Raw genomic sequence first — 42,152 nt, 5'->3', positions numbered from 1 at the left:
GAGCTGGCTTGAAAGCATCGAGCCAGACGTTAACAGCCATCTTCCGTGTTTACAACAACTTGCGTAAAAAAATTTATCTGACAGTGCTAACTGAACGGCATTACCGCTCCGCCCTCGCCGCGATACGCACTCCGCACAACGACAGTCGCGGCACGATCGCGGCGACGCCGCCGCTCCCACAGGCCGCCACTCCCGCCGGGGTCACTCCCACACAGGCCACCGCTTCTGCAGCGACGGAGCTCTGCGTCAGTTCGGCTTGTGGAAGCGGAACTGACCGCCGGCGTCCAGATCGACGACGATCACATCCTTCGGGCCGAAGCTGCCTTCCAGAATCCGCTTCGAAAGCGGATTCTCGATGTGCTCCTGGATCGCACGCTTCAGCGGTCGGGCACCGAACACCGGATCGAAGCCGGCCTTGCCCAGTTCGGCCAGCGCGGTGTCCGACACCTGCAGCCCCATGTCGAGCTTGGCCAGACGCTTCTCCAGATAGCCGAGCTGGATCTTCGCGATGCTCTGAATATTGCGTTCGTCCAGCGCATGGAACACCACCACCTCGTCGATCCGGTTGATGAATTCCGGACGGAAGAAGGTTTTCACCTCGCCCATCACCGCCAGCTTCACGACGCCGTAATCCGAACCCGACATCTGCTGGATCATCTGGCTGCCGAGGTTGCTGGTCATCACGATGACCGTGTTCTTGAAGTCCACCGTGCGGCCCTGACCGTCGGTCATGCGACCGTCGTCGAGCACCTGCAGCAGCACGTTGAACACGTCCGGATGCGCCTTTTCGACCTCGTCGAACAGGATGACGCTGTACGGCTTGCGCCGCACTGCCTCGGTCAGGTAACCACCCTCGTCGTAACCGACATAGCCCGGCGGCGCGCCGATCAGGCGACTCACCGAATGCTTCTCCATGAATTCGCTCATGTCGATGCGGATCAGGTGGTCTTCCGAATCAAACAGGAATTCGGCCAGCGTCTTGCACAGCTCGGTCTTGCCGACACCCGTCGGGCCGAGGAACAGGAAGCTGCCGTACGGACGGTTCTCATCCGACAGCCCGGCGCGCGAGCGGCGGATCGCGTCGGACACAAGCCGCACCGCCTCGTCCTGACCGATCACGCGCTGGTGCAGCTTGTCTTCCATCTTCAGCAGCTTTTCGCGCTCGCCCTGCATCATCTTGCTGACCGGAATGCCGGTCGCACGCGACACGACCTCGGCGATTTCCTCGGCGCCGACTTCGGTGCGCAGCAGCTTGTTGGCGGGCTTCGCCGAACCGGTCTTTTCGGCCTGGTTCAGTTGCGCCTCGAGCTGGGGCAGCTTGCCGTACTGCAGTTCGGCAAGCTTGTCGAACTGGCCCTTGCGCTGCAGATCCGTCATCTGCGCACGCACCCTTTCGATCTCTTCACGGATGTGGCTGCTGCCGGCAACCTGCGCCTTTTCGCTCTTCCATATTTCCTCGAGGTCGTTGTATTCGCGCGCCAGCCGGGTGATTTCCTCCTCGATCAGGCCGAAGCGGCGCTGTGACGCCTCATCGGTTTCGCGCCGCATGGCCTCGCGCTCGATCTTCAGCTGGATCAACCGGCGGTCGAGCTTGTCCATCACCTCGGGCTTGGAATCGATTTCCATCTTGATCCGCGCGGCCGCTTCGTCGATCAGGTCGATCGCCTTGTCCGGCAGGAAACGGTCGGTGATGTAGCGATGGCTCAATTCGGCCGCAGCGACGATGGCCGGGTCGGTGATCTCGACGCCGTGATGCAGCTCGTACTTTTCCTGCAGGCCGCGCAGGATGGCGATGGTCGCTTCCACGCTCGGCTCGTCGACCAGTACCTTCTGGAAGCGGCGCTCGAGCGCGGCATCCTTTTCGATGTACTTGCGGTATTCGTCCAGCGTGGTGGCGCCGATGCAGTGCAGCTCACCGCGCGCCAGCGCCGGCTTGAGCATGTTGCCGGCGTCCATCGCGCCTTCACCCTTGCCGGCGCCGACCATGGTGTGCAGTTCGTCGATGAACATGATGATGCGGCCTTCGTCCTTGGCCACTTCGTTCAGCACGCTCTTCAGCCTCTCCTCGAATTCGCCGCGGTACTTCGCTCCGGCCAGCAGGCCGGCCATGTCGAGCACCAGCACGCGCTTGCCCTTGAGCGTTTCCGGCACTTCGTCATTGACGATGCGCTGCGCCAGCCCTTCGACGATGGCGGTCTTGCCGACGCCCGGCTCACCGATCAGCACCGGATTGTTCTTGGTGCGCCGCTGCAGGATCTGGATCGCTCGGCGAATCTCGTCGTCGCGCCCGATCACCGGGTCGAGCTTGCCTGCGGCGGCGCGCTCGGTCAGGTCGACGCAGTACTTCTTCAGCGCCTCACGCGACCCTTCGGCTTCCGCACTGCCGACCGACGAGCCGCCGCGCACCTGCTCGATCGCCTTTTCCAGCGTCGTACGGTCCAGCCCCGATTGCTTCAGAAGACGGCCGATATCGCCCTTGTCGCTGGCCGCCGCAAGCAGGAACATTTCGGACGCGATGAACTGGTCACCGCGCTTCTGCGCCTCGCGATCGGCGAGGTTCAGCAGATTCGTCAGATCGCGGCCGATCTGCACCTCGCCGCCGTGCCCCTCGACGGTCGCGATGCGCGAAAGCGCCTCTTCGACCGACTTCTTCAAAGGCGCGACGTTGGCGCCGGCGCGCTGCAGGAGCGACGTCGTAGCGCCGTCGTCCTGGTTGAGCAGCGCGAGCAGCAGGTGTGCCGGCTCGATGTACTGGTGGTCGCGGCCGACCGCAACGCTCTGGGCGTCGGCGATGGCCTGCTGGAATTTGGTGGTCAGTTTGTCGAAGCGCATCGGGGGTCCCCCTAATCATGGTCTGCACGCTATCTGGGGCAGACACTGCGCTTTTCAATCGGGCAGCGTTTGATGCGGATCAATTCGCGACGCACAGGCCGCGGCGGCTCCGGTACAGTGCGCCGGTCCGATACGCGCCATTCACGATGAACGCCACACCCAGGAACGCCAGCAAGATCATGAGTGCCGCCGAGGCGGTTGCCCGCATTCCCGATGGCGCGACCGTGGCCACCACCGGTTTCGTCGGCATCGGATTCGCCGAACATGTGGCGATCGCAGTCGAACAGCGCTTCATCGATACGCAGCATCCGCGCGACCTCACGCTGGTCTATGCGGCAGGTCAGGGCGACGGCCACTCGCGCGGCCTGAACCACTTCGGTCATGAAGGTCTGGTGAAGCGGGTGATCGGCGGCCACTGGGGTCTGGTGCCGCGGCTCCAGGCACTCGCCGTCGCCAACCGCATCGAGGCCTGGAATCTGCCGCAGGGCGTGATTTCGCAGCTGTTCCGCGACATCGCCGCGCATCGCCCCGGTCAGCTGACGCGCGTCGGACTCGATACCTTCGTCGACCCGATGCACGGCGGTGGCCGGATCAATGCGATCACGACCGAAGACATGGTCACCCGCATGCGCATCGGCGACGAGGACTTCCTCTTCTACAGGGCCTTTCCGGTGACGGTGGCGCTGGTGCGCGGCACCACGGCGGACATCGACGGCAACGTGACGATGGAGCGCGAGGCGCTGACGCAGGAGGCGCTGGCGGTCGCGATGGCGGCGCACAACTCGGGCGGTCTGGTCATCGTGCAGGTGGAACGCGTCGCGGCGCGCGGCTCGCTCAATCCGCGCCAGGTGAAAATTCCCGGCGTGCTGGTCGATTGCGTGGTCGTTGCGCCACCCGAGCATCACATGCAGACCTTTGCCTCGCACTACAACCCGGCGTATTCAGGTGAAGTACGGCTGCCGCCGGGCGCGCTCGCCGCCATGCCGCTGGACGTCCGCAAGGTGATCGCGCGCCGTGCTGCACTTGAACTGCGACCCGGCGACGTGGCGAATCTGGGCATCGGCATGCCTGAAGGTGTTGCATCGGTGGTGGCCGAAGAAGGCCTGGGCGATGTCGTGACGCTGACCGCCGAACCGGGCGTCATCGGCGGCATTCCGGCCGGCGGGCTGGACTTCGGGGCGGCGGTGAACACCCAGGCGGTGATCGACCAGCCCTATCAGTTCGATTTCTACGACGGTGGCGGACTGGACATCGCGGTGCTGGGTCTGGCGCAGGCGGACGCCGAGGGCAACCTGAACGTGTCCCGCTTCGGTTCGCGCCTGGCTGGCGCGGGTGGCTTCATCAATATTTCGCAGAACGCCCGCAGACTGGTGTTCGCCGGCAGTTTCACGACCGGTGAAAGCAATATCGCGGTCGAACGGGGCGCGCTGCGCATCCGGCGCGATGGCGACCAGATGAAGTTCGTGCAGGCGGTCGAGCACCGTACATTCAGTGGCCGCGAGGCGCTCCGCCGTGGCCAGCAGGTACTCTACGTCACCGAACGCTGCGTGTTCCGCCTGATCGACGGCGGACTCGAACTGATCGAGATTGCACCGGGCATCGACCTCGATCGCGATGTACTGTCCCGCATGGCATTCTTGCCCGTCGTTTCATCGTCGCTGCGGACGATGGATCCGGGCATCTTTGCCGACACCGTCATGGCGCTTGACGCGCAGTGGCGGCAGAATCTTTGACATTCACCTCACAAGGAGTCGTGCCATGAGCAATCCCGAGCAGATGTCGGAGCTGCAGAAGAAGAACATCGAGGCGGCGATGCGTCTGGCGCAGCTGTCGATGGAAAATTCTCAGCGCATCATGCAGCTGCAGGTCGCAACCGCCCGCGCACTGTTCGAAGAGAGCGTGGCCAACGCCCGTGCGCTGGCCGATGTGCGCGAACCGGCGAATCAGGTGGAACTGCGGTCGCAACTGGCCCGCTCGACCACCGAAAGGATGCTGGGCTGCGCGCGACAGATCGCGGAAATCACGTCGGAAACACAGGCGGAATTCGGCCGGCTGGTCGGTGAACAGCTGAACAGCGGCGGCTCCGACCTGATGGACAGCCTGCGCAAGCTGCTCGCCGGCATGCCGATCACCAGCACGCAATCGATGGGTTCGATGCAGGAAGCCATAGACAAGGCGCGCGGTGCGTTCGAACATATCAGCGCGCTCACCCGCAGTGCGTTCGAGCAGTTTGCCGGCGGCGCGACGGCTGCGCCGGCGCGTCCCAAGATGGCCGCGGAAACCGCTGCTGAGCCCGCTGCGCCGAACGAGGATGCGACATCGAAGCCGACCACGGCACCGAAGGTTGCCGCTGCGCCGGTCGCACCTGCCGCAAGAAAGGCACCGCGGCCGGCCGCCGAACCGGCGCGCAAACCCGTCACCGCAAAGCCGGCTGCTGAAAAACCGGCCGCCAGCACGGTCACGAAACCGGCCGCCAAGGCTGCGAAGCCTGCGGTGAAAGCGGCCGCCAAGCCAACTGCACCGGCCAAGGCAGTTCCGACCAANCGGTCACGAAACCGGCCGCCAAGGCTGCGAAGCCTGCGGTGAAAGCGGCCGCCAAGCCAACTGCACCGGCCAAGGCAGTTCCGACCAAGGCCGCACCCGCGAAACCCGCCGCGACACGCAGCAGGACGGCCGATTGACTGATCGGCGCTGCCGCAACGCCAGCGGAATGCAAAACGACCCGGGTGGCCTGAGCCACCCGGGTCGTTTTTCTTTCAAAGGCTGCTGACCGGAAAACCGGCCCGGCAAATTTACTTGCCCAAGCCCTTGAACGATGCCATTGCGGCCTGACCGGCTTCGGTCGCGAAAGCTGTGAACGTCTGACCCTGCGCCTGCAGCAGCTTGAACAGCGCGGTGTTGGCTTCCACATTGAAGCGGATCAGCTCTTCCGGGGTCTTCAGGCTGGCGGCCTTCTGTGCTTCGGACTGGAAGAAAGCCATCAGCTCTTCGCCGGATTTCTTCTGCAGCTCGATCGACTTGGCAATGGTCTGGGCCTGGATTGCCATCAGTGTCTGAACTGCTTCCATCGGCTTCTGAAAATCGGGTTTTGTCGTCATGGTAAGTCTCCTTTGGTTATGTTGCAGTGCAACAATACGCACAGATTACCCCTTACGATCCGGATGTCAATCACTTTTTGATGCTGTCGCTTCAGTTGCCCTTCTCCGTCCGGTTCAGGACTTGATCAGCCTCAGTGCACGCGGTTCGCTGCGCTGCTTGCTACCCAGGATGTTGTTTGCAAGCAGGTCGGCCGCACTGAGCGGACGAGAGAACAGATAGCCCTGCACGACATCGCAGCCCTGCGCCGACAGCCTCGAAAGCTGTTCTTCGCTTTCGACGCCTTCCGCCACAACCCGCATGCCCAGACCATGTGCCAGCGCGATCGTCGCGCGCACGATGGCTTCGTCGTCAGCGTCGCGCACCAGATCGCGTACGAACGCCCGATCCACCTTCAGTTCGTCGATCGGAAATCGCTTCAGATAGGACAACGATGAATAGCCGGTGCCGAAGTCGTCAACCGACAGCGACACGCCGAGCGCATGGATGTCGGCCAGCAGCGCAGCGACGTGATCGACGTCGCTCATCGCGGTGGTTTCAGTCAGTTCCAGCCGAAGCAGCGAGGGCTCGATGCCGGAGCGGGTCAGCGCGTCAGACACGCGACGCACCAGCGAACGCCCGAGGCACTGGCGCGCCGACACATTCACCGCGACGGGTACGACGTTCAACCCCTGGCGCGACCACTCGGCGATCTGCCGGGTGACGGCCTGCAGCACCCAGTCGCCGATCTCCTCGATCAGGCCGGATTCTTCGGCGACCGCAATGAAATCGACCGGCTGCAGCAATTCGCTTCCTGCGCCGCCCTCGCGTCGGAAGCGCAGCAGCGCTTCGAGCGCCGACAGACGACCGGTCGCCAATTCGTACTGCGGCTGGTAATGCACTTCGAAACGATTCTGCTCGAGCCCGTGGCGCAGATCCGATTCGAGTTCGATCCAGTCGCGTGTGCCGGCAATCATGTCATGCGCGTAGAAATGAATGGCTGCGCCAGCCTGTGACTTGCTGCGATACATCGCGGTATCGGCCATGGCAAAGAGGACGTCAGGATCGCTGCTGTCTTCGTGCGCGATGGCGACGCCGATGCTGCAAGAGAAGCGGAAATCGACGCCGTCGAGCGTGATCGTCTGGCCGACCGCATGCATCACCTTGGCCGCCACGCGAGACACGGCTTCGCGATCGCCCAGCCCCTGCAGGATGATCATGAACTCGTCGCCGCCCCAGCGTGCGACCGTGTCGCTGGCGCGGCAGACCGCGCGCAGCCGGTTGGCCAGCGTGGTCAGCACGGCGTCGCCCTGCTGATGGCCAAGACTGTCGTTGATGCGCTTGAAACGATCGAGGTCGACGAACATCACGGCAACGACGCCCGCGTCGCGCTGCGCCAGCACCTGACGCAGCCGGTCGCGCAGCAGAAGGCGGTTCGGCAGGCCGGTCAGCGCGTCGTGTGTTGCCTGATGCGCCAGACGTTCGGCTGCGTCTACGGTATCGCTGACATCGTTGAGCACCAGCACGACACCCTCGATGCGACCCGATGCATCGAACAGCGGGCTGGCCGACAGGCGCAGCGCGCGCGCGGGGCCGTCACGACCTGCCGGCATGCTCACGTGACCCGGCCGCGTCACCGATCGCGCGGTATCGCGACAGCGCTCTGCCAGCGCCGTTGTTTCGATCAGCAGGTCGCGGCCGAGTACGACCAGGTCGCCGAGCGCCCGCCCTTGCATGTGATCGATGGTCGATCCGACCAGCGCCAGCGCCTGCCGGTTCAGATAGCGGACGTTCAACTGCATGTCGAGCCGGAACACCGCATCGGAAATCGCCTGCAGCGTGGCATCGGCGCGGGCATTGGCACGGTTGAGGCGCAATCCGAGACGCAAGGACTGGGTAGCCAGCCAGCCGAGCGCACCCAGGGTGACAGCGATCGCGACGCTGCTCATTCCCAACCAGAGGGAAAGACCATCGAGCAGCATGAGTATGCCCAGCCAGGGCAGCAGCACGGCCAGCACCACCAGCACAACATCGCGCACGCGACGTTTCGGCCCCACCCACGTGACGGCACCGAGCAGGAGCAGACCGGCGAAGAGGCTCCAGCGCGGCGAAAGAGGAGTCACGACCGCGCCATTGTTCAGTGCCATGTAGGCACGCGCATGAAAATCAACCGACGTCATCGGTGCGCCGTGGCCGGACATCGGCGTCGCCAGTGGCACGCCCAGCCCTGCCGCCGTGACGCCGACCAGCACGGTGCGACCGCGCAGGGTTTCCGGCGGCACACGCCCCGCCAAGAGGTCGACCGCGGAAATATGACGCAGCGGCCAGTCATGCGACGACGGCAGCACGATGACTTCATGGTCGCGCACCCACCGCCCTGCGGCGGCCGCCCCGCCATCATGCTGCCGGCCCAGACCGGCCAGCGGGCGCGGCGGCTGTGACACATCCATCAGCGCCCAGGCAAATGCCGGCCATTGCGGACGGTGTTCGCCGGCTTCGAGAAAGAGGCGTCGCGCCAGCGCATCGGCGTCGAGCTCGACATCGACATGGCCAAGCCGCGCTGCCGCTGCGGCCAGTGCCGGCAGCGGCAGCAGCGTGTCGATGCCGCCGCCCGGCCGCGCCACCGGTGCAACCGGCAGCACCACATTGCCGGCGTGCGCAATCGCTTCGGCCAGGCGCCCGTCTTCGCGCAGGTCCGACGACGGTTCGGAGAACATGACCGGATAGCCGATGCCGGCCACACCGGCACGGTTCAACGCGTCGATCAATTCGGCATGGCGCGAGCGCGGCCAGGGCCATGCGCCCAGTGCCTTCAGGCTGGCCTCGTCGATGGCAATCACCAGCGGCGCACTGACTGCGCTGGCCGGTGCGTCGGCCGATACGCCCTGCGCGACCAGCAGATCGTGCACCAGCAGGTCGGCGCGCTCCAGCGCACGTGGCGACAGGGCATGCAGTACCAGCAGAAGGGCGATCGCAGCCAACCAGGGCAAGCGCCCATGGTCAAGCAGCGCGACGGCGATGCGCTGCGCTGCTTTCATCGGGCAAACCTGCCACACCAGTCAAGCGACTCGACAACCTTCATGCGGGCTCCTGTCAGAGCAACAAAAGCAGCGGCAGCAGCCACCAGGGTTGAAAGGACGGCGGCGGCTCGGGCACGGTGATGACTTGTACGGGGGCCCAGTCACCTTCGACACCGTCGGCGGCGAAGCTGCGCACGCGCAGCAGGTAGCGTCCGGGCACGGCATCGCGCAGCAGATACCCGGCGCTGTCGAGCCGGGTATCGACCAGCGGCTGCGCGAAGTCATCGCCCGTCGCTATCTGCAGCTGGTAGCGCACGCCGTCTCCCGCGCTGCGCCAGCGCAGTGCGAGCCCGTCGGGCGACGCCTCCGGTGCTTCCATCGCCGGACCGGGTTCGGGGCGCCGGAACGGTTGCGGGTCGCTGAACGGCCCGGCCCCTTCGTCGGGATTGCTGCTCGCCACGCGCCAGAAATAGCTGCCCGGCGGCAAAACGGCTTCGGACGCATACGCCGGCTCGATGAGATCGCGGCGGTCGACGATCAGGCTGTCGAAAGCTCTGGTCGCCGACAGCTGAAGGCGCCAGCGCTCGTCGGCGCGTGACCGGCTCCAGCTCATCGCCGGCCGGTCGTCGCTGATGCGGGCATTCGGCGCCGGGCTGACCAGCACCGGTGGTTCCGGGCGTGCATCAAGCGTCAGCGGCCATTCCGCATCGCGCCCTTCGAGGCCGGTCGCATCGATACCGCGCACACGAATCCGATACTCGCCATCGGGCAGCGTGGCGACTGCAACGGTGGCCTCAGAGGAGGTACGGTCGGACAGCACGGTGTCGAAGCGGGCATCCGGTGCGACCTGCACGCGGTAGGCCGTGGCATCGGCGAGCGCCGGAAAGGGCAGAGTGAGCGGCAATCGGTCGGCGAAAAGGGTCTGCGACGCCGGCGCGGGCAGCAACGCACGCGGTGGCGCAATGGGCGCGCCGCGCACGGCCGATGCACCCTGCCCGGCAGCTACCTGCTGTTCGCCCGCGGTATTGCCGAAGGCGACACGGCCTTCAATGACCTCATTGCGCGTATCGGCATCACCGGCATGCACACGGAAGCGCGTGCCGCGCACGGCGGCGATCGCGGCCGGCGTATCGATCTCGAAACGGCTCGCCGTGCCGCTGCGCGGTACCACCAGACTTTCCAGCGAGCCGCGCAGCAGGTCAAGCCGCACCCAGGTACCCGCGCCGGCTGCGAAATCGGCGGACTGGCGTACGCTCAGTTCACTGCCCGGACGCAGTTGTACGCGGCTGCCGTCGCTGAACCCGAGCGCCGCACTGCCTGCTTCGCCGGTCAGCACGCGCGTGCCGACGGCCAGCAACTGGCCGGCCACCGCTGCGCTGCGCCGCCCGTCCGCAGCGATCACGACCACGTCGCCCTGCACCGCGTCGAGCCTCACCTCGCGCGTGCGCAGCTTCAGCCAGTCTTCGGGTATCAGCAGCCGGGTACCTGGCTGCATGCGGCGCGGCTCGGTGATCCGGTTGTAGCGCTGGATGCGCGGCCAGTAGGACAGATCCTTCAGATAGCGCTGGGTGAGGTTCCACGGGTTGTCACCCTCGCGGACGATATAGGCGAAATCGGCCGCCTGTGCCGACGACACCGGAATGGCCAGCGTTGGCATCAGCGACAGAGCTAGCGGAATGGACAGGAAACCGGCAGGCAGCGTTGGTACGGGCATCGGAACCTCGGGCGCGCAGCTGCGAAGAACATAGGCCTGAATCCTAGTCGCATCGAAACACACTCGCCATCCGTCGTCCGGCCTAGCTCAGGGTGCCGCGGCCAACCCCTGCCAGCCGCCGCCGACCGCCTTGTTCAGCAGCGCGCTGGCCGAAAACTGCCGTCCGCGCAGCTGGGCCAGGCTGCGCTCATCGTCGAGCGCCGTGGTCTGCGCGGTGATCACTTCGGTGTAGTTGGCGATGCCTGCCCTATAGCGGTTCAGCGCCAGCGTCTCCGCCTCGCGCGACGCTTCAAGGGCCTGGGCACGCAATGCCGCTTCGTCTTCCAGCAGGCGCAGCGCGCTCAGGTTGTCTTCCACCTCCTGAAGCGCACCGAGCACGGTCTGCCGGTACTGGGCGACCGTGATGTCGTGCGCCGCACGCGCCGATTCGATCTGCGCATCGCGCCGGCCGCCGTCGTACACCGCCTGCGCCACGCTCAGGCCGAAAGACCACACGAGGTTGGACGCCGAGAACCACTGCGCGAACTGGTTGCCGGCATAGCCGGTCGAGGCATTCAGCGTCAGCGACGGGAACCAGGCCGCCTGCGCCACGCCGATACGCGCGTTGGCGGCGGCCACGCGACGTTCGGCCGCCGCAACGTCGGGGCGCCGCTCGAGCAGCGTCGACGGCAGACCGACCGGCGTGGCCGGGGGTGCGGCCGGCCAGTCGGCCGATTCCAGCGCGAATGCGGATGGCGGCGCACCGATCAGCACCGCAATGGCGTTCTGCAACTGCGTACGCGTCAGATCGAGATCGACCGACTGCGCCTGGGCAGCGCGCAGCTGCGCCAGCGCCTGCACCTCGTCACCGCGTGTCGATACGCCGGCGGCGACGCGGTTGCGCGCCAGTTCGAGCGCGCGCTCGAAGGACGCGACGGTGCGCCGGTACAGGTCGCGCTGATGGTCAGTCGCGCGCAGCTGGAAGTAGTTCTGCACCAGTTCGGCGTGCAGGCTCAGCCGCACCGACGCCAGATCACCGGCGCTGCCGTCGAGTTCGGCACCGGCCGCTTCGACCTCGCGTCCGATGCGCCCCCACAGATCCGCCTCCCAGCTGGCATCCAGGCCGAGCTGTGTGGTGTTGGACTGGTTCGCCGAACGGCCTTCGATCGCCGCACCGCGGCTGCGCCGGGCCGCCGCAGACAGCCCGATTTCAGGCGTGTAGCCGGCACGCGCCAGCTGCGCGGCCGCGCGCGCCTGACGGAAGCTGCCGAGCGCGGACTGCAGGTCCGGGTTGGCCGCATCGAGCCGCACGATCAGGTCATCGAGCACAGGATCGCCGTAGGCGCGCCACCATTCGCCCCGCGGCAGATGGTCGGCCGGCTCGGCCGGCTTCCAGCCTTCGGCGGCGCGGAAATCGGCGGGCATGTCGAACGCCGGTCGCTGGTGATCGGGACCGATCGAGGTGCAGCCTGCGGCAATCAATGCCAGCAGGAGTGCGCACAGGAAGGGAGGAGGACGGAGGAGCAGCATGTTCATGGCGTCACCGTGCGGCCGCGGCCGGCGAACCACCGGCGGCTGTAGCGGCTGAAACGTTCGAGATAGAGATAGGTGACCGGCGTCGTGTAGAGCGTCAGCAACTGGCTGACCACCAGGCCGCCGACCACCGCAATGCCCAGCGGCTGGCGCAGTTCCGAGCCTTCGCCGAAGCCGATGGCCAGCGGCAGCGCGCCGACCATGGCCGCCAGCGTGGTCATCAGGATGGGCCGCAATCGCATCAGGCAGGCCTCGCGTATCGCCTCGTGCGGCGAGCAGCCGCGGTTGCGTTCCGCGTCGAGCGCGAAGTCGATCATCATGATGGCGTTCTTCATGACGACGCCGATCAGCAGCAGCAGGCCGATGATGGCGATCAGCCCGAATTCGATGTTGAATGCCATCAGCGCGAGGATGGCGCCGATGCCGGCCGACGGCAGCGTGCTCAGGATGGTCAGCGGATGAATCAGGCTTTCGTACAGGATGCCGAGCACCAGATAGACCGCGATCATGGCACCCAGCACCAGCAGTGGCTGGTTCGACAGCGACTGCTGGAAGGCGCGCGCCGAGCCCTGGAAACCGGCGTTGACGCTGGCCGGCACGCCGATCTCCCGCATCGCGCTGCGGATGGCTTCCATGCCCTGCGCCAGCGTCACGCCCTCGGCGGTACCGAACGAAATGGTCGTCGACACCTTGCCGCCCAGATGCGAAATCGACAGCGGCATGGTGCCTTGGGTGACCCGGGAAAAACTGTCCAGCGGTACCAGCTGGCCGTCGGCGCCGGCGACGCGCACCGCATCGAGCGCCGAAACGTCCTGCGCCCACGCCGGATCGACTTCCAGCACCACCTTGTATTGATTGAGGGGTTCGTACAACGTGCTGATCTGGCGCTGCGCGAAGGCGTCGTTGAGCACCTGGTTCACGCCGCCCGGCGTGATGCCCAGCCGCGCCAGCGTGTCGCGGTCATAGACCAGCAGGGTTTGCGAGGCGCGGTCTTCCTGGTCGGTCGACACATCGACCAGCTGCGGCAGGTCACGCATCGCGAAGCGTACTTTCGGCTCCCATTCGCGCAGCACGCGCAGGCTGTCGGCGGTCAGCGTGAACTGGTATTGCGACGATGAACGCAGGCCGCCGATGCGCAGGTCCTGCGCCGCCACGAGAAACAGCGACACGCCCTCGATTCGCCCCAGCTTGCCGCGCAGCCGGCCGATCACCTGATCCGCCGTCGCCTCGCGCTCGGACAACGGCTTCAGGTTGACGAAGAAACTGGCGTTGTTCGCACCACCGCCGCGTCCGCCGCCGGTGAAGGCGCTGACATTGGCGACCGCCGGATCGGCGCGCACCACCTCGACCGCCTGCGCCATCTTCTTCGTCATGACCTGGAAGGACGTCGTCTGGTCACCGCGCAGGCTGCCGAACAGCCGGCCGGTGTCCTGATTCGGGAAGAAGCCCTTGGGCACGATGACGAAGAGCCAGAGGTTGAGTGCAATCGCGCCGGCAAAGATCAGCATGACGATGCGTGTATGGCGCAGCGCCCAGTCGAGACTGTGCGAGTAGGCGAGCTGGATGTCGTCGAACACGCGCGCCAGCGCGCGCTGCCAGCGTGCTTCCTGTTCGACCGGCTGGTGGCGCAGCAGGCGCGCTGCCAGCATCGGCGCCGCGGTCAGCGACACCACCATGGACACCAGCACGGCCACCGACAGCGTGAGCGCGAATTCGCGAAACAGCCGGCCGACGATGCCACCCATCAACAGGATGGGGATGAACACCGCCACCAGCGACAGGCTGATCGCCACCACCGTGAAGCCGACCTCGCGTACACCCTTCACCGCCGCTTCGAAGGGTTTCATGCCGCGCTCGATGTGGCGCGCGATGTTCTCGATCACCACCACCGCATCGTCGACCACGAAGCCGGTGGCAATCGTCAGCGCCATCAACGACAGGTTGTTCAGACTGAAGCCGAGCAGGTACATGACCGCCAGGCTGCCGGCCAGCGACACCGGCACGACGATGGCGGGTATCAGCGTGGCGCGTGCGTTGCGCAGGAACAGGAACACCACCAGGATGACCATGCCGACTGCAATGGCCAGCGCGATCTCCACCTCGTGCAGCGCGCTGCGTATCGTGACCGCGCTGTCCGACACCACTTCAAGCGTGGCTGAGGCGGGCAGGCTGGCCGCCAGTTCCGGCAGCAGCGCGTGCACCCGGTCGACGGTTTCGATCACATTGCTGCCCGGCCGCTTGAATACCACCAGCAGCACCGTGGGCTTGCCATTCGTCAGGCCGAGGTTGCGCACGTCCTGCACCGATTCGGTCACCGTCGCGACATCGCCCAGGCGCAGCGTGGCGCCCGAGGTGTGGCGCAGGATCAGCGGCACATAGTCGGCCGCGCGCCGCACCTGATCATTGGCATCGATCTGCCAGTAACGATCGCCGGATTCGACGAACCCCTTGGGGCGATAGACATTGCTTTCGCTGATGCGCGCACGCACGTCCTCCAGCGTCAGACCATGCTGATGCAGCACATCCGGATTGACCTGCACGCGCACCCCCGGCGGCGACCCGCCGCCCACGGTCACTTCGCCGATGCCCGGAATCTGCGCCATCTTCTGCGCCAGCACGGTCTGCGCGATGTCATACAGGCGTGGAATCGGCACCGTGTCGGACGTGATCGCGAGAATCATGATCGGCGCGTCGGCCGGATTCACCTTGCGGTAGCTCGGATTGGACGGCAGGCTCGTCGGCAGGCTGGCGCGCGCAGCATTGATCGCCGCCTGCACGTCGCGCGCCGCGCCCTCGACATCGCGCTCCAGTTCGAACTGCAGCGTCACCCGGGTATTGCCCTGCGAACTGCTCGACGTCATTTCGGTGACGCCGGCGATGCGCCCCATCGTGCGTTCCAGCGGCGTGGCCACGGTCGCCGCCATCACTTCCGGGCTGGCACCGGGCAGCGACGCACTGACCGATATGGTCGGGAAGTCGACCTGCGGCAGTGCGGCCACCGGCAGCAGCACGAAAGCCAGTGCGCCGGACAGCGCGATGGCCGCCGTCAACAGCGTGGTCGCGACCGGGCGGTAGACCGACCAGGCCCAGCCGCTCACGCCCGATGCTCCTGCGCTGCGGGGCTGCGCGCCGCGAACAGCCGGCCGAACGCGAGATAGATGACCGGCGTGGTGTACAGCGTCAGCACCTGGCTCACCAGCAGGCCGCCGACCATCGTCAGACCCAGCGGGTGGCGCAGTTCTGATCCCATGCCGCCGCCCAGCATCAGCGGCAGCGCACCGAGCAGAGCGGCCATCGTGGTCATCAGGATGGGACGCAGGCGCAGCAGGCAGGCCTGATAGATCGCGTCGCGCGGTGCCATGCCCTGCGTGCGTTCGGCGTCGAGCGCAAAGTCGATCATCATGATCGCGTTCTTCTTGACGATGCCGATCAGCAGGATGATGCCGATCACGGCAATCATGTCGAGCGCGTGACCGGTGCCGAGCAGCGCCAGCAGCGCGCCGATCGCGGCCGATGGCAGCGTGCTCAGGATGGTCAGCGGATGGATGAAGCTTTCGTACAGCACGCCCAGCACGATATACATGGTCGCGACCGCGGCGAGGATGAGCCACAGCGTGTCGCTGAGCGAAGCGCGGAACGCTTCGGCCGACCCTTCGTAAGTCACGGTGAGCGTGGCCGGCATGGCGAGCGCGCGGCGCGTGGCGTCGATGGCGTCGACCGCTTCGCCGAGCGACACGCGGTCGGGCAGGTTGAACGACACCGTGGCGGCCGGAAACTGGCCCTGCCGGCCGATCGACAGGCGGGCCGGCCGCTCTTCGATTCGCACCAGACTGCCCAGCGGAATCTGCTCGCCGGTGGCCGACATCACATGGATCTGCGAAATCGCTTCCGGGCCCTGCTGGAACTGCGGCTGCGCTTCGAGCACCACGCGGTACTGGCTGGACTGCGTGAAGATGGTCGAAATGAGGCGCTGGCCGAAGGCGTTGTACAGCGCGGCATCGATGTCGGCCACCGTCACGCCGACCCGGGCGGCGGCTGCGCGGTCGATGTTCACATAGGCCTGCAGGCCGCCGGTCGTCAGATCGGTCGTGACGGCGGACAGCTTGTCCGACTGCTGCAACGCTGCAACCAGCTTCGGCACCCATTCGAGCAGGTCGTCCTGGTTGGTGGCCTGCAGGACGAAAGGATACTGCGCGCGACTGACCCGGTCCTCGATCGTCAGATCCTGCACCGGCTGCAGATGCAGCGTGATGCCCGGCACCTCGCGCGCCAGACCCTCCAGCCGACGGGCGATCTCGGGCGCGCGTGCGTCGCGGTCAGCCAGGTCTTTCAGACGTATCTGCATGCGGCCGGTGTTCAGCGTCGGATTCTGGCCATCGACGCCGATGAAGGAACTGATGTTCTCCACATCCGGGTCGCGCAGCAGCACTTCGGCCAGCGCCTGCTGGCGCGCGCTCATCGCCGAGAAGGACACGGTCGGTTCGGCTTCCGAAATGCCCTGGATCAGCCCGGTGTCCTGCACCGGAAAGAAGCCCTTGGGCACGGCGAGGTAGAGCAACGCGGTCAGCACGAAGGTGGCCAGGGTGACGGCCAGCGTCAGCGGCTGGTGATCGAGCACCCAGCGCAGCGTGCGCGAATAGCCGGCCAGCAGGCGGGCATACCAGCCCTCTTCGGCTGCATTCTCCGGTTCGGCCTTCAGCAGGCGGGCCGCCATCATCGGCGTCAGCGTCAGCGACACGACGGCCGACAGCAGGATGGCGATGGTCAGCGTGAGCGCGAATTCGCGGAACAGCCGGCCGACCACGTCCTGCATGAACAACAGCGGAATCAGCACCGCCACCAGCGACACGGTCAGCGAAATGATGGTGAAGCCGATCTGCTTCGCGCCGTCGAGCGCGGCCTGCATCGGCGTCTTGCCCTGTTCCAGGTGGCGCGCGATGTTTTCGGTCATCACGATGGCGTCATCGACGACAAAGCCGGCAGCGATGGTCAGCGCCATCAGCGTCAGGTTGTTCACCGAAAAGCCGGCCATGTACATGACGGCGAAGGTGCCGATCAGCGACAGCGGCACCGCCACCGCAGGGATGACCGTGGCGCGCACATTGCGCAGGAACAGGAAGATGACCAGCACGACGAGTGCGACGGCCATCACCAGTTCGATCTGCACGTCGCGCACCGAGGTGCGGATCGATTCGGTGCGGTCGGTCAGCACGGCCACATCGACCGCATCGGGCAACGAGGCCTGCAGTTCGGGCAGCAGCGCCTGGATGCGCGAGACCACGTCGATCACGTTGGCGCCCGGCTGGCGCTGGATGTTCAGGATGAGCGACGGCGTCTGGTTGGCCCAGGCGGCCAGCAGCCGGTTTTCCGGTCCATCGACCACCTCGGCGACGTCCTCGAGCCGGATCGGCGCGCCGTTCTTCCACGCAATCACACTCTTCCGGTATTCGGCCGCCGACCGCAGCTGGTCGTTGGCATCCAGCGTGGTGGCGCGGGTCGGTCCGTCGAAACTGCCCTTGGCCTGGCTGGAACTGGTGCTGACGACGGCGGCGCGCAGCTGTTCGAGGCTCAGCCCGTAGGACGCCACCGCCGACGGATTGACCCGCACGCGCACGGCGCGCCGCTGGCCGCCGGAAATGCTCACCAGCCCGACGCCCGACTGCTGCGAAATCTTCTGCGCCAGACGCGTGCTGACGGCCTCTTCCAGCAGGTGGAGCGGCAACGCATTGGAACTGATGGCCAGCGTCATCACCGGTGCATCTGCCGGATTGACCTTGCTGTAGACCGGCGGTGCCGGCAGTTCCTGCGGCAGCAGCGTCGCGGCGGCATTGATCGCCGCCTGCACCTCCTGCTGCGCGGTATCGAGCGATATGTTCAGACCGAAGCGCAGCGTGACCACCGAGGCGCCGGCCGAACTGACGGAATTCATCTGCACCAGCCCGGGCATCTGACCGAACTGGCGCTCCAGCGGCGAGGTGATCAGCGAAGTGGTGAGTTCGGGGCTGGCACCCGGGTAGTAGGTGACCACCTGCATCGTCGGGTAGTCGACCTGCGGCAGCGCCGATACCGGCAGCAGCCGGTAGGCGATGAAGCCGGTCACCAGCAGCGCGATCATCAGCAGCGAGGTCGCCACCGGACGCAGGATGAACAGTCTGGACGGGTTCATGGACGTGACCGGTCAGCGCGCCGGCGCGGCGTCACGACGCCCCGGCTGCGCCGCGTCCGGCTTGCCGGCACGGGCACCGGTGGCTGGCGCATCGCCGATCTTCACCTTGTCGCCTTCGCGCAGGCGGTCGACGCCATCGGTCACGACGCGCTCGCCGGGCTGCACGCCTTCGTTCACCTGCTGCAGTTCGCCCGCCAGCGTGCCGGTCTTCACCGGCCGCATCGCCACCGTCCGGTCGTCACCGACGACGTACACGAAAGTGCCGCTGGCGCTGCGCTGTATCGCGGTGACCGGCACCACGACGGCACCGGACACCGTTTCGACGCGCACCCGCACATTGACGAACTGGTTCGGAAACAGCACGTCGTTGCGGTTTTCGAACATCGCCTTGGCCTTGACGGTGCCGGTGGCGACATCGATCTGGTTGTCCAGGATGCGCAGCGTGCCCGTGGTGAGCACACTGCGGTTCTCGCGGTCCCACGCTTCCACTGCCAGACCGCCGCGCTGCGCGATGGCTGCGCGCACCGCCGGCAGTTCCGGCGCCGGCAGCGAAAATACGACCGAAATCGGCGCTTCCTGCGTGATGGTCAGCAGGCCTTCGGTATCCGACGCGCGCACGATGTTGCCCGGCGTCGCCTGACGCAAACCGACGCGCCCGCTGATCGGCGCCGTGATGCGCGAATAGCTCAGCGAAAGCTGCGCCGCCGAAATGCTTGCGTCGTCTGCCTTGATCGCGGCCTCGTACTCGCGCACAAGCGCCTGCTGGTTGGTCACCTGCTGGGTCGCGATCGAATCCTGCTTCAGCAGCGTTTCGTAGCGGTTCAGGTCCTCGCGCGCATTGGTCAGCAGCGCCTGGTTGCGCAGCTTCGCCGCCTGCGTCTGCGCCAGTTCGACCTCGAAGGCACGCGGATCGATCCGTGCCAGCAGATCACCCTTCTTCACCCGCTGGCCTTCGGTGAAATGGAGCGAGCGCAACTCACCTTCGACGCGGCTGCGTACCACGACGCTTTCGATCGGCGTCACCGTACCGAGCGCACTCACCGTCACCGGCAGATCCGCCAGCGTGGCCAGTGCGGTACCGACCCTTGATTCGCCACCGAAGCGACGACCCGCGGCGCCGGGTGCGCCGGATGCCGCACCGGCCGGCCGGGCGCCCGGCGGTCCGCCGCCTTCGGCAGGCGCACCGGTGCGCTCCCGCGCAAGAAACCAGCCGGCCGTCAGACCGGCCAGTACCAGCAACATCAGTATCCAGGGCCAGCGTGGCTTGCGAATAACGGGGGGCGTCGTCGTCATGGAATATCGGTCGAAGTGAAATCGGTGGCGCAGGGCACGAGCCACGGGAAAGCGGATGACCCCGGCTCGACGCGATGCCATTGTCGGCTGCGCATGTTAATCACGTCGCGGCGCGCCGGGCGGACTTGTGAATGGACTGTGAACGGCGATAAGCGCTCGTCACCGCGTCGCTCGACCGGGTCGTATGTCGATGCCGGAACGCGGTGTTGAGCGGCGCCCGGCACATGGGGTTCCGCAGGCGCCGAAATTGCGTCTGTTAAACTACTGAAGTCTTCTACAGGCTCAGCCAGCAGTTCCACCGCGCGGCCCTGCGTTTTTCCGCGGGACACCCCATCCCGCTGTCCGGTCTCACACCCTGCGTCAGGTCGCTTCCACTCCGTCTTTCGGGAGAGCGAAGCCTTGCTTGTCCATCTGCTGCCGCTTGCGGCACTTCTGTCAGGCGTTGCCCTGCTCTTGCTGGGCAGCGGTCTGCTGACCACCCTGCTCGCCGTGCGCGGCGGCCTCGAAGGCTTCGGCAGCCCCTTCATGGGACTGCTCGGGTCGATGTTCTTTGCCGGCTTCCTGGTCGGCACGCATGTCGCACCGCGAATGATCCGCCGGGTCGGGCACGTTCGTGCGTTTGCCTTCTTCACGTCAGCGGTGGCCTGCGGCGTGCTGCTGCACGAACTGCTGGTCGTGCCCTGGGTGTGGGCACTGGTCCGCCTGCTCACCGGTATTTCCATGGTCGGGCTGTACACCATCGTCGAAAGCTGGCTGAACAGCCAGGCGGCGCCGGCACAGCGCGCCCGTGTGTTTTCGGTCTACATGGGCGTGAATCTGGGCGCTCTCGCGTTGTCGCAGCAACTGCTGCATCTGGGACCGGCCAGCGGTCACGTGCTGTTCGGCGTGGCGGCGCTGCTGGTGTCGGCAGCCGTGATGCCGGTGGCCGCGACCCGGCTGATCCAGCCGGTGCTCGACCACAGTGCCTCGGTCGACCTGAAAAGTCTTTACGCCAAGGCGCCGATCGCGCTCGCCGCGGCCTTCGCGTCGGGCCTGGCCATGGGCGCCTTCTGGGGTCTGGGCGCGGTGTGGGCCGACGGCCACGGCCTGGGACATCAGGGCATCGCGGCCTTCATGACCGCCACCATCCTGGGGGGTGCGCTGTTCCAGTGGCCGATCGGTCTGCTGTCCGACCGCATTGATCGAGGCCGCGCGATCGCCTTCGTAGCGTTCGGCGCCACGGTGTGCGCCATCGTACTGATGGCAGCCGCCAGCCACGGCACGCTGGCGACCAGCATGGCTGGCTTCATCTACGGCGGATTCGCGTTCGCGCTCTATCCGATGGCAGTCGCCCGCATGATCGACCGACTCGAGCCACACGAGGTGCTTTCGGGCAGCAGCAGCCTGCTGCTGATACATGGCGCGGGTGCCGCCGCCGGCCCGCTGCTGGCCGGGTTCGCCATGGCGCTGGCCGGCGACGCAGCCCTGCCGCTGTGGTTCGCCGCGACCCAGGGCGCCCTTGCGATCGGCGCCTCGTCACTGTTGCGCCGGCTCACGCCGGACATCGCCCATCAGACCCGCTTCCAGCCCATGGTGCGCACCGCATCGACCGCCTTCGACATGGTCGACGGCGCGCACCCGAACGACCTTCCTTCCACTCGACCCAGCCCGGAGACCCGCTGACCCGAACCCGCAACCTGCCCTGAAAGGACTTCATCATGCTTCTCGCCACCGATCTTGACGGCACCTTCCTTGCCGGCGCCCCGGAAGCGCGCCTGCGCCTGTACCAGCGCATCGCAGCCGACCCCGAAGTGACACTCGTGTTCGTGACCGGACGCGGCCTCGAGGCCGTGCTGCCCATCCTGTCCGACCCGACGATACCGGTGCCGCACTACATCATCGCCGACGTCGGCGCGACCGTCGTCGATGGCGCCACTCGGCAGGCGGTGCAGCCGCTGCAGTCGGCGATCGATGTCGTATGGCCGGGTGAACTCGCCGTGACCGAAGCACTCGCCGGCTTCGAGCGGCTGCAGCGGCAGGAAGTCCCCCAGCAGCGACGCTGCTCCTATTTCTGTGATGGCGATGCGGTGACCGAAGACATCCACGCCGCGGCGGCGGCACTGGGCTGCGACGTGCTGTACTCGGCCGACCGCTATCTCGACATCCTGCCGCCCGGCGTGAACAAGGGCAGCACGCTGCGCAAGCTGGTGCGCCATCTGGGCATCGACCCCGAACATGTACTGGTGGCCGGCGACACGCTGAACGACCTGTCGATGTTCGAACAGGGTTTCCGCGGTGTCTGCGTCGGTGAATCGGAACCCGCTCTGCTGGCGGCGACGATGGACCGCTCGCGCATCGTGCATGCGTCGCGCATCGGCTGCGGCGGCATCATCGACGCACTGCGCAGCTTCCGCATGATGCGCTTCGATCCGGTCGGCCCGGTCACCGGCGGCGGCGATGCCGAGCTGGTCATCGTCTATCACCGGCTGCCTTACGAAGAATCCATCGAGGACGGCATCGTGAAGCAGCGCCGCCCGAGTTCGCCCAACGGCATCATTCCGACGCTGTTGAGCTTCTTTGCCGAAGGCCGGCAGGGCTCATGGGTGGCCTGGTCCACACTCAATGCGGAATCGACCGATTTCGAGGTGCACACCACCGTCGATCGCCAGCGCTATCCCAATCTGACCTGCGCCCGGGTCGCACTGGACAAGCACGACGTCGACATCTTCTACAAGCGCTTCTCGAAAGAGGCCTTCTGGCCGACGCTGCACACCTTCTGGGAGCGCGCGCAGTTCCGCGAAGACCACTGGCAGGTTTTCCTGAAGGTGAACCGGCTGTTCGCCGAACGCAGCGCAGCCGAGGCTGCGCCGGGTGCCACGGTATGGCTGCACGACTACAACCTGTGGATGGTGCCGGCGACACTCCGCGAAATGCGGCCCGACCTGAAGATTGCCTTCTTCCACCATACCTACTTTCCGTCCGCCGACGTGTTCAACGTGATGCCGTGGCGGCGTGACATCGTCGGCAGCCTGCTGCAATGCGACTACATCGGCTTCCACATACCGCGCCAGGCGGAGAATTTCGTCGACGTGGCGCGTGGTGTGGCGCCGCTGAAGGTACTCGAATCGCGCAACTGCGCGCCGCGCTTCCTGACCTACGGCTGTGCTGTCGGGCTGGACGAGATGACCACCGCAATCGAGGTGCATGGCCGCCGGATCGGCATCGGTGCCCATCCGGTCGGGCTGGATGTGCAGCGTGTCGGACGCCTGCTGGCCGATCCGGCGACCGCCCGGCGCATGGACAGCCTGCGCCACGAACTGGACGGCCGCCGCGCCATCCTGTCGGTCGAGCGGCTGGATTACACGAAGGGCACGCTGGAAAAGCTCATCGCCTTCGAACAGTTGCTCGAGCGCTACCCCGAAATGCGCCAGAAGATCACGCTGATCACCGTGTGCGTGCCGGCCGCGAGCGAAATGACCATCTACCGCTCGCTGCAGACGCAGATCGAGCAGGCGGTCGGTCGCATCAATGGCCGCTATTCGAGAGTGGGCTGGACGCCGGTGCAGTTCTTCTTCCGCGCCATTCCGTTCGAGGAACTGATTGCCTACTACGCGGTGGCCGATGTCATGTGGATCACGCCGCTGCGTGATGGCCTCAATCTGGTCGCCAAGGAATTCGTCGCGGTGCAGGGCCTGATGCAGGGCGGCGGCGTGCTGGTGCTGTCCGAATTCGCCGGCGCCGCCGCCGAACTGCACGGCGCCGTGCTGACCAATCCGCACGACATCAACGATCTGCGCGAGAAGTGCTACTACGCACTGAACATGCACCGCGCCGAAGCCGAGTCACGCCTGCGCGAACTGCTGGCCATCGTGCAGTACAACGATGTGCATCGCTGGGGGCAGGAATTCCTGGCGGCCGTCGCCGCTTCGGTCAACGGCGTACCGGATGCAATCGAGCCGTCCTGATCAGCGAAACAGCCACACCACGATCAGTACCGCGAATGCGATCAGCGCAGCACCCGCTTGCAGCGAGCGCGGCGCCGGGCCGGCGTCCGGCAAGGCGCGGGCCGGTGCCGCGCCGATCCCGGCTGACGCCTGCCACACCAGGGCAGCCAGCAGCGTCGTCGCGAACAGCAGCCCTGCGACAATGGTGAAGTGCGGCACCGCCCACCCCGCCACCGATGCCGCCAACATCGCTGCGCTGATCGCATGTCCGGTAAGCAAGCCGCGCAGCGCGGCCGATGCGCCGACGCGGTTGTTCGTCATCGCCAGTGCAAACACCGCCACCAGGGGTGGCACCACGTACGAAAAGGCCTGTTGAAGATAGGCAAACAGCCCGGGGAAGTGCGCGATCTGCGGCGCCCACAGCGCAGCCAGCAGCATGAAGCCCAGCGTGCTCGCGCGGCCCAGCCTGGCCTGATGGCGCGCACTCAGGCCAGGCCGGCGCGGCAACACGAAATCGCAGATGAGCAATGTCGAGGCCGAATTGAGCGCCGAATCGACGCTGGACATCATGGCGGCGATCAGGCCGGCCACCATCAGCCCGGCCAGACCGACCGGCGCATAGTGCAGGATGAGTTCGACGAACACCGTGTCGGGCTGATCCAGGCCAGGCAGCAGCACCGCCGCCATCACACCCGGCATCACCATCAGGAACAGCGGCAACAGCTTGAGCGCAGCGGCAATGAGCGCGCCCTGTCCGGCTGCGCGCAGGTCGCGTGCGCCAAGCAGGCGCTGCGCGACATACTGGTTCATTGTCCAGTAGTAAAAGCTCAGCACGGGCAAACCGATCAGCGTACCCAGCCATGGCAGCACCGGATCATCCATCGGCCGGAGCAGCGAAAGCCGCTCCGGTTCGACCGCTGCAACCAGTCGCCCCCAGTCGTGATCGAACTGGCCGAACACGATCGTGCTCATGACCACGGCACCGGTCAGCAACACCACCGTCTGCAGCATGTCGGTATAGACGACCGCACGCAATCCACCGGCCGCGGTGTACAGGCCGGCGAACAAGGCCAGTCCGGCGCAGGCCGCACCCAGTGTCACGCCGGGCACCATCTGGCTCAGGATGAGGCCGCCGGCGTAGAGGCTGCCGGCGGTATCCAGTGCCAGACTGAGGAAGAGCGAGGTACCGGACAGATAGCGTCTCAGCCGCGCATCGAAACGCCGTTCGAGCAGTTCCGGCACAGTGGTGAGCCGGCCACGGATGAAGGTCGGCAGCACGAATACCGCGGAGAACACCAGAACGAGCGCCGCCACCCACTCGTAGTTCGCAACCGAAATCCCGTGTGCGTAGGCCGCCCCGGGCAGACCGATCAGCGTGGTGGACGAAATGTTGGACGCGAACAGCGAAAGTCCGATCGCCAGCGGTCCGAGGCTGCGGCCTGCAAGGAAAAGTTCATCCGCGTCCGGCGCTGCGCGCGAGGCCCATACGCACAGCACGATGGTCACAAGCAGGTAGATCGCGATCACGACCAGGTCGGGCGTCTGCAACATGCAGGGGCTTTCGTGATGAACGCATGCAACGGCCATCGTGGACGTGGTGGCTGCAGGCGCAAGATGCAGGGCGACCGGCGTGCCGCGCTACGGCATCCGGGTCTGTTCGCATTTGATTCGTGCGTCAGGGTGCCACTGGACCGACCGCGCTGCACGCGTCATGCACGGATCGGGTGCGGACAGACCCTGGCAGGTCAGCCGAAACCTTTTCACCCGCCAGAGCTGATGTCAAGTTGCGGTCACGCTGCGATACGCTCGCTGCACAACGACAGTCGGAGCACGATCGCGGCGGGAACGGAGCTGGGGTTTCGGCGAGCACTGCTCGCCGCGATCGTGCCGCGATGGTCACATTGCAGCGTGCGTATCGCGGCGAGGCCACCGCTCACAGAGGCCGCCGCTTTCAGCGGGCTGCGGTCGGCGTGTTCTCCAGTGTTTCGGCCGGGTCGCCGGTTTCGATGCGGCCGCTCCAGCCGCCACCGAGGGCCTGATAGGTATTGACCAGCGCAGTGACCCGGTCGAGACGGCTGGCGATCAGCTGACGCTCGGCCGACAGCCGCTCGCGTTCGGCATCGAGCAGCACGATGCGGCTGGCGTTGCCGGCGTTGAATGACAGTTCGGCCAGATCACGCGCACCGCGCGTGGCGTCGGCCAGCTTCACCGTCTCTTCCATCGCCTCGCGCGCGCCCCGTGCGGCGGACAGCGCGCCGAGTGCATCGGCATAGGCCTGACGGGCTGCCTGCTGATAGGTCTGCGCGATCTGCGCACGTTCGGCTTCCGACTGCGCAACCAGCGCGCGCGTGCTGAGCAGGCCGACCAGCGGCTGTGCGATCGCGGCGCCGACGCTCCAGGTGCGGGCGGACGCCGACAGCAGATTGCCCAGCGTGGCACTTTCGCCGCCCAGTGCGGCGGTCAGCGAAATGGTCGGCATCCACTGCGTGCGTGCCACTTCGACGCTCAGGCTGGCGGCGGCGAGATTGGCTTCGGCGGCGCGCACGTCGGCGCGTCGCGCCAGCAGATCGGATGTCAGACCGGACGGAATCTCCGGCTGCACGGCGAGTGTGGACAGCGCAAGTCCGCGATCCGGCATCTTTTCGACCAGTTCGCGCGGCGAGCGGCCGAGCAGCACCGACAGTGCGGTTTCCGCCTGTTCGCGCGCACTGCGCGTGCCGGCCAGCGACGCGGCCACACCGGCCCGCTCGGAGCGCGCGAGTTCCAGGTCATAGCGGCTGATCGCGCCACCGGCGAACTGCTTGTCGCGCAGCCCGAGCGCAGATTCGCGCGTGGTCAGCGTCTGCGTCAGCAGCACCTCGTCGGCATCCAGTGCGCGCAGATTGAAGTAGGCACGCGCCACCTGGGCACTGATCGACGCGCGCAGCGCTTCCAGTGCATAGCGGCTGGAAGCGAGCTGCTGGCGCGCCACGTCGCGCTGGCCGGACAGGCGTCCGAACAGATCGATTTCATACGAGGCGTTGAAACCACCGATAGCCGTGTTGTACTGGCGCGGCCGGTTCGGGATCGGCCTTTCGTTGCTGAACTGCTGGCGCGAGCCGGACAAAGAGAGGTTCGCATCGGGCAGGCGGTTGATGCGCACCAGATCGAGCGTGGCCTGCGAGGCCTGCACGCGCTGGGCCGCGATCACCATGTCGTCATTGCGCGCCAGCGCTTCGGCGATCAGACCGTCGAGCACCGGGTCGCGGAAGCTTGCCCACCAGCGATCGAGCTCGACCGGCGTCGTCGCGCTGACCGACGGCAGGTCCAGTTCGGGCGCCGGTTTCGGCATCAGCGAGCAGGCGGACAGCAGGCTTGCCGCAAGCAGCGCGCCCAGCGCGCCGCGACGCGCGGGATCAATGAGGCGCATAGGGATTCTCCGGCTTCGGGGGTTCGACCTCTTCGGGCGGCGTGACCAGCCGGCGGTCGACGATGATCTTGTAGAACAGCGGCACGAAGAAGATCGCGAGGAAGGTGGCCGCGATCATGCCGCCGATGACGCCGGTGCCGACAGACACCCGCGCACCCGCGCCGGCGCCGGTCGAAATGGCCAGCGGCAGCACGCCGAGGATGAAGGCGAGCGAGGTCATGATGATGGGGCGCAGGCGCAGGCGCGCTGCCTCGATTGCCGCCGCGGCCACCGCATAGCCTTCCTGGTGCTTGAGCACCGCGTATTCGACGATCAGGATGGCGTTCTTGGCCGACAGGCCGAGCAGCGTCACCAGACCGATCTGGAAATACACGTCATTGGTCATGCCGCGCAGCCACACCGCGGTCAGCGCACCGAAGATGCCGAACGGCATGGCGAGCAGCACCGAAAACGGGAGCGACCACTTCTCGTACAGCGCAGCGAGGATGAGGAACACCATGACCGCGGCCATGATGAGCGCAATCGATGCCGCACTGGACACGCGCTTTTCCTGGAAGGCGGCGCCGGTCCATTCGAAGCTGGTGTCGCCCGGCAGCGAACGTGCCAGCCGTTCGACCTCGGCGATCGCCTGACCGGACGAATAGCCGGGTGCCGCCTGACCCATCAGCCGCACCGCAGGCAGGTTGTTGTAGCGGTTCACCGTGTCCGGGCCCGAGCTGTATTCGACCTTGGCGAAGGCCGATACCGGCACCATGTCGCCGGCGGCGTTCTTCACGTACAGCCGGCCGATGTCTTCCGGCGAACGGCGATACTGGCTTTCGGCCGACATCAGCACCTGCCATACGCGGCCGAACTTGTTGAAGTCGTTCACATAGAAGGTACCCAGCGTGCCGGCCAGCGTATTGAAGGCTTCGGTCAGCGGAATGCCCAGCGCCTTGGCGCGCTCGCGGTCGACATCCACGAAGAGCTGCGGCGCGTTCGGCCGCCAAAGCGTCTGCAGCCCGCCTGCCAGCACCGGCGTCTGGTATGACGAGCCGATCAGCGCATTCATGTTTTCGACCAGGCGCTTGGTGCCACCGTCGCCGCGGTTCTGCAGGTAGAACTCGAAGCCCCCGGTATTGCCCAGGCCGAAGATGGCCGGCGGATTGAAGGCCAGTACCAGCGCCTCCTTGATGCCGCCTGTTTTCGCGAACACCTCGCCCACCAGCTGCTGCGTGCTCATCTTGCGTTCGTTCCAGTGCTTCTGGCTGACGAAGATGGTCGCCGCGCTGTTCTTGAAGCCGCCGCCGATGAAGTCCATGCCGGAGAAGGCCATCACGTGTTCGTTCGCGTCATTCGACTGGATGGCCTTCATCACCTCGGCCACCACCTTGTCGGTGCGCTCCAGCGTGGCGCCATCGGGCAGGAACACGGCCACGATGAAATAGCCCTGGTCCTCGTCCGGCACCAGCGAGCCGGGCGTCTTGGCCCACAGGCCGACGGTGATGGCGACCATGCCGGCAAACAGCAGCACGCCGACCGCCGACCGCTTGATCATCCAGGTGACGGCGCCGGTGTAGCGGTGCGTCACGCGGGTGAACCAGTCGTTGAACCACAGGAAGATGCGCGCCTGGTTCTTGTGTTCGTTCTTCAGCAGCGCCACGCACAGCGCTGGCGTCATGGTCAGCGCGACGATGCCGGACAGCACGACTGCAATCGAAATGGTCACCGCGAACTGCCGGTACAGCTCGCCGGTCAGGCCGCCGAGGAAGGCGATCGGCACGAATACCGCGGTGAGCACCAGCACGATGGCCACCACCGGCCCGGTCACTTCCTGCATGGCCTGGATGGCCGCGTCGCGCGCCACCATCTGCTGCTCGTGCATGATGCGCTCGACGTTCTCCAGCACCACGATGGCGTCGTCCACCACGATGCCGATGGCCAGCACCATGCCGAACAGCGTCAGCGTGTTGATCGAATAGCCGAGCAGATGCAGACCGGCGAAGGTGCCGAGCAGCGACACCGGCACCGCCAGCAGCGGAATCAGCGTGGCGCGCCAGTTCTGCAGGAATACGAACACGACGACGAACACCAGGATCATCGCCTCGCCCAGCGTCTTCACCACTTCGGTGATCGACACTTCGACGAAGCGCGTCGTGTCGTACGGAATGGCGTAGGTCATGCCCTGCGGGAAGCGCTCGGCCATTTCGGTGATGGCCGCCTTGGTCACCTTGGCGACGTCCAGCGCGTTGGCACCCGGCTGCAGGAACACGCCCATCAGCACGGCCGCATGGCCGTTGTAGGTGCCGTTGAAATCGTTGTCCTTCGAACCGAGTTCGATCCGTGCAACGTCGCGCAGTCGCAGCTTCGAGCCGTCGGCGTTCGAACGCAGGATGATGTTCTCGAACTCCTCGACCGTGGACAGCCGGCCCTTGGTGGTGATCGTGTAAACCATGTCCTGGCCGCCGCCGATCGGCGACTGGCCGATCTTGCCAGCCGCGAACTGGGCGTTCTGGTCGCGCAGCGCGGCGGCGATTTCGGTCACCGTGACGCCAAGCTGCGTCATGCGGTCCGGGCGCACCCAGATGCGCATCGCGTAGTCCTTGGCGCCGAAGATCTGCACATTGGTCGTACCGGGGATCTTCTTGATGTTGTCCAGCACGTTCAGCGTCACGTAGTTGGACGTGTACAGGTCGTCGTACTGGCCCTCGGGCGAATAGAACGCCAGCACCAGCAAGAAGGCGGACGAGCCCTTCTCCACCGTCACACCCTGCCGGCGCACCTCCTCCGGCAGCCGGGCGTCGGCCTGCTTGACCCGGTTGTTCACGTTAACCGCCGCCTTGTCCGGGTCGGCACCGATTTCGAAGGTGACCTGGATTTCCACCACACCGTTCGAGGTCGAGGTGGACTGCATGTACATCATGCCTTCCACGCCGGTGATGACGTTTTCCAGCGGCGCGGCAACTGTCTGCGCGATGGTTTCGGCTGACGCACCCGGATAGATGGCGCGCACGGTGACCACCGGCGGCGCGATTTCCGGGTACTGCGCGATCGGCAGGGCGCGCATTGCGGCCAGACCGGCCAGCACCAGCAGGATGGAAATGACGAAGGCGAAGATCGGCCGGTCGATGAAGAAGCGCGAAAACATGTGCGCGCTCCTTATTGCGGCGCGGCAGGGGCTGCTGCGGGCGCCTGACCGTTGTCGATCTGCACCGGAGAGCCGGGTACGAAGATGCGCGCCATGCCGTCGACGATGATGCGCTCGCCCGGCTGCAGGCCTTCGCGGATCACCCAGGCGTTCTCGAGTTCGCCGTCGAGCTGCGCCCACTCGCCGAGCTTGACCGGCCGCGGCTGCGCCAGCAGCTTGCCATCGGCTTCAGCGATCACATAAACGAACTTTCCGTTCGGGCTGTCGAGCACCGCACGCTGCGGCACGGCCAGCGCGTCCGGGCGCGTGGCGCCGGACAGAGCGACGCGCACGAACTGGCCGGGAGAAAGCTTGCCGTCGCGGTTTTCAAAAGTGGCACGCAGCGCAAAGGCGCCGGTGCTGGTATCGGCCTTGTAATCTTCGAAGCCGAGCCGGCCGGTGCGCGGGAATTCCAGGCCGTCGGAGGTACGGATCTTCACGACGAAGCCGGCGTTGTCAAGACGCAGCAGACCACGCGCGATCTCGTCGCGTGTACGCAGGTATTCCGCTTCGCCGACGCCGAAATTGACGTAGGCCGGATCGATCTGGGCCAGCGTGGTCATCAGGCTGTCGGAGCCGGCAACGGCCAGACTGCCTTCGACCTTCAGCGCACGGCCGGCCAGACCGCCCAGCGGAGCGCGAACGTCGGTATAGCCCAGATCGATGCGCGCGGTCTGCACCTGCGCTTCGGCCGACTTGACCGCGGCGCGTGCCAGATCGCGCTGCGACAGCGCGTCGTCCGATTCCTTGCGGCTGGCCGCTTCCGCATCGGCCAGCGGCTTGATGCGGGCGTACTCGCGATCGGCCTGCGCCAGCTGGGCCCTGGCCTGGTCGAGCTGGGCTTCGGCGGCAGCGACCCGGGCACGGTAGGGCGCAGCGTCTAGCCGGTACATCACCTGCCCTTCCTTGATGCGCTGGCCTTCTTCGTACAGACGCTTTTCGACGATGCCGGTGACGCGCGCCCGCACCTCGATTTCGCGTGAGCCGGCCACCTGGCCGACATACTCGAAACGGACTGGTACTTCGCGCGGCGCCACTTCGACCACCTTGACAGCCGGCGGCGGCATGCCGCCGTTGGCCGGCTTGCCGTCTTCCTTGCCGCAGCCCGCCAGCGCGAGCGCGAGCACCATCGCGGACAGCCAGCCCGCGCGCTGAAAGGAATCCATCGCTTTATTCATGATCCATCCCGGAAGCTGACGCGGCCGTGCCGCGCGAAAATATCGGGCCATGAAAGCGACGGCCCTGTTGTGGCAGGAATTATAAACATACATTCTTGTATGTTTAAATTCATGAATGAAAAAAATTTTCATTCAGGGCACGACGGACGAGCCATTCTCGATCAGACAGGGGGATGCCCTGCCCCGGTCACAGAGGGGCAGGTTGCCAATGCGCTGACGCGCGAGTAACGGGCGACAGGACGCACAGCGGCCCAGGCGGACGGCTGGACGTCGAACCCGTGCAGGTCCGGCGGCCGACGGGCGAGCCGCCCCGTACTCATTGGCCAGCGCGAGGTTGCAACCTGCTTGTCCGTTCCTGATTCGCTGGAATCAGGCCGCCGGTGCAGGTGCCTGCATGCCGCCCACGATGAAGGGCAGCAGCGAGCGCAGCAGTGATTCGGGGTCTTGCGGGGTGGCGGGCGCGCAGTGACCCAGCAGTTGCATCACGTCGCGGCCGGCCATCACGTAGGCCACGATGCCGACGAAGAAGTACATGCGCCTGACCACTTCGTCTTCCGGTAGATCGGGCAGCGCGCGCTGCAGCGCAACGCGATAGCGGTCCATGATCTGCACGTACTCGGCCGGAATGCAGTCATCACCGGGCTCGAAATAGGCACGGCCGATGAGTTGCTTGAAGACGGCGCCCGACACCGTGTCCTTGCGTGACAGGCGCAGGATGGATTCGATGAAGGTCTGCACGATCTGCAGCACGGTCAGCGGCGTGCCGCCCGCTTCGCGCTCCAGCTTGTCGAGATAGTCCGATCGTCGGCCGTCGGCACCCAGCACGCGCCGATAGATGGCTTCCATCAGGTCGCGCTTGGAGTTGAAATGATAATTGATGGAAGCCAGCGGCACGCTGGCGGCATGCGCAATCATGCGCATGGACGTCGCGGCATAGCCCTGCTCGGTGAACAGCTTCTCCGCCGCTTCGAAAATCCGTTCCTTCGCGTCTCCGCGCGGTCGGCCTGCAGGTCGTCCATCCTTCTCGATCTCGTCGTCGGATTGCATGCGTGCGCCTCATTTTTCCGCCCCGGAATGTAGCACTGCACGCACAGCGACGGTGCATCCGCCAGCCCTGCACGCGACGGCGTGCACGCTGCGCGCGGCAGCATCTGCCCGGACGGACATGGCCCCGCGTTTGCTTAGGTTGAGCCATGACCCCACACCCTGATCCTTTCCCGCGTACGACCGGCAAGGTCTATCTGATCGGCGCAGGACCGGGCGATCCGGAATTGCTTACGCTGAAGGCCGTGCGCGTGCTCGGCATGTGCGACGTGCTGCTGGTCGATGACCTGGTCGATCCGGCAGTGCTATCACATGCGCAGCCCGACGTGCGGATCGTGCGCGTCGGCAAGCGCGGTGGCTGTCGCAGCACGCCCCAGGCTTTCATCGAGCGTTTGATGCGACGCTGCGCGCGCGCCGGCCTGACGGTCGGCCGGGTCAAGGGTGGCGACCCCTTCGTGTTCGGCCGCGGCGGCGAGGAGAAACAGGCCATGGAACGCGCCGGCATCGCCTGCGAAGTGGTCAGCGGCCTGTCATCCGGCATCGCGGTACCCGCTTCACTCGGTGTACCGGTCACGCATCGCGACCTCGCCTGCGGCGTCACCTTCGTGACCGGCCATGCGCGCGCCGACGGCCAGCCCGGACGCGAACCGGACTGGGCGGCGCTGGCGCGCTGCGGCACCACGCTGGTCATCTACATGGGCATGCGCACGCTGGACAGCATCACACGAGCGCTGATCGATGGCGGTCTGCCGACCGGCACGCCCGCCTGCGCCATCCAGAACGGTACCCGCGGCGATCAGCGCAGCGTGCTGGCATCCGTCGCGACACTGGCGAGGGAGGTTTCGGCCGCCGGTCTCGGCAGTCCCGCCATCGTAGTGATCGGCGAGGTGGTCAGACTGGCTGGTGCCTCTTCGCAGCTTGATCTGCCGCATGCAAGCACGCAGATGGCCGGCTGAACCCGAGGGCGACCTTGTGGGAGCGGCGGCCTTGTGGGAGCGGCGGCCTTGTGGGAGCGGCGGCCTCGCCGCGATTGATGCCGCGATGATCGTTGATCAACGCGCCGATCGCGGCGAGGCCGCCGCTCCCACAGAACGGTCGACGCTTCCACAGAACCGTCGACGCTCCTGCACGGGCGGACCCTCCGGGACCGTCGCCTACTTGAGCTGTTCGTGCAGCAGCGACAGGATGCGCTTGGCAGTCTTGCTGTCGTCCACGCCGCCTTCCGGAGTCAGCACCTGGACGTTGCTCTGCTTGCCTTCACCCTTGATGTGGATGCGGTACTGGTTCTGGCCGGCTTTCGGATCCGGCTTGTCGTCCGGCATGAAGAACAGCAGCTTGGACAGCACGCCCCCCTTCTTCTCGCCGGCCGTGGCATCGACTTCCGGATCGACGTAGCGCACGAAATACACGCCTTGCGAACGGTCGCGGTCCTCGACGGTGAAGCCGACACGATCGAGTGCGAGGCCGACCCGGCGCCAGGCGCGGTCGAAACCTTCGTAGATCTGCAGCGTGCCGCCCTTGTCCGCCGTCACCAGCTGCGCGCGCTCGGCCACCGGCGGGGCCGCGACCAGCGTCTTGGCCCGCTCCGTGTCGGCGCCCAGACGCACCATCAGCCGGCGCAGCATTTCGGCTTCCAGTTCGGGGTCGGCCGGACGCGGTTGCCACACTGTGCTGTCGCCGCGCTCGTTGATGTACACCTCCATCACGCCGCGATGGCTGACATAGATTTCGGTGGTGCCCGGCTCGGCGCCGGGTTCGAGACGGGTGCGGTACTTGTCGCGTTCCGGCGTCGAATAGAGGTTGTCGAACACCTTGCCGATGGTGTTGCGGATGATGTCGTTCGGAAGCTTGGCGCGGTTCTCGTTCCAGTCAGTTTCCATGACGCCCGCTTCGGGCTGTTCGATGTCGATCAGGAAACCGGTTTCCTGCCAGAACTCCTTCACCTGCGGCCACATCTGTTCAGGGCTTCCTGCGACGACCAGCCAGCGCTGATTGCCCGAGCGTTCGATGCGCATCTTGTCGACCTGCGGAAGCACGGCACCGCCCTGCTGCTGCGCCTGCGCCGCCGGCCCGGCACGATCTGCGTTGTAGGCAGACAGTGTGGCCACATCGCGGCCCGCCGAATCGGGCACGGCGTATCGGTCACTGGAAGCCGGCAGTGTGAGGTCGGGCGGCAGGTCAAGACGTGGGCCGCGCTTCTTGGCAGCCGCCTTGTAATCGACCTTGGTCGATTCGGTGTATTCGCTGATCATCGAGCAGGAAGCCGCGAACGCGGCCAGCACGAGGACCAGCAGGGTGCGCAATGCACCGGACTTCATGGGAATCATCGGTAAAGCCTCAGTTCAGCACGCCGGCCTGCTGCATCGCGGCGCGAACCTGCTGGTGGAATTGCGGTGCCAGTTCGGTCAACGGCAGGCGAAGCGACGGGCCGATCAGACCCAATTGATGGACGGCCCACTTCACCGGGATCGGGTTGGCTTCGCAGAACAGCTGGCGATGCAGACCGGTGAGCTTCGCGTTGAGTGCGCGCGCATTGACGGCGTCAGCCGCCAGGGCTGCAGCGTTCATTTCGTGCATCAGGCGCGGCGCCACGTTGGCGGTGACCGAAATGCAGCCGTGACCGCCCATCAGGATGAAGGCGCAGGTCGAGGCATCGTCGCCGCTGTACAGCGCAAAGCCCTTCGGCGCGCGGTTGATCAGTTCGACCCCGCGATCGAGGTTGCCGGTCGCGTCCTTGATGCCGACGATGTTCGGGATTTCGGCCAGTCGCAGCGTGGTGTCGTTCGTCAGATCGGCCACGGTGCGACCGGGCACGTTGTACAGGATGAACGGCACGTCGACCGCTTCGGCCTGGGCGCGGAAGTGGCGGTACAAGCCTTCCTGCGTCGGCTTGTTGTAGTAGGGCACGACGGTCAGGCAGGCATCCACGCCCACGGCCTTCGCGCGCTGCGCCAATTCGATCGCCTCTGCGGTCGAATTGGCACCGGTACCGGCGATCACCGGAATGCGGCCGGCAGCCTGTTCGACCGTGACACGGATCAGTTCGCAGTGTTCGTCGACATCCACCGTCGGCGATTCGCCACTGGTGCCGACGATCACGATGCCGTCGGTGCCTTCTGCAATATGGAAATCGATCAGGCCGCGCAACCGCGGGTAGTCCAGGCTGCCATCTTCAAGCATGGGCGTGACGATGGCGACGAGCGATCCGGTAATCATGAGTGAAGCAGCTTCAGCAGGAAACGCGGCATTCTACCGGAGGCCGCCGGCAAGCCCAACACGCACGGTGCGTCAGTCTGTAACAAAGCAGATTCAAGTTTCAAGATCCAAGATGCAAGGACGGCGCGACTTTCATCTTGCATCTTGAATCTGGGTTCATCCGAGTTCCGCCAGCGCCCTCACATGCTCCGTCACGCTGCGACCGAGTGCTGACAGCGCATAGCCGCCCTCGAGCATCGACACGATGCGGCCCTGGCAATGCGCCTGCGCGAACTTCAGCAGTTGCGTGGTCACCCACGCGTAGTCCGCCTCGACCAGGCCGAGCGAGGCCATGTCGTCCTCGTAGTGCGCATCGAAGCCGGCCGAAATGAACAGCATCTGCGGTGCGAATTCCTGCAGGCGCGGCAGCCAGCGCGTATTGACCGCCTCGCGGAAGCCCTCGCCCCGGGTGCCGGCGGGCAGCGGCACATTGCACAGATTGCCGGCGAGGGGTTTGTCTCCTGAATAGGGGTAGAACGGGTGCTGGAAGATGCTCACCATCAGCATGCGCTCGTCGCCGGCCACGATGTTTTCGGTGCCGTTGCCGTGATGCACGTCGAAGTCGATGATGGCGACCCGCTCGAGCCCGTGCACTTCAAGCGCATGGCGGGCGGCGACAGCGATGTTGTTGAAGAAGCAGAAGCCCATCGCGCGCCCGAATTCGGCATGGTGACCGGGCGGGCGTACGGCGCAGAAGGCGTTGCTGGCCTGCCCGGACAGCACCAGATCGGTCGCATGGATGCCGGCGCCGGCGGCACGCAGCGCGGCACGCAGCGTACCGGGGCACATGGCGGTGTCCGGATCGAGATGCACGATGCCGCTGTTCGGTGCCTGATCGAACACCTGTCGCACATGCGCCGCCGAATGCGCCCGTTCGAGCGCTTCAACGCCGGCCAGCGGCGCGTCGTGGTGAGCCAGGCAGATGTCGAGGCCGCTGGCGATCAGGCGGTCCTGTATCGCGCACAGCCGGTCCGGGCATTCGGGATGGTGCGAGCCCATGTCATGCAGCGCGCACTCGGGGTGTGTAATGTATGCGGTGGTCACCGCGCCTCCTCCATTATTGCAGCGTGCAATGCAACCGTGCCTCTGCGTGCTGTGTCACACCGCGTGAATTCAATATTGAACTGCATTATCCCGCCACACCTTAACCCACCTCAAGCCATGTCCGATCCCAGAGCCGTCGTCGATGCCGCGTCCACCCTCATTCTCGGCAAGCGCAGCCGGCTCGAACTGGCACTGACCTGCCTGATCGCCGGCGGTCACCTGCTGATCGAGGATGTACCCGGCACCGGCAAGACCACACTCGCCCACGTGATGGCGCGCCTGCTCGGGCTGGATTTCCGCCGCGTGCAATTCACCAGCGACCTGCTGCCGGCAGACATTCTCGGCGTGTCGGTGTTCGAACGCGAAACCGGCGCCTTCCGCTTCCACCCCGGCCCGGTCTTCACCCAGGTGCTGCTCGCCGACGAGGTGAATCGCGCCACACCGCGCACGCAGAGCGCGCTGCTCGAGGCGATGGAAGAACACCAGGTCAGCGTCGAAGGCGAAACGCGCCCGCTGCCGCAGCCCTTCTTCGTCATCGCCACGCAGAATCCAGCCAGCCAGATCGGCACCTATCCGCTGCCCGAATCGCAGCTCGACCGCTTCATGATGCGCATCACCATGGGCTACCCGGACCCGGCGGCCGAACGCTTACTGCTGACCGGCCGCGACCGGCGCAGCCTGCTGGCCGATCTGGCGCCGGTGGCCGACGCGGCCACGCTGAGCGCCTGGCGTACGCAGGCCGAGGGCATTCATGTCAGCGATGCGCTGATCGATTACGTGCAGGCGCTGATCGCCTACACGCGCACCGGCGGCGCCTACCGGCTCGGTCTGAGCCCGCGCGCCGGGCTGGCGCTGCTGGCCGCGGCGCGCGCGCGCGCGCTGCTCGATGGACGCAGCCACGTGCTGCCGGAAGACGTGCAGGCGGTCGTGCCGGCGGTCGCGCTGCATCGCCTGCCGATGCTCGAACAGCCACCCAGTCAGGACGATGCCGCCCGCCATCTGCTGCAGGCGGTCGCGCTGCCGGTCTGATGCGGGAAGCGATCCGCCGCTGGCTGGCCACCTTGGGCGGCTCGCCCGCGCTGCCGCTGACCCTGGACCGGCGCCGCATCTTCGTGCTGCCGACCGGACCCGGTCTGGCCTTCGGCTGCGCGCTGCTCGCCATGCTGCTGACCGCAATCAACTACACGCTCAGTCTGGGCTTCGCACTGGTGTTCATGCTGGCCGGCCTGGGCCAGGTCGCACTGCTGCACGCCTTCCGCAACCTCTATGCGCTGAAGCTGCGCGAAACCGTGCCGGAGCCGGTGTTCGCCGGCCAGCACGCGGGCTTCCCGCTGTGGCTGGACAACGATGCCAGCCGGCCACGGCCGGCACTGCAGCTGTCCATGCCTGGTGCCGATCGGGTCACGATAGATCTGGCACCGAAGCAGAGCCGCGTAGTGTTGCTGAACGTGCCGACGACACGGCGCGGCTGGCTGTCGCCGGCGCGCGTCACGCTGGATACCCGCTACCCGCTGGGCCTGATCCGCGCCTGGTCGTACGCGAAGCCGGCCCAGCGCTGCCTGGTGCTGCCGAAGCCGGAAAGCGGCCGGCCGCCGCTGCCGGCCACGGCGGCCGGTGAGGCGGGTGTGCGCCCGAGTGGCGACGGCAGCGAGGAATTTGCCAGCCTGCGCGACCACCGTGCCGCCGATTCGCCGCGCCACGTGGCATGGAAAACCTCGGCGCGCACGCCGGATGCGCCGCTGCTGACCAAACAGTTCGAAGGCAGCGACGGCGGTGACCTGTGGCTGGACCTCGCGCAACTGCCCGCCACGCTGTCGCTCGAACAGCAACTGTCGCGACTGACCGGCTGGGTGATCGACGCCGACGCCGCCGGCCTGCACTATGGTCTGGCGCTGCCGGGTACGCGCATCGCGCCGGCCAGCGGGCCGGCGCATCGCGCGCGCGCGCTGCGAGCGCTCGCACTGCACGGGCTGCCGACATGAAGTGGCGCCGCATGACCGCGCCCAAGGTGGCCGCCGAACCACTCGATCAGGCACGCATCGCCTGGCTGATGGCGGTCGCCGCCTGCGCACTGGTGCCGCACGGCTCGCACCTGCCCGGCTGGCTGATCGCGGTGGCAGCCCTGTTGTTCACCTGGCGCCTTGCGCAGTGGAAGCTCGGCTGGCCGGGCGCCAGCGGTCTGGTCAAGCTGCTGGTGGTGGTCGCCTGCTGCGCCGGCGTGTCGCTGACCTTCGGCCGCCTGTTCGGACGCGAACCCGGCGTGGCACTGCTGACGCTGATGCTGGTGCTCAAGCTGCACGAACTGCGCAGCACGCGCGACGGCCACACGGTGGTGCTGCTCGGCTACTTCATGCTGCTGACCGCTTTCCTGTATTCGCAGACACCGGCCATGGCGGCTGCGCTCGGCGTGTCGATGACCGTCATCACCGCGGCGCTGATCGCACTGACCGGCCCGCCGGCTGCGCCGCGTGCCTTGCTGCGCCACGCCGCATGGATGATGGCGCAGGCGCTGCCCTTCATGCTGGTGCTGTTCGTTCTGTTCCCGCGCGTGCCGGGCCCGCTGTGGGGCTTGCCGCTCGACGCCTGGAGCGGCACGTCCGGCCTGTCCGACTCCATGGCGCCCGGCTCGATTTCGCAGCTGAGCCTGTCCGGCGCCATCGCCTTTCGCGCGCGCTTCGAGGGCGATGCGCCGCCGGCACGCGATCTGTACTGGCGCGGTCCGGTGCTGAGTGCCTTCGACGGCCGCACTTGGCGGCAGGGCAGCAGCGCGCAGCGCATCGGCGACGGCCTACCGCATCCGGTACCCGGGCGTGCGCTGGGTTATGAAGTCACGCTGGAGCCGCACAACCGGAACTGGCTGTTCGCACTCGAAACCGTCGCCACCCTGCCCGCCGACGTGCGGGTGAGCGACGACTGGCAGTTGCTCGGTCGCGACGGCGTGCGCACCCGACGGCGCGACCGCTTCGAATCGGTGCTCGGCGCGCGACCGGGCATCGAGGAGTGGAGCGGTCATCTCGACGCAGCCCGCCAGTTGCCGCGCGACGGAAATCCGCGCGCGCGGCAACTGGCGCAGACGCTGCGCGCCGCCTCACCGGCCGACACGGTGGCGGCCGGCCTGCGGCTGTTCCGGCGCGAAGCCTTCGTCTATACGCTGACGCCGCCGCTGCTGGGCGAAGACGGCATCGACGCCTTCCTGTTCGACACCCGGCGCGGTTTCTGCGAGCACTACGCCGGCGCCTTCGTGTTCCTGATGCGCGCCGCCGGGCTGCCGGCACGCGTCGTGACCGGCTATCAGGGCGGCGAGCGCAACGAGGTCGACGACTATGTCGTGGTGCGCCAGTCCGATGCACACGCGTGGGCCGAGGTATGGCTCGAGGGCGAAGGCTGGCGGCGCGTCGATCCGACCGCAGCCATTCTGCCGTCGCGCATCGAACGCGGTCTGGCCGACCTGCCGGCCGGAGAACCGGTGCCCTTCGTTGCGCGCGTCGACCTCGGCTGGCTGCGCTCGCTGCGCCACCAGTGGGAGGCCGCCAACAACGCGTGGAATCAGTGGGTGCTGTCGTACGACCAGCAGAAGCAGCGCGAATTGCTGAGCCGGCTGGGCATGACTCAGCCTGACTGGCGGCTGATGACGATATGGCTCGCGTCGCTGTGCGCGCTGTTTGCCCTGGCGCTGACAATGTGGGCGATGCGCCGCAGCGTGTCGGCCGATGCGCTTGCGCGCGCCTGGACCGCCGTCGACCGCGCGCTGCGCCCGGCCGGCCTGGGCCGCGAGGCGTGGGAAGGGCCGCTCGACTATGCGGCACGCGTTGGCCGGCTACGCCCCGATCTGGCACCCACGCTCGCCCAGGCGTGTAGACTTTATGCCGACGCCCGTTACGGCGCGGCTCCGCCCGCCGCTGCGGCCCGCGAACTCAAGGCCTGCGCCCGCGCGCTGCGCCGCCAACGCATCCCGCCCCGCCGATGACCTCACGTTTCACATCCGACGCCTTTTCACGCCGCAGTTTCATTCTTGGCAGCACTGCACTGGTTGCCGCCAGCCATTTGTCGGCGCAGACCCCGGGTACCGCCGGCTTTGCCGGCCGCGATGACGTGCGCGCCTTCTGCGCCGAACTGGCCGGCGCGCACGGCTTCGACGAAGGCTGGCTGCTGACGCAGTTCGAACCGGTGCAGCCGCAACCAAAAGTCATCGAACTGATCCGCCCGCCGACGAAACCGGGCGTGCGCTCCTGGCAGCGCTACCGCGGACGCTTTGTTGAACCGCTGCGCATCCGCGAAGGGCGCGCCTTCATGGCCGAACATGCCGCGACGCTGGCGCGCGCCGAACAGCAGTTCGGCGTGCCGCCACATGTGGTCACCGCCATCATCGGCGTCGAAACGATATATGGCCGCCATACCGGGAACTTCCCGGTCATCGGCGCGCTGGCCACGCTCGCGTTCGACTACCCGCCGCGCGCGGATCTGTTCCGGCGCGAACTGGGCGAGCTGTTCCTGCTGGCGCGCGACCAGAAGCGCGACGTGGCCAGCTATCGCGGCTCCTATGCCGGCGCACTCGGTTACCCGCAGTTCCTGCCCAGCAGCTGGCGTCGCTATGCGGTCGATTTCGACAACGACGGCCGCGTCGACCTGATCGACAGCCCGATCGACGCAATCGGCAGCGTCGCCGCCTACCTGAAGGAACACGGCTGGGAGCCGGGCGAGCCGGTGGTGCAGCGGATCCTGGTCGACAGCAGCACGGTCACGCCGCTGATCGAATCCGGCATCGAGCCGGTACTCGATACCGATCGACTGCTGGCCAGCGGCATCCGCCCGCTCGGCCGCGAACTGATTGCCAAGCCGGCGGCCGTGGTCGATCTGATCACGCCGGATGCGCCGACCGAATACTGGCTGGGCTTCAGGAATTTCTACGTGATCACCCGCTACAACAAATCGAGCTTCTACGCGATGGCGGTGCATCAACTGAGCGAGGCGCTGGTGCGAGCCTGAATGTCGCTTGAGCGTTTGCCGTCCGCCCCCATCCGAACCGGAACCCGACCATGATCCGCCTTCTGCTCGCCGCCACGCTGGGCGCCCTGCTCTGTTCGCCTGCGCGCGCCGACGACGCGTCGCTGACCGGCCGCTGGGCGGGTGACTACAAGACCGATGAAGGCATTGACCGCGAAGCGGAGTTCGTCGTGACGGAAGGCGGCGCGACATGGACCGGCAAGCCCAAGGGCAGCGCCGGCCGCCAGAATCCGTGCTTCAACCGCGCCTTTCCGGTGCTCATCGAAGGCGATTCAGATGGCTCGCTGTCGCTGTGGGTCAAGGCGAGCCAGGCCTTGCCGCTGTGCAAGGACCTGCGGTTGCAACTCACCCGGGTATCGCCGACCCGGCTCGAAGGCCGCTTCAAGTCAGGTGCCCCGATCTGGCTGGACAGACGCTGAGTCCGGCACGCCTTGGTGCCTATATATCGGCACCAGGGCGCGGCACCCTCAGGCTTGACCCGCGCATTGAATGAAACCATTATTCATTCCATGCAACA

At 66.5% G+C, this 42,152-nt stretch carries 26 protein-coding genes; 10 read left to right on the top strand and 16 right to left on the bottom strand.

Annotation, left to right across the window (positions count from 1 at the left end):
• Positions 1 to 246: 246 nt before the first annotated feature.
• The gene (clpB, locus tag NMQ16_RS15060; protein WP_257081671.1) at positions 247 to 2,832 is read right to left on the bottom strand and encodes an ATP-dependent chaperone ClpB; all 2,586 of its coding nucleotides are present in this window, start codon (positions 2,830 to 2,832) and stop codon (positions 247 to 249) included.
• Between the two features lie 146 nt (positions 2,833 to 2,978).
• Between clpB and NMQ16_RS15055 the strand changes: the two genes are divergently transcribed.
• Both NMQ16_RS15055 and NMQ16_RS15050 read left to right on the top strand, forming a co-directional pair.
• Positions 2,979 to 4,565 carry an acyl CoA:acetate/3-ketoacid CoA transferase gene (locus NMQ16_RS15055; protein ID WP_257081669.1) on the top strand — a complete coding sequence of 529 codons (1,587 nt, stop codon included), beginning with the start codon at positions 2,979 to 2,981 and terminating at the stop codon, positions 4,563 to 4,565.
• A gap of 25 nt (positions 4,566 to 4,590) precedes the next feature.
• On the top strand, positions 4,591 to 5,418 hold the full coding sequence (locus NMQ16_RS15050; RefSeq protein ID WP_257081668.1) for a phasin family protein: 828 nt from the start codon (positions 4,591 to 4,593) through the stop codon (positions 5,416 to 5,418).
• Positions 5,419 to 5,624: 206 nt separating this feature from the next.
• On the opposite strand, the gene NMQ16_RS15045 is transcribed toward NMQ16_RS15050, so the two are convergent.
• The 7 genes from NMQ16_RS15045 to NMQ16_RS15015 all read right to left on the bottom strand — a co-directional run bounded on the left by NMQ16_RS15045 (position 5,625) and on the right by NMQ16_RS15015 (position 19,612).
• Complete coding sequence (locus NMQ16_RS15045; protein ID WP_069037728.1) at positions 5,625 to 5,930, bottom strand: hypothetical protein; 306 nt, start codon at positions 5,928 to 5,930, stop codon at positions 5,625 to 5,627.
• A 114-nt stretch (positions 5,931 to 6,044) separates the two neighbouring features.
• Positions 6,045 to 8,945, bottom strand: a complete 2,901-nt coding sequence (locus NMQ16_RS15040) for an EAL domain-containing protein (RefSeq protein WP_257081667.1) — start codon at positions 8,943 to 8,945, stop codon at positions 6,045 to 6,047.
• A gap of 55 nt (positions 8,946 to 9,000) precedes the next feature.
• Complete coding sequence (locus tag NMQ16_RS15035) at positions 9,001 to 10,641, bottom strand: FecR domain-containing protein (RefSeq protein ID WP_257081666.1); 1,641 nt, start codon at positions 10,639 to 10,641, stop codon at positions 9,001 to 9,003.
• Between the two features lie 87 nt (positions 10,642 to 10,728).
• Positions 10,729 to 12,156 carry an efflux transporter outer membrane subunit gene (locus tag NMQ16_RS15030; protein ID WP_257081665.1) on the bottom strand — a complete coding sequence of 476 codons (1,428 nt, stop codon included), beginning with the start codon at positions 12,154 to 12,156 and terminating at the stop codon, positions 10,729 to 10,731.
• Positions 12,153 to 15,251, bottom strand: coding sequence for a multidrug efflux RND transporter permease subunit (locus NMQ16_RS15025; RefSeq protein WP_257081664.1), 3,099 nt, complete (start codon positions 15,249 to 15,251; stop codon positions 12,153 to 12,155). Before NMQ16_RS15025 ends, NMQ16_RS15030 begins: the two co-directional genes overlap by 4 nt.
• Positions 15,248 to 18,319, bottom strand: a complete 3,072-nt coding sequence (locus tag NMQ16_RS15020; protein ID WP_257081663.1) for a multidrug efflux RND transporter permease subunit — start codon at positions 18,317 to 18,319, stop codon at positions 15,248 to 15,250. Before NMQ16_RS15020 ends, NMQ16_RS15025 begins: the two co-directional genes overlap by 4 nt.
• 12 nt (positions 18,320 to 18,331) lie before the next feature.
• Positions 18,332 to 19,612 (bottom strand): MdtA/MuxA family multidrug efflux RND transporter periplasmic adaptor subunit, encoded by a 1,281-nt coding sequence (locus NMQ16_RS15015; RefSeq protein ID WP_257081662.1) that lies wholly within the window; start codon positions 19,610 to 19,612, stop codon positions 18,332 to 18,334.
• A gap of 399 nt (positions 19,613 to 20,011) precedes the next feature.
• Between NMQ16_RS15015 and NMQ16_RS15010 the strand changes: the two genes are divergently transcribed.
• Entirely contained in the window at positions 20,012 to 21,274 is a 1,263-nt protein-coding gene (locus tag NMQ16_RS15010; RefSeq protein ID WP_257081660.1) for an MFS transporter, read from the top strand.
• Positions 21,275 to 21,309: 35 nt separating this feature from the next.
• Positions 21,310 to 23,556, top strand: coding sequence for a glucosylglycerol-phosphate synthase (gene ggpS, locus NMQ16_RS15005; protein ID WP_257081659.1), 2,247 nt, complete (start codon positions 21,310 to 21,312; stop codon positions 23,554 to 23,556).
• Here the strand turns inward: ggpS and NMQ16_RS15000 are convergent, their stop codons facing one another.
• The 5 genes from NMQ16_RS15000 to NMQ16_RS14980 all read right to left on the bottom strand — a co-directional run bounded on the left by NMQ16_RS15000 (position 23,557) and on the right by NMQ16_RS14980 (position 32,335).
• Positions 23,557 to 25,086 (bottom strand): sodium/solute symporter, encoded by a 1,530-nt coding sequence (locus tag NMQ16_RS15000; protein WP_257081658.1) that lies wholly within the window; start codon positions 25,084 to 25,086, stop codon positions 23,557 to 23,559.
• Positions 25,087 to 25,486: 400 nt separating this feature from the next.
• Positions 25,487 to 26,944 (bottom strand): efflux transporter outer membrane subunit, encoded by a 1,458-nt coding sequence (locus tag NMQ16_RS14995; RefSeq protein ID WP_257081657.1) that lies wholly within the window; start codon positions 26,942 to 26,944, stop codon positions 25,487 to 25,489.
• Positions 26,931 to 30,071, bottom strand: coding sequence for an efflux RND transporter permease subunit (locus tag NMQ16_RS14990; protein ID WP_257081656.1), 3,141 nt, complete (start codon positions 30,069 to 30,071; stop codon positions 26,931 to 26,933). Before NMQ16_RS14990 ends, NMQ16_RS14995 begins: the two co-directional genes overlap by 14 nt.
• Positions 30,072 to 30,082: 11 nt before the next feature.
• The gene (locus NMQ16_RS14985; protein ID WP_257081655.1) at positions 30,083 to 31,276 is read right to left on the bottom strand and encodes an efflux RND transporter periplasmic adaptor subunit; all 1,194 of its coding nucleotides are present in this window, start codon (positions 31,274 to 31,276) and stop codon (positions 30,083 to 30,085) included.
• Positions 31,277 to 31,657: 381 nt separating this feature from the next.
• On the bottom strand, positions 31,658 to 32,335 hold the full coding sequence (locus tag NMQ16_RS14980) for a TetR/AcrR family transcriptional regulator (protein WP_257081652.1): 678 nt from the start codon (positions 32,333 to 32,335) through the stop codon (positions 31,658 to 31,660).
• Between the two features lie 146 nt (positions 32,336 to 32,481).
• Between NMQ16_RS14980 and cobA the strand changes: the two genes are divergently transcribed.
• Positions 32,482 to 33,288 carry a uroporphyrinogen-III C-methyltransferase gene (gene cobA, locus NMQ16_RS14975; RefSeq protein WP_257081651.1) on the top strand — a complete coding sequence of 269 codons (807 nt, stop codon included), beginning with the start codon at positions 32,482 to 32,484 and terminating at the stop codon, positions 33,286 to 33,288.
• Between the two features lie 198 nt (positions 33,289 to 33,486).
• Here the strand turns inward: cobA and bamC are convergent, their stop codons facing one another.
• The 3 genes from bamC to NMQ16_RS14960 all read right to left on the bottom strand — a co-directional run bounded on the left by bamC (position 33,487) and on the right by NMQ16_RS14960 (position 36,586).
• The gene (gene bamC, locus NMQ16_RS14970) at positions 33,487 to 34,659 is read right to left on the bottom strand and encodes an outer membrane protein assembly factor BamC (RefSeq protein ID WP_257081649.1); all 1,173 of its coding nucleotides are present in this window, start codon (positions 34,657 to 34,659) and stop codon (positions 33,487 to 33,489) included.
• Between the two features lie 10 nt (positions 34,660 to 34,669).
• Positions 34,670 to 35,548, bottom strand: a complete 879-nt coding sequence (gene dapA, locus NMQ16_RS14965) for a 4-hydroxy-tetrahydrodipicolinate synthase (protein WP_257081648.1) — start codon at positions 35,546 to 35,548, stop codon at positions 34,670 to 34,672.
• A gap of 156 nt (positions 35,549 to 35,704) precedes the next feature.
• Positions 35,705 to 36,586, bottom strand: coding sequence for a histone deacetylase family protein (locus tag NMQ16_RS14960; RefSeq protein ID WP_257081673.1), 882 nt, complete (start codon positions 36,584 to 36,586; stop codon positions 35,705 to 35,707).
• A 162-nt stretch (positions 36,587 to 36,748) separates the two neighbouring features.
• Between NMQ16_RS14960 and NMQ16_RS14955 the strand changes: the two genes are divergently transcribed.
• Genes NMQ16_RS14955 through NMQ16_RS14935 form a run of 5 tightly spaced genes read left to right on the top strand, consistent with a single transcriptional unit; the run spans position 36,749 to position 42,054 of the window.
• Entirely contained in the window at positions 36,749 to 37,660 is a 912-nt protein-coding gene (locus NMQ16_RS14955) for a MoxR family ATPase (RefSeq protein WP_257081647.1), read from the top strand.
• Complete coding sequence (locus NMQ16_RS14950; protein ID WP_257081646.1) at positions 37,660 to 38,613, top strand: DUF58 domain-containing protein; 954 nt, start codon at positions 37,660 to 37,662, stop codon at positions 38,611 to 38,613. The genes NMQ16_RS14955 and NMQ16_RS14950 overlap by 1 nt, the downstream gene beginning before the upstream one ends.
• 11 nt (positions 38,614 to 38,624) lie before the next feature.
• Positions 38,625 to 40,598 carry a DUF3488 and transglutaminase-like domain-containing protein gene (locus tag NMQ16_RS14945; RefSeq protein WP_257081644.1) on the top strand — a complete coding sequence of 658 codons (1,974 nt, stop codon included), beginning with the start codon at positions 38,625 to 38,627 and terminating at the stop codon, positions 40,596 to 40,598.
• A complete protein-coding gene (gene mltB / locus NMQ16_RS14940; protein WP_257081643.1) occupies positions 40,595 to 41,617 on the top strand; it encodes a lytic murein transglycosylase B in 1,023 nt (340 codons plus the stop codon). Before NMQ16_RS14945 ends, mltB begins: the two co-directional genes overlap by 4 nt.
• A 50-nt stretch (positions 41,618 to 41,667) precedes the next feature.
• The gene (locus NMQ16_RS14935; RefSeq protein WP_257081641.1) at positions 41,668 to 42,054 is read left to right on the top strand and encodes a hypothetical protein; all 387 of its coding nucleotides are present in this window, start codon (positions 41,668 to 41,670) and stop codon (positions 42,052 to 42,054) included.
• Positions 42,055 to 42,152: the final 98 nt, after the last annotated feature.

The organism is Methyloversatilis sp. XJ19-49 (genome assembly GCF_024580145.1).
GTDB lineage: Bacteria > Pseudomonadota > Gammaproteobacteria > Burkholderiales > Rhodocyclaceae > Methyloversatilis.
The sequence above is the reverse complement of the archived record's forward strand: the minus strand, read 5'-3'. Positions and strand labels throughout refer to the sequence as shown.

Excerpts from the sequence above, each read along its gene's own strand:
- clpB (WP_257081671.1), bottom strand. The coding sequence starts at position 2,832 with ATGCGCTTCGACAAACTGACCACCAAATTCCAGCAGGCCATCGCCGAC.
- NMQ16_RS15055 (WP_257081669.1), top strand. The coding sequence starts at position 2,979 with ATGAACGCCACACCCAGGAACGCCAGCAAGATCATGAGTGCCGCCGAG.
- NMQ16_RS15045 (WP_069037728.1), bottom strand. The coding sequence starts at position 5,930 with ATGACGACAAAACCCGATTTTCAGAAGCCGATGGAAGCAGTTCAGACA.
- NMQ16_RS15040 (WP_257081667.1), bottom strand. The coding sequence starts at position 8,945 with ATGAAAGCAGCGCAGCGCATCGCCGTCGCGCTGCTTGACCATGGGCGC.
- NMQ16_RS15035 (WP_257081666.1), bottom strand. The coding sequence starts at position 10,641 with ATGCCCGTACCAACGCTGCCTGCCGGTTTCCTGTCCATTCCGCTAGCT.
- NMQ16_RS15030 (WP_257081665.1), bottom strand. The coding sequence starts at position 12,156 with ATGAACATGCTGCTCCTCCGTCCTCCTCCCTTCCTGTGCGCACTCCTG.
- NMQ16_RS15020 (WP_257081663.1), bottom strand. The coding sequence starts at position 18,319 with ATGAACCCGTCCAGACTGTTCATCCTGCGTCCGGTGGCGACCTCGCTG.
- NMQ16_RS15015 (WP_257081662.1), bottom strand. The coding sequence starts at position 19,612 with ATGACGACGACGCCCCCCGTTATTCGCAAGCCACGCTGGCCCTGGATA.
- ggpS (WP_257081659.1), top strand. The coding sequence starts at position 21,310 with ATGCTTCTCGCCACCGATCTTGACGGCACCTTCCTTGCCGGCGCCCCG.
- NMQ16_RS15000 (WP_257081658.1), bottom strand. The coding sequence starts at position 25,086 with ATGTTGCAGACGCCCGACCTGGTCGTGATCGCGATCTACCTGCTTGTG.
- NMQ16_RS14995 (WP_257081657.1), bottom strand. The coding sequence starts at position 26,944 with ATGCGCCTCATTGATCCCGCGCGTCGCGGCGCGCTGGGCGCGCTGCTT.
- NMQ16_RS14990 (WP_257081656.1), bottom strand. The coding sequence starts at position 30,071 with ATGTTTTCGCGCTTCTTCATCGACCGGCCGATCTTCGCCTTCGTCATT.
- NMQ16_RS14985 (WP_257081655.1), bottom strand. The coding sequence starts at position 31,276 with ATGGATTCCTTTCAGCGCGCGGGCTGGCTGTCCGCGATGGTGCTCGCG.
- NMQ16_RS14980 (WP_257081652.1), bottom strand. The coding sequence starts at position 32,335 with ATGCAATCCGACGACGAGATCGAGAAGGATGGACGACCTGCAGGCCGA.
- cobA (WP_257081651.1), top strand. The coding sequence starts at position 32,482 with ATGACCCCACACCCTGATCCTTTCCCGCGTACGACCGGCAAGGTCTAT.
- bamC (WP_257081649.1), bottom strand. The coding sequence starts at position 34,659 with ATGATTCCCATGAAGTCCGGTGCATTGCGCACCCTGCTGGTCCTCGTG.
- dapA (WP_257081648.1), bottom strand. The coding sequence starts at position 35,548 with ATGATTACCGGATCGCTCGTCGCCATCGTCACGCCCATGCTTGAAGAT.
- NMQ16_RS14960 (WP_257081673.1), bottom strand. The coding sequence starts at position 36,586 with ATGGGCTCGCACCATCCCGAATGCCCGGACCGGCTGTGCGCGATACAG.
- NMQ16_RS14955 (WP_257081647.1), top strand. The coding sequence starts at position 36,749 with ATGTCCGATCCCAGAGCCGTCGTCGATGCCGCGTCCACCCTCATTCTC.
- NMQ16_RS14950 (WP_257081646.1), top strand. The coding sequence starts at position 37,660 with ATGCGGGAAGCGATCCGCCGCTGGCTGGCCACCTTGGGCGGCTCGCCC.
- NMQ16_RS14945 (WP_257081644.1), top strand. The coding sequence starts at position 38,625 with ATGACCGCGCCCAAGGTGGCCGCCGAACCACTCGATCAGGCACGCATC.
- mltB (WP_257081643.1), top strand. The coding sequence starts at position 40,595 with ATGACCTCACGTTTCACATCCGACGCCTTTTCACGCCGCAGTTTCATT.
- NMQ16_RS14935 (WP_257081641.1), top strand. The coding sequence starts at position 41,668 with ATGATCCGCCTTCTGCTCGCCGCCACGCTGGGCGCCCTGCTCTGTTCG.